Consider the following 57,671-nt stretch of genomic DNA (forward strand, 5'->3'; position numbering starts at 1 on the left):
CCTCGAACACCAACGGCTCCAGGTTCGCCCGCGCGGCATACACCCCCGCGGTGTACCCGGCCGGGCCGGAACCGATGATGATCACGTTGCGGACGTCGGACATGTGGGCTGCTCCTCGGGGATGCTCGATGTGCAGCCCGCGGCGGCCACCGACCTGGTCGTCGGCCGGGCCTGCGGACTGCATACGCCTCAACCGATCCTAAGCGCTCGTTGTTCCCCGGCTGGTCAGGCGCCGGACTGCAGGTGGACGCTGGGACGGGCGTCGACTCGTGGGACTCAGGGGACCGGCGTGGCGTCTTTCAGGATGCCGGGCTGGCCCTCAGCGCACGAGCGCTCGACGGCCCAGGCCGTGGTGGTGCCGCCGCGGGTGACGACGACGATGGCCGCCGGCCGCCCCTCGAAGGTGGCCAGGTCGGCGGAGACTGTCGAAGGATCGCTCACCCCGAGAGCGGACAGGCACGACTGGAGGCCGATCGGGGTCGCGATCGGGCCGAGGTGGGGCGCCTCGGCGGCAAGGTCCTGCAGCGGGGCGCCGGGGTGGTCGAGCAGTCCGCGCGCCTGGCTTGCAAGATTGCCCGAGTCGTATGACGTCGTGCTGAGCTGGATGTGCGGCGTGCCCGCGGCCTCGGCGCCCGTCGTGACCAGGACGCTCGGTGTCTCGCGTGGAGTCGCTGGAGTCCGGGGCCGGGTCGTCGAGGTGATGCTGTCACCGACGACCGCGGCGCCGTTCGGTCGCTGGGTCAGGTGCAGGGCGGAAGCACCAACCGCGACCACGGCCGCCGCGGCTGCGACGGCCGCGGCCAGCTGGAGCGGACGGGGGCGTCGGTTGCGCACCGGGAACGCGGTCACCGTGCCGCCGGACATGCCGGGGGTGCCGGGCGTACCGGGCGTACCGGGCGTACCGGGCGTGGGACTGGACTGGGCGTTCGGCATCGCGCCGGGCACGGCGCCGCGCGTCGACAAAGGCCCGGGGTCGACGCGGAGCCGGGCCTCGTGGGCGATCGCCGCCGCGATGCGCTCGGAGACCTCCTGCGGCATCGGGGACGGGGCGGGAGGCTGGGCCAGGAGGGCACGGACCTGTGCCTCGACCGCCGGGTCGAGTTCGGGGGACTGGTCCACGGGAGGTCCTTCGGGCTTTTCGTTCATGGTCGTGCGGGCGGTGCGGGCCGAAGGTGTGAGGGAGTCAGCTCGGGCCTGCAGGGACGCCGCCGGGCAATGTCGAGCCGGGAGGCTGTCAGTCCCCAGCATGCGTGAGACCGGCAGCCGGATCCGGTATGCCGGACGCCCGAGGCTCCGACGCACGAACCCCCGCCTGTGGTTCCCGCGAGTCGCGCCCTTTTAGAAGGGCCGGACAGCGCGGTCACTCGACCGACTGCGGCGGCGCCGGGGCGGGGACCAACCCGAGGTGCTGGGCCAGCGCCGCGCGGCCTCGCGCGCACCGAGACTTGATGGTCCCCTCGGCGACGCCGAGGATCGCCGCCGCCTCTGCGACCGGCACGGCGTGCATGTCGACCAGCACGAGGGCCGCGCGCTGCCCCTCGGGCAGCTTGGCCAGGGCCTCCTCGATGTCCAGGCGCACCTCGGTCGAGGAGTGGTCGTCGTGCCGGTCGGCGAGCTCGTACTCGGGCAGCTCGGTCGTGGGCCGACGACGGCGCAGCCGGTCCAGGCACGCGTTGACGATGATGCGGTGCAGCCAGGTCGTGACCGCCGCGTCCCCGCGGTAGGAGTCCGCTCTCCGGAAGGCGGCGATGAAGCCGTCCTGGACACAGTCCGCGGCGAGCTCCGGGTCGCGGACGGTGCGCAGCGCAACCGCCCACATGCGGTCCTTGTGGCGTCGGAACAGCTCCGCGAACGCCTGATCGTCGCCCTCGACATGGAGTCGAAGCAGATCCCGGTCGCTCAGCTCGGCGATCGGGGAGGCCGCCCCCGGGGGCACGGTCAGCGCACCGTCACTTCGTTGATCTGGGCGCGGTAGTGGTTCGGAGCCTCGGCCGGCGCGGCCTTGGTGACGAAGACGATGATCTGGCTGGCCGGCTGGAGGTCGTGGTCGGCCGTGATCGTCACGGCGCCCTCGGCGTTCTTGGCCGAACCCACCTTCTCGGCCCCCGCGCGGGTCCCGCTGTTCGTGGCGTAGACGGTGGCGTTCTGCTTTGCCGGCAGGAAGAGGTCGACCTCCTTGACGACGGTCGGCGCGCTGAGGGTGAGGATGAGGCCGAGGCCGTCCTTGCCGCCGTTGTAGTCGGCCGAGCCGTACCAGCGTGAGCGCCAGCCGGTGCTCGTGTCGCCGTCGAAGGCCTTGCCGGCCGACTGGTCTGCCTCGGTGCCGTCCTGCTCGTCGTAGCCCTTGCCGCTGACGATCGTGACAGGCCCTGCGGGTGGGGCCTGCGTGCTGCTCGGCGGAGCCTGGGTCGAGGTGCCTTGGGCTCCCGTGGTGCCGCTTCGGGTCTGGGTCACCGTGATCGTCTGCCCGGCCGCGGGCGGGCCGTCGTGCTGGCCGATCTTCGCGACGTTGTTGACGCCGATGATCAGGGCGAGGACGACGAGCACGCCGACGATCGCGAGCGCGATCCGCGACTGCGGGCCGCTCGGGGCGGGTGGGTTGCGCCCGAGGCCCGGCAGCGGCGGCTCGAGCCGGGTCGTCGGCGACTGCTCGAGGGCGTCGGACAGACCGATGTCCTCCCCCTCGAAGTCGTCGTCGTGGGAGCGGCGCTCCGCGGCCCGCGCTGCGGCCTTGTCGGCAGCCGCGCGGGCAAACGAACCGACGCGGTCACCGATGGCGCTGGCAACCCCGGCCGCCGCGGCGCCGGCCGCCGCGACACTGCCGGTGCGGGACTGGTCGGAGTCCTCCTCAGGGTGGCCCGGCCGACCCGAGCCGATGTCGAAGCGCTCGAAGAACATGGTGTTCGTCATCGGATCGCCTGGCGGCGCATCGGCAGAGGGCCCTGCGGCGCCTCCGCCCGCCCCGGCGCGACCTGCGGCTCCAGCGGGAGCACCGGTGCCGGTGCCGAGGCCGCCACCCCGGCTGGCGGCGCCCAGGCCCGCCGCCGCAGCACCGGCCGCGGCACCGGCCGCAGCGGCACCGACCGCACCCGCAGACCGACCCGGTCCAGACGTCCCGGTCGACCCCGCCGTGCCGCGGCCGCCGCCCGACCCGGAATGAGCACCGGGCCCGGAGTAGCCCCCGCCGGTTGCTGCGGGCATGACCCGCGTCGGGTCGAACTCGTCGTGGCTCCGGGCGAACCCGATGCCGGTGCCGCCGTGAGCGGCCGGCGGGGCAGTCGACCATGGCGCGATCTGGAGCGCGAGGTCACCGGGTGACACCGGTCCGCGGTGGCTGCTGCCCAAGGTCATCCGACAGATGAGGTCGAGGTCGTTGGGCACACCGACCGCGATCTCGGACGGGGCCGCGACGCCGCCCACGATCGTCGGGGCGGGCTCCAGGCCCACCGGGCCACCCGCCGGAATCAGCCCCGTGTCAACGGACACCAGGGGCCAGCGACCGGTGAGGCCGGCATACGCGATCTTCACCAGGCCGACGGCGTCGGCGCGCAGTGCGCGCTCCTCGGAGATACGGTCCGCCCCGGTCAGAGCTGCCTCGGTCGCCAGGCCCCGCACCTTCACCTCGCCGTCGGGCAGCCGCAGGACACTGCTCGGTGTCAGCGCCAGATGGTGCAGCCCGCGGTGGCTGGCCTTGTCGAGTGCGGTCGCCGCCTCGCCGGTGAGCCGGCGCACCTCGTCAGCTTCGATGCCACCGGACTGGAGCAGGTGCGACAGCGGCATGGCGCCGGTGAGCGGCTCTTCGACGATGAATCCGACGCCCTGGTCCGTGCCGACATCGAGCACCCGGACCAGGCGCGGGTCCTCGATCCCGGCGGCTCGCCGGGCGGCGTCGAGGGCCCCAGCGGCGACCGATGCAGAGGCCGGGAAGCAGACGACGGCGACCTCGCGCTCGAGGGTATGGTCGTTGGCGCGCCAACGCTCGTGATGGGCGCCCTCGGAGGTGCGCAACGTCACGACATAGCGGCCGCCGAGGACGGATCCGGGTCCGACTCCCTGCACGTGCGTCAACCTCCCTCGTCCGTGCGAGCCCGCGTCGAATGTGGTTTGTCGTCCACATCCTAGGCTGAGTCAGTCGTCATCCCGATTCTCTGCGGCCTCGTGCGCAGCAGTCACCGCCTCGATGTCACCGATCTCGTCGATGCGTGACGTGCCCTTGAGAACGGTCCTGGCGATGCCGAAGACGAGCACCAGGACGACGAGAGCGCCGCCGATCCAGTAGATCGCGCCGTCGATCGGGTTGGCCGAGACCGCGATGTCCGCGGGTGAGCCGATCGGGGTGCCGTCGGCGGTCGTGAGGTAGGCCTTGATGACGGCCTTGCCGGCCGCGACCGCGGCCACCTCGACCGGCACGTTGGTGCGCGACGAGGGCCCGATCGAGATCGGGCCAGGCTGCTCGACGATCTGGATCCGCGGGTCCGTCGACACGAGCCGGAGCCGGATGTCGTCGACGGCATAGTCGAGGCCGTTGGCCACGGTGATCGGGAAGGTGCCGCTCTCGGCGAGGAAGTTGACCCGCCGCGGCACGACGCGGATGGCGCTCGTGGCCGCCTTGATCTCGGCGTCGACCGAGGCGGCGAGCTTGGCCCACGACTCCGGTTCGTAGCGCCAGCGGACACTCGCCAGCTCGTCGAGGACCTCGCGGTACGTCCGCTCGAACTCGTCGCCGTTCTCGAGGACGTCCGCGACGCTGAGCAGTGTGTCACGCTGAGTCGCCATGCGGTCGAGGCGCTGTGCGTTGAGCACCGGGGGCGGAGCGGCCGAGGGCACCGGAGCGGCCGGCTTCTGCTGCTCGAGCGCCTTGTCGTTGCCGTCGTCCGTGAGCAACGAGGCCGGGTCGACGACATCGAGCCACGGCACGTCGGTGGTGGCCGCTAGGAAGGTGGCGAGGGCATCGGCGTCGGGGTCGTAGGTGCGCGGTGCGGTCACGAGCACCGAGCGCGCGGTGCCGGCTCGCTCGCCCAGCAGGACGAGGGTCTCGGCGAGGTAGCGCTGGATCGGCAGGACCGGGGTCGGGTCCGATCGCTTGGGCAGCAGGGCTGACAACCTGGGGTCGTACGCGAGCAGCCGGGTGCCCGAGGCCGTCACCCGGCGCGCCGTGGGGGTGTACGGCGAGGCCTTGCTCACCGCCGGCTGGCTCACGATGATGCCCGCGGGCTTCTTCACCGTCGTGCCAGCGAGGAGCCGTTTGACTCCCTGCTCGCGCCGGTCGGGCATCAGCCCGTCGACGGGCCAGACGATGTCGCCGCGGGCCTTCTGTCCGATCCGCTGGCCGACCGCGCTCGATCGGCTGACGAGGTCGCGCACCAGGGTGTTGGCCGGATCGGCCGAGACGGCGGCCGCGATGTCGGCATCGGCATAGGGGAGTGCCCAGATGCTCCGGCCGTGCAGCTGGGCCGCGAGGCCGTCACCGAGGCTCTGGATCTCGACCGCTGCTGCCGAGGGCGGGGTCGTCTCGCCGGTCGGGGGTGTTGTCGAGGGTGTCGCCGGTGTCGCTGGCGACGCCGGCGACGTCGAGGTCGCGCCCGGCTTGTCCGGCGACGTGGTGCCAGCGGGCGGGGTGCCCGTGGTCCCCGAGGTGGCCCCAGGGGTCGAGCCCGTCGAGCCGGAGGAGTCTGTGGGCGTTGCGACCGGCCCGAACACCGACGGGTCGACCGCCAGCGTGACGGGACTCCCGTCGGTGCCCGTGACGATCCGCTGGACCCGGGAGTCGGGGCCGATGGCCTGGTTCCAGGCCTGGACCCGGGTCGCGTCGCTGCTGGAGAACAGGTCGGTGGCCGGGTCGAGCGTGAGCGGGAGCACCGTCGCGATCTGGAGCGGGATGTACTCCTTGCGGTTGTTCCACGCGACGAAGGTGCGGGTCATCCCGACGGGCTGGGTCGCGCCCTGCTGCACCACCTCGACCGAGATCGGCAGAGCCGCGAACGGGAGGTCGGTGTAGAGGTCACGCCACGGGATGGTGACGGTGAAGGGCGTGCTCTGTCCCGCCGGCACCGTCGTCAGGCTCTGGGTCGCCACCGTGTGACCCGAGGTCGGGGTGCGGCCCGAGGCCCAGGCGTCGAGCGCGTCCTTCTGGTTCACCGTGACGTCACCGCGGACCACTCGCAGCCGCGGCCCGGACAGCGGACCGGTGAGCGGCGCCGTGACGGTCCCGGTGATCGTCAGGTCCGTGCCCGCCTTGACGACGGTGGGCGACATCGTGTCGAGGACGATGCGCGCCACATCCTTCGCGGGGGTCACCGCCGCAGGCGTCCGAGGAGCTGCGACCGACCGAGCCAGGCCGGCGGACCCTGCCGACCCGGCCGATGCGGAGTGCTCGCGGCTCGTCGCGAAGGCACCGGACGGCATACCCACGGTGATGGCGACGCCGAGCGCAGCGACGGCTCCCGCGGCAGCGGACACGCAGCGCACGAGGCGGGCCCCGCGACGCCCTCCCGTGCCTGGACGTCGCGACCCCTGCCGGATCACGCGGTCCCTGCCAGCCGGTTCCACGCCGCCTGGGCGATGCGGCGCTCGTTGGGGAAGGTCAGCCTCCGATGGACCTCGTCGAGTCGCATCCATGCGACGTCGATGGCCTCGTGGTCGGGGTCGTTCTCGATGGACAGCTCACCGCCGAGGGCCTCGAGCAGATAGTGGTGCACGAACTTGTGGACCCGCTTGGTCGAGGTGGCGAACCAGTAGTCGATCGTGCCGAGCTCGACGAGGACCCGTCCGACGATGCCGGTCTCCTCGGCCACCTCACGCGCGGCCGTCTCGACAAGGGTCTCACCCGGCTCGACGTGCCCCTTGGGCAGGCACCACTCGATGCGTCCCGCGCGGTTGCGACGGGCGATGATGGCGATGAGCGCCCGGCCGTCGCGGACGTCGACGACGATGCCTCCGGCCGAGCGCTCCTCGACCGCGGGCAGGCGCCTCCCCGGCACATGGCTCGGGGCAGGCTGGGCGCTCACATCGCCACCATAACCGGCGCCGGGCGATGTCCTCGCGTCGTCTGACATCACGCCGCCCCGTCAGGCCGCCTGTGTACGACCGAACGCCCCGGGGTATGCCGCTCACTAGGCTTGGCGCGTGCCTGACCGACCCGACATGCTCGCCCACGACCCCGGCGACGCCGGCCTGCCCCTGCTGCGCGCGGCCGTCGCGCGGCTGGCGCCCGTGCTCCCGCTGCTCACGGAGCTCGGCGAGCGGTTCGCCGCGGCAGGGCACGAGATCGCCCTCGTCGGAGGTCCGGTGCGCGACGCGTTCCTCGGGCGGGTCTCGCCCGACCTCGACTTCACCACGGACGCGCGGCCCGAGGCCATCCTCGGGATCGTCGAGGGCTGGGCGGACACCCACTGGGACATCGGCCGCGAGTTCGGCACGATCGGCCTGCGCAAGGGCTCGCACGTGCTGGAGATCACGACCTACCGCGCCGACACCTACGACCGGACCTCCCGCAAGCCGGAGGTGATGTTCGGCGACAGTCTCGAGGGCGACCTCGTGCGGCGCGACTTCGCGGTCAACGCGATGGCGATCCGGCTGCCGAGCCTCGAGTTCGTCGACGTGCACGGTGGCCTCCCCGACCTGGTCACCCGGCGGCTGATGACCCCGGCAGCGCCCGAGGAGTCGTTCGCCGACGACCCGCTGCGGATGATGCGGGCGGCCCGGTTCGCCGCCCAGCTCGGCTTCGAGGTCGCACCCGAGGTGCGCGCCGCGATGACGACGCGGGCAGAGACGCTCTCGATCATCTCGGCGGAGCGGGTCCGTGACGAGCTGACCAAGCTCGTGCTGTCGCCCCGGCCGCGGATCGGCCTCACGCTGCTCGTCGACACCGGCCTCGCCTCGGTCTTCCTGCCCGAGCTGCCGGCGCTGCGCCTCGAGCTCGACGAGCACCACCGCCACAAGGACGTCTACGAGCACACCCTCATCGTCCTGGAGCAGGCGATCGCCCTCGAGGGCCCTCCTGACGGCCCGCCCGAGTCGGTGCCGGGCCCCGATCTGGTGCTCCGCCTCGCCGCCCTCCTGCACGACATCGGCAAGCCGGCCACGCGCCGCTTCGAGGACGGCGGCGGAGTCTCCTTCCATCACCACGAGCTCGTCGGTGCCAAGCTCACGAGCAAGCGGCTCAAGGCGCTGCGGTTCGACAAGGACACCACCAAGCAGGTCGCCCGCCTCGTCGAGCTGCACCTGCGCTTCCACGGCTACGGCGACGGCCAGTGGACCGACTCCGCGGTGCGCCGCTACGTGACCGACGCCGGCCCGCTGCTGGAGCGGCTCCACCGGCTCACCAGGTCCGACTCCACGACCCGCAACATCCGCAAGGCCCAGCGCCTCTCCCGTGCCTACGACGACCTCGAGCGCCGGATCGACCGACTTGCCCAGGAGGAGGAGCTCGCGGCCGTCCGCCCGGAGCTCAACGGCAACGAGATCGCCGAGATCCTCGACATCAAGCCCGGGCCTGTGCTCGGTGAGGCGTACACGTTCCTCCTCGGGGTGCGTCTCGACGACGGCCCGATCGGCAAGGACGCGGCGCGCGAGAAGCTCCTCGCCTGGTGGGCCGACCGCGACGGCCGCTGACGTCGGTGGTGCCAGGAGGACAACCAGCTGTCCGCTTGGCACCACAGGGCACCTCCACTCTGGGTGGACGGCGGGGAGTTCTCCCCATCGCCGCGGTCGCCGCCCGGCCGTACGCTCGCCACACGCGTGGGCGCGCGTCCTACTCAGGGGGTCAGATGACGACACTGCACTTTCCGAGCCCGCAGTTCCCGGGCCGGCCGCGGCTCGAGCTGACCATCCCGGCGGACTGGGAGCCGGCACCCGCGGCCGCGGCGACACCCGGCGTCGTGCTCGCCGCGCTGCGGCCCCTGCCCGCGGACGAGTTCAAGGCCAACGTCATCGTCTCCGTCGACGAGACCTTCGCCGACCACACCGTGCGAACCGACCTCGAGGGTCTGGAACGGACGGCTGCGCAGCGCCGTGACGGTGCGCTCGGTGAACCGTACGTCCGCAACATCGACGGCGTCACGTTCTTCGGGCGCGACCTCAGCTACGTCGACGCCACTGCCGGAACGCTCCTGACGAGCACCCTCTTCGGGTTCCTGCGGCGCGACGTTGACGGTGGTCTCGTGCGCCTCACGGTCACGGGCACGATCGGCGCGGCCCACCACCGCGCCGACTACACCGCGATCCACGAGGTCATCGACGCCTTGCGGGTGACGCCCGCGGAGGGCACCGCGCCACTTGTCGACGACGAGATCTGACGGGGGAGACATGACGACCTACCGAAAGGGCGCCGACCCGGAGCAGCTCGCCCGGATCGCGAGCAACATCCGGGGTCTGCAGGCCGAGCTCACCCGCATCGAGTCGACCTCCAGCTCCGCGATGGGCGCGATCCAGCGCAACTGGGGCGGGGACAACCTGCAGGCGCTCGCCCGCCAGTTCACGACCACCTGCGTGCCCGGAATCCAGGCGTGCAACGGGGTCCTCGACGCGATGGCGCGGCGGATCGATGACAACGTGCGTGCGCAGCAGGCGGCGAGCGGCGGCGCCGGCGGAACTGCCGGACCTGGCGGGCCGGGAGAGTCGGCTTCGCCCGGCCAGGGTGGGGGGCTCAACGACGTCACCAAGATGAAGGGGAAGAAGCACGACGTCCACCCCTTCACGACGTACACCCACGGGTGGAAGGACACCGACCACGGCGAGCACGAGCACAGCGCCGCCGCCGGATTCACCAAGGACAAGTACACCCACCGCCTGGTCGACCTCGACCAGGACCGTTTCGACCACGAGCGGGAAGCCGCTCGAGACCATCGCACGGTCGACCGGGAGACCTGGCAGGTGCGCAACCGCGACGGCAAGGTCATCGGCGAGGGCTTCAACATCAAGGCTGAGGGCGAGCACAAGTTCGGTGACCCGCCCGGGACCAGGCCGGGCCCCGCTGACCCGAACCAGCCGGCTGGGACCGACGACGGCTCGCCCCCCAAGAAGCCGGGCATCGGCTCCACGCTGCTCGGTGGCGGCCTGGAGGGGGTCAACTGGACCGAGAAGGACGAGCACGTCGACAGCTCGTACACGACGACGTACTACGACGCGAACGGCAATCCCACCGACAAGGAGCACGCCGCCTACTCCCAGATGGGTGGCACGCTCGGCACCGAGACGAAGCATCACACCGAGTACGGCATCAAGGACGGCGCGCTGTACGCAGGCGTGGGGGCCGGCGCGGGGGCGTACCTGCTGCGCGGCTCCGTCGACGGCAACCTCGGCGACCACGGCAGGTACAACGCGAGCGGGTTCGTGGGGGCCGAGGCCAAGGCCGATGCCGGCGTGAGCCTGGGCAAGGACGGGCTGACGGCCAAGGGCAGCGCCGAGGCGTTCGCGGGGGCCAAGGGCGAGGCGGGGGTGGCCTATGACAACGGGGTCTTCGGCGGCCAGGCCGGAGTGAACGCGATGGCCGGGGCGGAGGCCAAGGCCGACGCGTCCCTTGGTATCGGCCTGGACGGCGTCAAGAGCCACGCCGGAGCGTCGGCCTTCGCCGGGGTCAAGGCTGGTGCCGACCTCGGGGCCAACGTCGCCGGGATCGGCGGCACCGCCGGTGGCGAGGTCTACGCCGGGATCGGCGGCCACGCCAACATCGACGCCAACCTCAGCGCCGAGAGTGTCAAGGTCAAGGTGGACGTCGGCGCGGCCCTCGGTGTCGGGGGCGGAGTGAAGTTCAGCGTCGACGTCCAGCCCAAGGAGTTCGTCAACGACGTCGGCCACGGCCTCGGCCAGGGTGTCGAAGGAGCGGGCCACGCGCTCGAGGGTGGCTTCAGGGCCACCACCCACACGGTCGGCAAGCTGTTCGGCTGGTGATCGGCGCCCGGCTAGACCACATCTGACACCGTTCATCCGTAATGGTTGACTGGCGCACCGTCCCCGCCTTCGACGGGAACGACCGAAAGGACCACCGATGACCACCGTCGCCTACCCGAGCGCAGACTTCCCGGGGCTGCCGTCCGTCGCCCTGGAGGTGCCCGAAGACTGGGAGCCCGCGCACGCACCGGGCACGGCGATCGCGGCGAAGCTGCCGCGAGAAGGGGCGTTCGCACCGAACGTCGTGGTCAGCATCGAGCAGTGCGGCGCCGGCTTCCGCGTCGAGGAGTCCCTCGACCAGATCGCGAGCATGGCGACGTCGCGCGGTGGCACGGTGTCCGAGCCGTATGCCGCTGACCTCGCGGGCGCCGAGTTCGTCGGGTGCGACGCCACCTGGCCGGACCCTGACGTCGAGACGGTCCTGCAGGCGAACCTCTTCCACATCGTGCGACACGCAGCGGGCCGCGCCGGAGGCGGTCCCAGTGCGAGCGCCGGGGGTGCTGTCGCCCCGACGGACGCGCAGCTGCCCGGTGCGGCATACCTCGTGCAGCTGACCGGTGCGGTCGGTGGGCCGGGCGCGGAGGCCGACTACGAGCTCATCCGGCAGGTGCTGACCACGGTTCGGGTGACACCGTGGAGCGCCGAGGGAGCGGCCACGGACGCAGGTCCGTCCAGCGACGCAGGGACGTCCGCATGAGCACCGCGATCCCCGTGCTCAGCGTCGGCGTCGCGACCGACGTGGGCGCGGTGCGGGCGCACAACGAGGACGCCGCGCGGGCCGAGGCTTTGGTGTTCGTCGTCGCGGACGGGATGGGTGGCCACGCTGCCGGGGAGGTGGCGAGCCGGATCGCGGCCGACACCGTCGCCGAGCTCTCGTCGCGGCCGGTCCTGCAGGTGCACGACATCGTGGCGCAGGTCGGCGAGGCGAACCGACGGATCCTCGAGTCCGCCGCGAAGCACCCCGAGCAGACCGGGATGGGCACGACGGTAGCGGGGCTGGCCGCGGTCTCCGTCGGCGGACAGCGGCACTGGGCCGTCTTCAACATCGGCGACTCACGCGTCTACCGGTGCCTCGACGGCGAGCTGACCCAGGTGACGGCCGACCACTCCGAGGTGTGGGAGCTCGTCGAGCGCGGCGCGCTGTCTCCTGAGCAGGCGCAGCGGCACCCGGGCCGCAACGTGGTCACCCGCTCGCTGGGCCGCGACCCGATGGGCGTGGTCGACACCTGGGTGTTCCCGCCCTACCCGGGCGAGGTCTTCGTGATCTGCTCCGACGGTCTGTCCAACGAGCTGACCCGTGAGCAGATCGAGGCGGTGCTGGCCGGGCACGGTGACGCCGAGGCCGCCGCCGCGGAGCTCGTGCAGCGGGCTGTCGCGGCCGGAGGGCGTGACAATGTCACTGTCGTTGTCGTCGCCGCGCAGGGCCAGGACTCCGACACTGACGTCGACGAGGACACGGCGCCACGCGAGATCGTGAACGGCTCGTCAGGGGAGAGCAGGTCATAGACGTGAGCCGCCCGTCCGTTGTTGTCGAGCGGGCCCCCGACGGCTGGACGCACATCGGGGGGCCCGGCATGCACCTGCTCATCGGCCTCGACGAGGACGATGAGCGCACGCTGACCGCCAGTGATGCCGCTGACGGCGGCGACCTCGACGACGTCATCGAGACGCTCACCTCGGGCGGGATGCGCACGGCGCACCACTTCGTCGGGGTCCACTGGGAGCCCGCGACGCGCGTCGTCGCCTTCGGCCCGGTCGCCGCAGTAGTCACGCTCGCAGACGGGTCGGTGCACGAGGTGCGCGCCATGAGCGGCAAGGTCTGGACCGACCTCGAGCTCCCGGAGCAACCCGAGCGCGTCGTGCTTCGTGTCCTCGACGAGACGGAAGCCAACGACCCGGTGCCGCCTCAGACGCTCGCGGCCGCCCTGGGCGGCGTCAGTCTCGCACCGGAGTCGTCGCCGTATGCTGCCCAGCTCGTTCCCGACGCGGACGCGAGTCCCATTGTCGTGCAGGCTGACTCGGTTCCCGCGGTGAGCTCAGCCGAGAAGGGGGCCGCGCTGGTGCGTGGCTCCGATGCCGATCTCGCAGCTGATGACGTCGATGGCGACGTCGATGGCGACGTCGATGGTGATGTCGAAGGCCAGCCTCGCGAGTCCGGGCCACCAGGGCTCCCGACGTTCGGCTCACCGACGCCTTCCGAGGCACGCGCGGGCGGTTCGGCCTGGGGTCGCAGCTGGGCACACCCGTCCGAGACGCCGGACCCCGCGCCCGTCCCACCCGACGACGGTCGCGCAGCTGCCGGCACTCGACTCCGGTCCTGGGCGAGCGCCGCACCCGCGGTTCCGGTGCGCGCCGCCCGCCCGGATCCCGGTCCGGCGGACCCCGCCCGACGAAAGGGCGATCCGGCGCCCGTCGGATCCGGGGCGGCGCGGGCTGAGACGCCCGTGCCGGCAGCCGAGATCCACTCGGTGCCGTCGGCCCGGGTCGATGAACCCGGCGACGTCGAGTCGACCTGGACGGCCCGCCCCGCTGTGGAGCCGGAGTCGGCTCCCGTCCCGGTGATGGACCGGACCCCCGAAGACTCGGCACCCGCGGCGCCGAGCTACGACTACCTGTTCGGCCACACCGTCGCGGTCGACGAGCACCGCCGGGTGCTCGCGGAGCTGAGCCGGGAGCAAGGCCCGCACGACGACGACACCAGCGACGCCAGCGACGCCAGCGACACCGACGACACCGAAGACCCGAACCACACTGCCGTGGGCGCGCCCGGCGACAGGGGGCGGCCCACCGTGCCCGACGTCGCGGAGGCCGCCAGCCCAGCGGTGCCGAGCGTCGCTATCGCGCAGACCGGCGCAGCACCCGAGGAGGCCAACCCACCGCTCCCTTCGGGCCTGAGCCCCGGCCCCGCGCCGGGCTCGCAGGCACCCCCTCAGCCATCCCCTGCGGCCAGCGGCCTGATCTCGTCGGTGCCGTGGGCCACCTCCGCGGCGGCCGCACCCACGCCGGAGGCGCCCACGCTCGCGGCGCAGATGTCACCGCCCGCCACACCGGCATCGGGTCCGCCCACTGCGACGGAGCTGCCGAACAGCGTGCCGGCGCCACCTGAGCCGGACGTCGATGTCCCGAGCTTCGCCGGACGGCATACCCCGCCGCCCACGCCGAGCCTGCTGCCTCCCTCGATGACGCCAGCACCCACGGTCACGCCACCGGCGCAGGTGTCGACGGTGCCGCCGCAGCCGCACCAGCCCGGGCCCGAGGCGCGGGACTCCGGGGTCGACGGCGTTGCGGTCAGCGTCGACCAGGGGAACACGGACGGGGACGACGCCGAGCTCACGGTCGACCGCAGCGCCCTGCTCGCGGCCCGGCAGGCGGTCATGGGCGAGCCCTTCTCCGGCCCGGCGGTGCTCGCGGTCCTGTGCAGCGCTGGGCATCCGACACCGCCACACGGTGAGCGATGCCGCGTCTGCGGTGGCGGCATCCCGCCGCAGGAGGCGTTCACGATGCCCCGCCCGCCGCTGGGCGTGCTCCGGCTCTCCACCGGTGACGTCGTGACCCTCGACCGAAGCGTCCTGCTCGGCCGCGCACCGAAGCTCGGCGAGGGTCTGACGGCAACAGACCGGCCGCACGTCGTCAAGGTGCCGAGTCCGGAGCGGGACGTCTCGCGCAACCACGTCGAGGTGATCCTCGAGGGCTGGCATGTGCTCATCCGGGACCTGGCGACGACCAATGGCACCACGGTGACCCTTCCGGGGGACAGCCCCGTGCGGCTGCGCGCGAACGACCAGCAGGTGCTCGAGCCCGGGTCGGTCGTGTCGATGGCCGACGAGGTCTTCTTCACGTTCGAGGCGGCACCGTGAGGAGAGGAGCACCGCCCAAGATCCCCGGGCTCGTCTTCGTCCAGCCACTCGGCTCGGGAGGGTATGCCGACGTCTTCCTCTACGAGCAGCAGTCGCCGCGGATGCCGGTCGCCGTCAAGGTGCTCAAGTCCGACGGCCTCACCGATGCTCTGCGCGGCCAGTTCGTCGAAGAGGCCGACACCATGGCCCAGCTCGGCGACCACCCCTACATCGTCCAGGTCTTCCGCTCAGGCACGTCGGAGGACGGGCGGCCGTACCTGGTCATGAAGTACTACCCGCCGCCGAACCTCGCCACGCGGGCCCGCACCGAGCGCTTCACCGTCGAGGAGGTGCTGCGCACCGGCATCCAGCTCGCCAGCGCCGTCGAGACCGCGCACCGCGCGCACATCACGCACCGCGACATCAAGCCCGCCAACGTCCTCGTCAGCGCGTACGGTGCGCCGGGGCTCACCGACTTCGGCATCGCCGGACGCGGTGCCCGGGATGGTGATGTCGAAACCGAGGCGACCGACGACGTCGGCGTCTCGGTGCCATGGGCCCCGCCCGAGGTGCTCTACGGCCAGAGCAACGGAGACGTGAGGTCCGACGTCTACTCGCTCGCCGCGACCCTGTGGCAGCTGCTGGTTGGGCGCTCGCCGTTCGAGGTCCCTGGAGGAGACAACTCGGCATACGCCCTCATGCCGCGCATCCGGAGCACGCCACCGCCGCAGACCGGCCGACCCGACGTCCCGGCTGGACTCGAGCGGCTGCTCGCCCAGGCGATGGCCAAGGACCCCGTGCGGCGTCCGGCGACCGCGCTGGAGCTCGCCCGGTCGCTCCAGGCGGTCGAGCAGCAGCAGCGCCTCGCCCGCACCCCGATCGTCGTGCTCGACGAGCAGGGTCACACCACGCTCGTGAGCCAGACCCAGGGCTCGCCCACCGGGCCTGCGGTCGACGAGGACCGCACCCGGATCAAGGCGCCGCAGACCGTTGTGGCCCAGCCGCCGGCCACGATGTCTCCCGAGGCGGCTGCCCTGGCGTCCGCTCCAGCGCCGAGCCGGCCCGAGGACGAGACCCGCCGGCGCTCCGACGCATCCGGCCCGCGCCACTCGCCTGACCCGATGACCAGTGCGACGGCCCCCTCGGCGGGGCAGGGTGCGCCGCTGCGGCCCGCCGCCACGACCGACCCGACGACGAGCAGAACCGCGCCGCTCACACAGCGGAGCGGGGACGCTGCGGATGCTGCCGAGCTGGCGACCGTTCGCCGGGCGACGGCGGTGGCAACCGCCTCACCCGCCGCCCCCGAGCGCACCACTGGTCCGCGGCCGACGGTGCTCTGGGGACTGGCCGGCGGTATCGCCGTGCTTCTCGGGATCGTGGCTTACCTGCTGCTGCGGCCCCAAGGCGGCGACCCCGCGACGGCGGCCGGGTCGAGCCCGAGCCACACGGTGACGATGCCCGGAGACGACAGCGCCATCGGCGACGGAGTGTTCGACAAGCCCGTCGTGTCGACGATGTCGGGCAAGGAAGCCGTCACCTTCCGCTGGACCTACCCCCAACCGTCGACGAAGGACACCTTCCGCGTCTCCTACGGGCCGACGGTGTCCGACGCGTCGAACCCCGACCGGGCCCGTCTCGCGGCAGCCGGTGTCCCGACCTTCACGGTGCGGGCCCCTGCGGGCACCCAGGTCTGCGCGACGGTGGTCGTCGTGCGGGCCGGGCAGGCCTCGCCGGGCTCCGTCCCAGAATGCGAGACAGCCCGGTAGACAAACAACTCGAAGCCACCTGAATCGACCGTAAGGTAACGAGGTCTGGTCTCGTTGTCCGCGGGTGTGTCTGGGCACCTGCGCCATGGCCTGAACAAGACCTGAACGAGACCGGAACAAGACCGGGTTAGGGGACCTGATCGTGATCCACAGCAAGGTGACCGTCGTGTTCTGCGGCGAGGAGTACTCCGTCTCGCCCGACACCGGGCTGACGATCGGGCGCACGGGTGACGTCGAGGTGGACGACAACCCCTACCTGCACCGCACGTTCCTCGTGGTCTCGTTCGAGAACGGCTTCTGGTGGCTGAGCAACACCGGCTCCACCCTGACCGCGACCGTCGCCGACGAGCAGGGCCTCTTCCAGGCCTGGCTCAACCCCGGCGCCCGCATCCCGCTCGCGATACGGCGGCTCATCGTGTGGTTCACGGCCGGCCCGACGACCTACGACTTCGAGATCCTCGTCGCCAGCCCGGTCTTCAAGTCGGTGACGGCCGACGGGGGATCAGGCGCCTCAGGTAACCCGGGCGGTTCGGACCTGGGCGCCGACGGTCCGGGGCTCGACGGCGGCGAGGTCGGCGAGGCGACGGTCGGCCGGGTCGACCTCACGCCGGACCAGAAGCTGCTCATTGTCGCGCTGTGCGAGCCGTTCCTGCGGCGGCGGGAGGCAGGGACGAGCCAGATCCCCTCGTCCGCGGTCGCCGCGGAGCGCCTCGGCTGGACGATCACCCGGTTCAACCGCAAGCTCGACAACGTCTGCCAGAAGCTCGCCGACGCCGGGACGCGCGGGCTGCACGGCGGCGTCGGCAAGCTCGCGACCAACCGCAAGGCGCGACTCGTCGAGCATGCCCTGTCGACCAAGCTCGTCACCGAGGACGACCTCGCCATGCTCGAAGAGGTGCAGGTATGACCGCCGGAGCGAAGCGGAGGCGCAATCAAGCACGAGTTGCCTCAACGGTCGTCGTGGCGCTCGTCGCAGGGCTGCTCGTCTGGTTGGCCACTCGCAGCGACGGCGAGGTCGCCCGCAAGGCCGACCTCAACGACGGCGGCATCTGGGTCACCAACTCCGAGCAGGCGCGGTTCGGTCGGATCAACAAAGCGGCCGGTCAGCTGGACGCAGGCGTCCTGTCCGACGCCACCAGCGGAGCGGGTCTCGACGTCCTCCAGGACGGCGCCGCCGTGCTCGGCTACTCGCGTGCAAGCAACCAGGTCGTCCCGATCAACCCGGCCGAGGCGACGCTCGCGCCCGAGCAGTCGGCTGTCGTCCCCAGCCCGAGCACTGCGACGGGCAACCGCGTCTTCACCGCACCGCTCGTCGACCTGCGCGGCGGGACGGTCGCCACGGTCGACCCGGCAAAGGGCGAGGTGCGGGCCCAGCGAGTCGACAACCGGGCCGGCATCACGGCTCTCGACGGCCTGCAGACCCAGGCGAAGCCCCTCGCGAAGGTCGGCGCCAACGCGGCGGTCGCGGTCGGCGTCGACGGCACGGTCTATGCCGTCTCGGCGGCCACGGGGGTCCTGGCCACCATCAACCCGGAGGGCACGGGCTTCGCCAAGCCGGTGCTGACCACCATTACCGGTCTGGACTCGAAGTCGGCCCAGGTCACCGCGGTCGGCTCGCACTGGGTGGTCTGGGACTCCGGCACCGGGCGGCTCTGGTCCGACGCTCTGACCGAGCCCGAGCAGCTCGCCGTCGGTGGCACCCAGCCCGGCAACCCGGCATACGCGGCGCTCCAGCAGCCGGGCCCCGACGCCCCGACCGTCCTGATCCAAGACGAGACGCGGCTGACCCAGGTGTCGCTCACGGGCGACACGCCACGCGTGGGCGGCGTAGCGATCGCCCAGGTCGGCGCGGGACAACAGCTCTTCCTGTCCCAACCGGTCCGGCTCGCGTCCTGCGTGCACGCGGCGTGGGCGGGACCCGCCAACGTCTACTACGGCCGCAACTGCGGGTCGCCGGATGATGCCGCGACCGTCGACCTCGGTGCGATGACCAAGGGCGTCCGCACGGACGGTGTCAAGCTCCGCGTCAACCGCGGCCTCATCGTCCTCAACGACCTCGACTCCGGCGACGTCTGGGACGTCGATCGCAACCGCGTCAAGATCGACAACTGGAACTCCGTCATCCCGCCCCCGCAGACCGACGACCGAAACAAGAAGAAGGACGAGAACCTCGTCGACGACCAGGTGACGCGCACCCCGCCGAAGGCGATGCCGGACACCGTCCAGGTCCGTCCCGGCCGCACGTCGACGTTGCACGTGCTCGACAACGACTCCGACTCCCAGGGCTCGATCCTGGCCATCGCGCCAGGCGACGTCGGCAGCTCGTCCGTCCCGGGGATCGCCACGAGCGCCTCAGCCGATGGCCAGAACGTGCAGGTCACGGTCCCCGAGGAGCCGAGCGCCAGCTCGTTCACGTTCGAGTACACCGTCAACAACGGCACGACCGCCAAGACCGGACGCGCGACGGCCAAGGTCACCGTGCGGATCGTCGGGCCCGACGTCAACACCGCGCCCAGGCTGCGCACCGGCCAGGCCAAGCTCGCGGATGCGAGGTACCCCGTCGTCGCGTCCGGCTCGGTGCGGGTCGGGGTCGTGGCCGACTGGCGTGACGCCGAGAGCGACCCGATCCAGGTGTCGGCGGTGGACCCGGCCACGACCGGCGTCGACGGCTCGGGCGCGCTGACGGTCAAGGCCCAGGCCGAGGCGGGCGACCAGGTGGTCGAGTACGTCGTCGACGACGGCCGGGGTGGCAGCCAGAACTCGTCCGTGACCCTCGATGTGCTCAGTGAGGACGAGAGCAAACCGGTGCCGCCCAAGACCCAGCCCGACGTGGTCCGGGCCGTGGTCGGCAAGCCGGTCCAGCTCCAGCCCCTCGGCAACGACATCGCGGGCGCCGACCCGACCGACCCCGGCGCGCGGATGCGCCTGGCGCAGGCGGTCAAGGGCCCCGGCCAGCTCGTCCTCGACACCAACCTCGACACGAACGTGCTGACGGTGACCGGCCAGACGCCCGGCACCTCGACGGTGACGTATGCCGCCCAGGTCGGTTCCGGGGTCAGCGTCGGCCGGGTGCGAGTGGACATCCTTCCCAACCCGTCGACCGACCTGCCGCCGGTCGCGACGCCCGACGCTGCCGTGGTCCGCGGGCAGACCCCGGTCGTCGCCGACGTCCTGTCCAACGACTACAGCCCGCGCAGCGATGTCCTGGTGGTCCAGCGCGTCGAGTCGCCACAGGCGTGGCTGCGCGCGTCGGTGGTCCAGGGGCGCTGGGTCCGCGTCGTCGCCACGGCGCCGGTCACCGGGCAGGAGACCAGGCAGGGCACGGTCCGCTACACGATCTCGGACGGCACGAAGACCGCGGTGGGCGAGCTCTCGGTCGTCCAGAAGCCCGAGCCCAAGGAGAACGTGCTGCCGACGGTCGTCGACGACGTCGCCATCGTGCGGGTCGGAGACGCCGTGACCATCCCGGCGCTCGACAACGACTCCATGTCCGAGGGCATCCCGCTGAGGCTCGACCCCAACGTCCGCGTCCTCTCCGGAGGAGGCCAGGCCTTCGCGTCCGGCACCGTCGTGCGCTACGTGCCCGAGCAGGGCGCGATGACCGGTCCAAGGACGGCGATCCTCGAGTACACGACCTACCCCGAGGGCCAGCGTGCCCGAGCGGTCACCGGACGGATCACGGTCACGGTCACGCCGTTGCCCGACCCGGTGAAGAACCCGAACCAGCCGCCGTCGGCCCGCAGCTTCACCGCGAGCGTCACCGCAGGTGACACGCTCACGATCACCGTCCCCACCAGCGGTGTCGACCCCGACGGCGACCTCGGCTTCGTCGGCGGGATCGTCGGCGAGAACGGCCAGGCGGTCGACCTCAGGTACGGCCGGGTCCTCGGCTTCGGTGCCGCGACGATCCGCTACGAGGCCTACCCTCGCAGCTCGGGCACCGAGGTGATCCGCTACCAGCTGCGCGACCGCTTCGGTCTGACGAGCGAGGGGTTCGTCCGCGTCGGCGTCGTGCAGCCCGGTGATCCACAGCCACCCGTCGCGGTCGAGGACGACGTCGTCGCGGCACCGGGTCGCACGGTGCATGCCGACGTCCTCGCCAACGACCTCATCGCCGCCGGCGACTCCGTGGACTTCGTCGACTTCGCGTCGCTCAACGACGCGGACACGCTGAAGCAGTTCCAGCGCCAAGCGGACGACACGTTCAAGGTGGTTGCGCCCGAGGAGGGCCCGGCCAAGGTGCTCACGTACGGCATCACCGACGGCCTGTTCGACCCGTCCAAGTCGACCCTCACCGTGCGCGGGCAGAAGGACTTCAACAACCCGCCCATCGCCGTGGACGACACAGCCGTCGCCAAGAGCGGCGAGACCTCGGTGCTCGTGGACGCACTCGCGAACGACCGCGACATCGACGGCGACGAGGCCAGTCTCAGGATCGCGAGGTTCGTGGGCGACGGGGTGACGCGCGAGGGTCGCAAGCTGCGCATCCAGCTGCGCCCCCAGGCCCGCGTCGTCCCTTACGTCATCGAGGATGCCGACGGTGCGGCCGCGATGGCCCTGATCTACGTGCCCGCGGGGAACAACGGCCTCCCGTATGCCGTCGACGGCAAGGTCATCAAGCTGGGGGCCGACTCGACGGTCACAGTGAGCCTCGGCGACTACATCGCCGACCCCCGAGGCGGCCGCGTGTCGGTCACCTCACCGGACACGATCTCGACCTCGCCGAGCGACGACCTCCAGTTCGACCTCACCTCGGCCACCGAGCTCAGCCTGACCTCGACCAACGGCTACGTCGGCCCGGCTGCGCTCATGCTCGAGGTGACGAACTCGACGGGCATCAATGACAAGTCCGCGCAGCGGGCCTATGTCACGGTGCCCGTCCAGATCGGTCCCGACGTGCCGGTGCTGCGCTGCCCCGACCACGAGGTCCTCCTCGCCGCCGACGGCCCAGCTCGCACCTTCGACATCCCGCGCCTCTGCCACGCCTGGCTGCCCACGGGCATGGACGGCAGCACGGCGCAGTACACCGCGACGTGGGACCCCGCGGCCGACCGGGTCGCCTTGGCGCAGTCCGGGGCCGGCGGCCGCCAGGTCAGCCTCAAGGCCGAGGCCGGAGCCCAGGCCGGCACGACCGGGGCAGTCCGGGTCCAGGCCAAGGGCAGCTCCGAGTCGTTCCCGATCCGCGTGCGAGTGACGTCGGCCCCGCCGATCGCAACGATGCGACCGGTCCTCGTCGAGGGGCTTATCGCCGGCACCAAGCGGGCCGTCAACCTCGGGCAGTACCTCGACAGTCCACTCACCGCACCGCAGTGCTCGCTCCAGGAGAGCGACGTGACCTCCGGCACGGGCGTGACGGCTTCCGCCAACGGCTGCCAGCTCTCCGTCGCGGCCTCTGACAAGGCCCGCGGCGACGCCACGATCACGGTCCGGGTCCTGGATGCCCCGGGGCGGCCGGCCGCGATCGGGCAGGTGACGGTGACCGTGCGGAGCAAGCCGGACCCGACCGGCGCGCCGGTGGCGGTCGCCGACCGGATCCTCGGCAGCACGGCGCGCGTCAACTGGCGTCCTCCTGCCTATGACGGCGGGCTCCCGATCCAGCAGTACGAGGTCACCGCCAACGGCGGCGAGGTGCGCCAGATCTGCCCCTCGTCCCCGTGCACCATCACCGGCCTGACCAACGGCAAGGACTACTCGTTCACCGTGCGCTCGCGCAACGCGGTCGACTGGTCCGAGCCGAGCCCGCCCAGCAACACGGTTCGTCCGGACACCAAGCCGAAGGCCACCGCGGTCACCACCGTCGTGCCCGGTGACCAGCGGCTCACCGTCAGCTGGAGCGAGCCGCCGAACGACGGGTCACCGGTGAGCCGGTACCGCATCCAGTGGGTCGACATCGGCGGCAACGCCGGTGCGACCGGCTCGGCGGAGGTCGCCGCGCCCGGACTGACCAAGACCATCACCGGCCTCATCAACAACGACGCGTACAACGTCCGCGTCCAGGCCAAGAACGAGGCCGGGTGGGGACCCTTCGGCCCGGACGTCAAGGCCCAGTCCTTCGGCAAGCCCGCCAACGTGCCGGCGCCGGCGCTCGCGCCGCGAACCCCGACGCCCGGCGAGCCCAACGCGCAGGTCCAGATCACCTGGCCGGCCACCGACCCGAACGGCCCGCCGATCACGAAGTACGACGTCTACCGGCGCATGGACGGCGGCGCGTGGACACTGATCGGCACCCGCTCGGGCGGCGAGTCGCGGGTCTTGAGCGACACGATCCCCTACCAAGGGCAGCAGGTCGAGTACACCGTCACCGCGACCAACGGCGGACCCGCCACCTCGGACCGAGCCAACATCAGCAGCTACTCGGCGAACGGCATACCGGAGACGCCACGGCTCACCTCGGTGGTGACCCCGAGCGCGAACTACGCTGCCAACGCAGCGTTCTCGCTCGGCGACTCGCGCTCGCGCGGCTACGGCTCGGTCAACTGGCGCACCAGCGGCGGGCGGTCCGGCACGTGGAGCTGCTCGGGCGGGTGCTCCGGCGGCACAGCTTCGAACCTCGGCATCAGCCAGCAGACGATGCAGATCCAGGCGTGCAATGTCGCCGGGCTCTGCTCACCTTGGTCGAACAACGTGTCGTTCCAGCCCTACGGCCCGACTAATGCCGTGCCCGGCCTGAGCCAGACTCACGACGACAACAGCATCACCTTCACGTGGGGCACCGCGCCCAACGAGGGGCGGCCGGTCACCGGCTACGAGATCGACGGCGACCGCAACACCACTGTCGGTGCCGGCACCCACTCGACGACGTTCAGCGGCCTTGGTTACTCGACGACCCGGACGATCCGGGTCCGAGCTATCGCCCAGGACTCCGGACCGGGCCCGTGGACCGCGTTCGTGTCTGGCACGACCAACCCCAAGCCGCAGCCGAAGGTGGTCAGCGTCTACCACGGCAGCCAGTGCGGGCCGAGCAACTGCTACGACCCGTACCAGGGCCAGCAGTGCGGGACGAACTGCTACCACATCGGCTACACGCTGCAGGACTTCGCGACCCCGATCTCCTGCGCGGTGAGCGGGTGGTCGCTGCCGGACAACGGCAACAACGGAACGATCGAGCCGCGCAACGGGACCAACGACTCCGGAAAGTTCCTGGGCTATCCCAACCAGTCGGTCACCGTCACTTGCACCGGGAGTGACGGACGGAGCGACTCCTACACCAAGAACCCCTGGGGCTAGAAGATGGCACCCTTCGCGTGAAAGACATGACAGGAGAAGGAAACCCATGAGCGTCACTCAGGACCAGGTGACCTGGTTCGCGCACACGTTCGACCAGCTCGTCGGCAACATCGAGCGCGCCGTGCTCGGCAAGCAACACGTCACCCGCCTGGCGCTGACCTGCCTCCTGTCGGAGGGGCACCTGCTCCTCGAGGACTATCCCGGCACCGGCAAGACGCAGCTGGCGCGGGCCCTGTCCGCGACGGTCCAAGGCAGCCACAGCCGGATCCAGTTCACCCCCGACCTGCTGCCCTCGGACGTGACCGGAGTGACGATCTACGAGCCGAGCAAGCAGACGTTCGAGTTCCATCCCGGCCCGATCTTCGCCACGATCGTGCTGGCCGACGAGATCAACCGCGCCTCGCCCAAGACCCAGTCGGCGCTGCTCGAGGTCATGGAGGAGGGGCGGGTCACCATCGACGGAAAGCCCCACTCGGTCGGCCAGCCGTTCATGGTCATCGCGACCCAGAACCCGATCGAGCAGGCCGGCACCTACCGCCTCCCCGAGGCTCAGCTCGACCGGTTCCTCATGAAGGCCAGCGTCGGCTACCCCGACCACGAGGCGACCATCGCGGTGCTCGCGGACGCCAAGGTGCGCGACCGCGCGAAGCAGCTTCAGCCGCTCATCGCGAGCAACGTCGTCGTCGACATGTCAGGGCTCGCCGACGAGATCCACGTCGACCCGGCGATCCTCGGCTACGTCAGCCGGATCGCGGAAGAGTCGCGCCGACACCCCTCGCTCAAGCTCGGCCTCTCCGTCCGCGGCTGCCTGGCCTACGTGCGGTGCGCAAAGACGTGGGCGGCGAGCCAGGGACGCACCTACGTGATCCCCGACGACGTGAAGCTGCTCGCCGAGCCGGTGCTGAGCCACCGCCTGCTGCTCAACGCGGAGGCGCAGTTCGCCGGAACGACCGTCGAGCAGGTCATCGACCAGATCCTCGCCGACATCGCGCCGCCGGCCGAACGCGCCTCGGCCTGATGGCCGACCAGGCGCTCGCCCCGCGGGTGACCGGCACGACGAGCCGCAGCATCCGGCAGGTCACGCAGCCGGTGACGCGGACGATCAGCCGCGTCGCCGAGCAGACCCAGGGTGTGTGGCGACCCGTCGCCGGCGTGCTCGGGTGGGTCTCCCCGCTGGGCTGGACGATCCTCGCGCTCGGGCTGGCCTGCTGGGCGGCCGGTGCCCGCTGGGGATGGACCGAGCTGCTCATGGTGGCGTCGGCGGCGCTGCTGCTCTTCGGCATCTGCTTCGTGCTCGCCCTGGGACGCACGAAGGTCCGCATCGTCGCCGAGGTCGACCCGCGCCGGGTCGTCGTCGGCGAGCCGGCGACCGGCCGCATCATCGTCACCAACGAGTCCCGCCGGCCGATGCTGCCGATCCTCGTCGAGCTCCCCGTCGGCCAGTCCGCCGCTCGTTTCGTCATGCCCGCGATGACGCCCGGCCACGCCCACGAGGAGCTGTTCGTCGTGCCGACCTCGCGCCGTGCGGTGATCCAGGTGGGACCGGCGACCACCGTCCAGGGCGACCCGCTGGGGCTGATGCGCCGCACCCTGAGGTGGACCGAGCGCACCGAGCTGTTCGTCCACCCCCGCACCGTGGCGCTCGAGCCGCTCGGCGCCGGTCTGCTCCGCGACCTCGAGGGGTCGACGACCGAGGACGTCTCGATGAGCGACCTCGCCTTCCACGCCCTGCGTGACTACCAGCCCGGCGACGACCGGCGCTACATCCACTGGCGCAGCTCCGCCAAGGCCGGCAAGCTCCTCGTCCGCCAGTTCCTCGACACCCGCCGCTCGCACGTGACGATCGTCGTCGACCCCGACCCGGCGTCGTACGACCCGAGGCCTGCAGACCTGTCCGGCACGGCGAACCCTCAGGGGGTCGACAGCGACGCCGACGTCGAGACTGCGATCTCCGTCGGCAGCTCGATCATGCTGCGCGCCATGCTCGACGAGCAGGAGTGCACCCTCGTGTGCGGGCGCCAGCGGGTCTCCCGAGCCCTGGCGCAGCTCGGCCTCGACGCGATGTCCCGGGTCGAGCCCGGGCCGATCGACCTGTTCGCGGTGTCGCTCGATGCGGCCGAGCTGGCACCCGACACGAGCACCTGCTTCCTGGTCACCGGCCCGCGACGGCCCCTCGTCGAGCTGCAGCGAGCAGCCGGTCAGTTCCCGCCAGAGGTGTCCCGCGTCGTCGTCATCGTCGACCCGCGGGCTCAGCACGGCGTCCGTCGTGGGGGCGGCCTGACCATCCTCACCCTCAGTGCCCTGGAGGACCTGCGCCTGCTGCTCGCATCGGGAGCGGCCCGATGAGCCCCGCCACCCCGCCCAGCGGCATACCTCGACCCAGCGGCATACCGGTGCCGCCAGCGTCCGCCCTGGCGACCCCTCCAGGCGCGCGCGAGCGGGCCGGAGCCCAGCTGGCCAGGCTCGTCCCCACGCGGGCGCAGCTCGTGGACGGGGCGTTCACCGCCGCGCTCGTGGGCCTGGCCCTGATCGGGTTCCGCACGACCTTCTTCGGGCTCGGCTGGCTGTGGGTGGGTCTGGCCGGGCTGGCGCTCGGCCTCGTCGTCAGCCACGTCACGGCGTCCTTCCGCCTGCCCGGGGTGGTTACCCTGGTGGCGGTCGCGGCGGCCTACCTCCTGCTCGCGGGCCCTGTCGCGACCCGCCAGGACCTCATCGGCGGGGTGCTGCCCACGGGTGGCACAGTCCAGAGCCTGCTCCACCTCGCGGTCGGCGGGTGGAAGGAGCTGCTCACCGCGCTCCCGCCGGTCGACTCGGAGGGCGCGTATCTCGCGCTCCCGTTCCTCTTCGGGCTCGTGGGCGCCGCGGTCACCTACGGCGTCGCCAGACGCTGGGCCGGTCCGGTCGTCGCCCTCGTCGCCCCGGTGCTCCTGCTCGTCGCCTCGATCGTCCTGGGCACGCTCACGCCCGCGGCTGTGGTCCTGCAGGGAGCCGTCTTCGCGCTCGTCGCGATCGGCTGGACCGCATTGCGCAGCAACCGCAGCCGCCCCGCACTGCAGAACGGCGCCGGCCGGGCGACTCGCGCCGTGACGACAGCGGCACTGCTCGCGGTCGCCACGGTCGGCGGCCTCCTGCTCGGCCCGCACCTGCCCGGTGCGGACGACTCGGGCCGCACGGTCTTCCGCTCGGCGCTGACGCCGCCCTTCGACGTGACGCAGTACGCCTCACCGCTCGCGGGCTTCCGGCAGTACACCGAGCCCAACGGCGCCGAGCTCTTCGACAAGACCCTCCTGACCGTCCGTGGACTGCCGAAGGGCGTGCCGCTGCGCATCGCCGCACTCGACTCCTATGACGACTACGTCTGGGGCGCAGGCAATCTCGCCAACCTCGGTGACGGTCAGGATGCCTCCGGGACGAGCTTCCGCAAGGTCGGCAGCCACATCGCCACCCAGGGGTCCGGGCAGCAGGTCACGGCGACCGTCACGGTCCCCGCCGGCGGCTACGACGACGTGTGGCTGCCGACGTTCGGGACGGTGACGGGCCTGGACTTCGGCGGCTCGCGTGGCGAGGAGCTGGCCGACGACCTGCGGTTCAACGTCGACACCAACACCGGCGTGCTGCCCGTGAAGCTCCACGCCGGCGACTCCTACACGGTGACCGCCTACGTCGACCCGTCCACCGAGACCCTGCCCCAGAGCGTCGACGTCGCCGACGGCTCGCTCGTCGACAGCCAGAACCTCACGTTCATCGACGACAAGGTCACTCCCTGGACCGAGCGCGCCGACGGTGCCTGGCAGAAGGTCGTCGCCGTCGCCAGGGCGATGCAGGACGGCGCGTACACCGACGGCGGCGCACCCGGCGACTACCAGAACATCTTCCTGCCCGGCCACAGCCTGAGGCGGATGACGCAGTTCATGAAGGCGACCCAGCTGGCCGGCAACGACGAGCAGTATGCCGCCGCGCTGGCTCTCGTCGCCAACCGCCTCGGCGTGCCCGCCCGCGTCGTCCTCGGTGCCGAGCCCGACGCCGAGGGCGTCGTCAAGGGCAAGGACGTCCATGCGTGGGTCGAGGTGCGACGCACGGACGGCACGTGGCAGCCGCTCTACTACCGCTCGTTCCTGCCGGACCGGAACAAGAAGCCGCAGCAGCTGATCCAGAAGTCCGAGGAGAAGAAGACCGGTGCGCAGGTGCCGCCCCCGGCGGCGAACAACCCGCCGAGCGTGCTCCAGGGTCCGGACCAGGCGCAGAACGCGACGCAGCTGCGCAACCCGCCGAAGGACGACAAGAACCCGCTAGACCCGAGCACGTGGCCGGACTGGTTGCGCTACCTCGTCTTCTTCGTGGCCTTCCCGCTGCTGGTCCTGCTCGTCGTGTACTCCGCGATCCGTCTCGTGAAGACGCTACGCAGGCGCCGCCGACGGACGCGCGGCAGCGCCGCAGCCCGTGTGACCGGCGGCTGGCGAGAGGTCGTCGATACCGCGCGCGACTTCCGTATGCCGCTGCCGCCCAAGGGAACCCGGCTGGAGCAGGCCCGCGCTATCGAGACGCCGACCTCCGTTGCAGAACAAGGGGAGGGCCGCACGGGTCGCCCGGGCGCTACCGCGTCACCGGCCGGGTCGCCGCTCGTCACCCTGGCCGCGGCGGCGAACGCGCACGTGTTCGATGTCGAGCAGCCCACGGACGACGAGGTGGCCGCGTTCTGGGCGGACGTCGAGACGGCCAGGATGCGGCTGCGCGACCGGCACGGATTCTGGCGACGCCTTCGCGGAGACATCTCCCTGCGCACCTTCCGCGACCAGCTGCCCTCCGGGGCCGGGCTGGGGCCGGCCGTCAGACGCACCTCGCGCAGCCAGGCTGCGCGAACGAAGAAGGGTGACTCGTGAAGCTGAAGTTCGTGCTGCGATCGGGTGACCGGGAGACCGACCTCGTCGCGACCACCGACTCCGCCACGACGGTCGGGGACCTCGCGGGCCACATCGCCGCGGCCGACCCGCACCGGTCGGCCGCACTCGGCGTCGACCAGCCGATGACGCTCGCGCTCGTCGACCAGGAGATGCGTGGGCTCGACCCGCGGGCGACCCTGGCCGAGTCGGGCCTGCAGTCCGGCATGCGCGTCACCGTGACCCGCGCCGGGGAGGGCTTCGTCGACCGTGGCCGCCCCGCGGCGGTGGCCTACGTCCGGTCCGGGCCCGACGCGGGCACGCAGGTCCCCCTCGCCCGCGGGACGGCATACGTCGGCCGCGGACGCGGCTGCGAGATCCAGCTGACCGACGAGTCCGTGTCGCGCAAGCACGCGAAGCTCGTCGTCCAGGAGGTCGTCGAGGTCGTCGACCTCGGGTCTGCCAACGGCATCACCGCGGGCGGCCAGCAGGTGACGCGCGCTCACCTCAAGAGCGGCGACGTCGTCCGTCTCGGCGACACCGAGCTCGAGGTCGTCGTCCACGGCGATGGCGCCGTCGCGCGTCCGGGCAGCGGCGTGCTCTCCGGCGACTCGGGCACCGTGGCGTTCTCGCGGTCGCCACGGGTCGCACCCCGCTACGTGGGGGAGGAGTTCCAGGTCCCCGACCTGCCGGAGCGGGGCAAGCCCAACCCGATGCCTCTCGTGGCCATGGTCGTGCCGCTCCTCATGGGTGTCGTGGTCTTCGCGATCACCAAGAGCCCGTTCTCGATCATCTTCATGCTGATGATGCCGCTCATGATGGCCGGGACGTACTACGAGGGCCGACGTCAGCAGCGCAAGGACTACGACCGCGCCATGGTCGACTTCCGGGAGGACCTCGGCATCCTGTCCGACCGGATCGTCGCCGCCCTCGACGTCGAGGCCCAGGTCCGGCGGGCCGAGCACCCGAGCGGTCTCGACGCGCTGGCCGCGGTCCGCGACCGCAGTGCGCTGCTGTGGACCCGGCGTCGCGACGACCACGGCTACGGCGAGATCCGGCTCGGCATCGGGTCCCGGCCGTCGCGGTCGACGACGAAGATGCCGGTCGTCGGGCGCTCTCGCGCCGAGGCGTGGCTGGATGTCTCCGAGCAGCTGCGCGGTCTCGAGGTGGTCCACGACGTGCCCGTGGTCGCGTCGCCGCTGACCGACGGCGCCATCGGCATCGCCGGGCAGCGCGCGTCGGCGCTCGGCGCCGCGCGCTCGGTCGTCGTCCAGACCGTCGCCCTGCACTCGCCGGCCGAGCTGGCCGTCTGCTCGTTCGCGTCGGTCGGCTCGGCCCGCGACTGGGACTTCCTCAAGTGGCTTCCGCACACGACGTCGCCGCACAGCCCGATCGGCGTCGGGCACCTCGCGAGCAGCGCTCCCGCCTGTTCGGCACTCGCGGACGCGCTCGACGACATCATCTCCGGCGCGGGGACGCCGCAGGGGCCGGCGGCGGGTGCCTCGGGCCCATCGGGAGGCGCTGGTGCCGGAGCCGGCGGAGGCTCCGCACCCCGGCCCACGGTCCTCGTCCTCGTCGAGAGCGATGCCCCGATCGACCGGAGCCGGCTCGTCGCGATCGCCGAGCGCGGGCACCAGCACGGCATCGTCGTCGTGTGGGTCGCCGAGACGCAGACCCTGCTGCCCGCGGCGTGCCGCACGTTCCTCGTCCTCGGCGACGGGCAGAGCGCGCTCGCCGGCTATGTCCAAGCGGGCGAGGAGGTGCAGCCGGTCGTCGTCGACAGCATCAGCCACGACGAGGCGACCGCGGGTGCCCGGCAGCTGGCTCCGGTGGTCGATGCCGGAGTCCCCGTCGACGACGCGAGCGATCTCCCCCGGTCGGTCTCGATGCTGACCCTGGCCGGCACCGAGCTCGCGAGCTCGGAGGACGCCGTCGTGGAGAAGTGGAGCGAGTCGCGCTCCATCCTCACCGGGCCGTTCGCACCCGCCGTGCTGCCGCGCAAACCCGGCAACCTGCGGGCCGTCGTGGGCCAGTCCAGCCAGGGCACCTTCTCGATCGACCTGCGGGCGGACGGGCCCCACGCCCTCGTGGGCGGGACCACCGGAGCCGGCAAGTCCGAGCTGCTCCAGGCCTGGATCCTGGGGATGGCCGCCGCGCACTCGCCGCAGCGGGTCACGTTCCTGCTGGTGGACTACAAGGGCGGCTCGGCGTTCCGCGACTGCGTCAAGCTGCCACACACGGTCGGCCTCGTGACCGACCTGTCGCCTCACCTCGTCCGGCGGGCGCTGGCCTCCCTCGCGGCTGAGCTGCACTACCGCGAGCACCTGCTCGCCCGGTTCAAGGCCAAGGACCTCGTCGAGCTCGAACGCCGAGGCGAGGTGGAGGCGCCGCCGTCGCTGATCATCGTCGTCGACGAGTTCGCCGCACTGGTGAACGAGGTGCCGGAGTTCGTCGACGGCGTCGTCAACGTCGCTCAGCGGGGCCGGTCCCTCGGGCTCCATCTCATCCTCGCGACGCAGCGCCCGGCGGGCGTCATCAAGGACAACCTCCGCGCCAACACCAACCTGCGGATGGCCTTGCGCATGGCCGACGAGAACGACTCCGACGACGTCCTCGGCAGCAAGGAGGCAGCCTTCTTCGACCCCGCCCTGCCGGGCCGCGCCGTCTCGAAGACGGGGCCCGGGAGGCTCGTGCCGTTCCAGACCGGGTATGCCGGAGGGTGGACCTCCGACGTGCCGCCCCCTCCGGACATGAAGGTCGAGACGCTCACCTTCGGTGCGGGCGTCGTGTGGGAGCCGCGGGTCGCCGACGAGTCCGCCGACGAGTCCGCCGACGACGGCGCCGACCTCGGACCGACGGACATCCAGCGCCTCGTGGCCACGCTGGGCCGCGCGGCCCGGCACGCCCAGCTGCCCAGGCCGCGCAAGCCGTGGCTGCCCGACATGCGCGCGGTCTACGACCTCGCGAGCCTGCCGACGCAGCGACGCGACGACGAGCTCGTCTTCGGCGTCGCCGACGACCCCGACAACCAGGCTCAGCCGGAGGTCGCGTTCCGGCCCGACAAGGAGGGCAACATCGCGGTCTACGGGACGTCGGGGTCCGGTAAGTCGGTGTTCCTGCGGACGATCGCGGTCGCGGCTGGGTACACCGTGCGTGGCGGACCATGTCACGTCTACGGGCTCGACTTCGGCAACCGCGGCCTGGCGATGCTCGAGACCCTGCCGCATGTCGGGTCGATCGTGCCTGGGGCCGACCACGAGCGGGTCACCCGGCTGCTGCGGACCCTGCGAGCGACCATCGACGAGCGTGCGGCACGCTACTCAGCCGTGAGCGCGGCGACGATCACCGACTACCGCCGCATCGCCGGCCGCGCCGACGAGCCGCGGATCATCGTGCTCATCGACGGCATGACGGCCTTCCGCCAGGCGTACGAGGTGGGTGGGCGGTTCCAGTGGCTGGACCTGCTCGCCGGCGTGGCCGCCGACGGGCGTCCGGTCGGCGTCCACCTCATCATCGCCTCCGACCAGCGCACCGGCCTGCCCACCAACCTCGCGGCCGCCGTCCAGGGCCGGATCATCCTGCGGATGAGCGCCACCGACGACTACTCCGTCTTCGGCGTGCCCGGTGACGTGCTGACGATGGCCTCGCCGCCCGGCCGTGGACTCATGGCCGGCTCGGAGATCCAGGTCGCGGTGCTCGGCGGCTCCGCCGACGTCACCGTCCAGGCCGCCGCGGTCGCCGCCTTCGCGGACGCCACCCACAAGGCCGGCGTCAGCCACGCGCCACCGATCGAGAGCCTCGCCGACGACATCCCGCTCGGCGACCTGCCGCCGGAGTTCGGCGGTCGGCCGGTCATCGGGGTGGCGTCGTCGTCGCTCGAGCCGCACGGCTTCGACCCGAAGGGGACGTTCGTCATCACCGGCCCGTCGGGATCCGGTCGCACCACCGCGATCGCCGCGACCGCGGCAGGGCTGTTCCGGTTCAGCTCGAGCTCGGCGCTCTACCTCATGACGCCACGCCGGTCGTCCGAGCTGCTCGACCTCGGGGTCTGGGCCGAGACGGCCGTCGGCGGCACGGCTGTGACGGCGCTCGCGAGCAGCCTTGCCACCCAGGTCGAGCAGGGACGCATCACCAAGCCGGTCGCCGTGTTCGTCGAGCGGATCGACGACCTCGCACCGGCCGGCGCCGAGAACGCCCTGACCGCCCTGGTCAAGGCGTGTGTCGACCACGACCAGCTCGTCGTCGCAGAGGGTGAGGCAGGGTTCTTCAGCTCCAACTTCGGCCTCCAGGCGCTGCTGAAGACCTCCCGCTCGGGCCTGGCGCTGCATCCCGACGGCAACGAGGGGCTGTCCGTCTTCAAGGCGAACCTCCCGTCGCTCAACCGGGCCGACCTCCCGCCGGGCCGTGGCTTCATCGTCGAGAAGGGCCGGTTCGAGCTCCTCCAGGTCGCTCAGCCCTGAGTCGTCCTGGGCGGGCACCCGCTGCCAGAGGCACGCGGAAGCTCAGCGGGACGGCATACGGCAGAGGGGAATCCACACAGGGTCGGTGGGGAGTGCTCCCCATCGACACTGCCCGGATGCTCGCCTAGGTTTGCCGATGTCGACGAACCGGGCGACACGGGGATCAACATCGCATAGCCCGGCCAAACGTCACGGAGTGTGCGAAAGCGGGCCTGCTCGGCTGGTCCGGAGAGAACATCCCGAATCAGTCGGGGGAACGCAGGCAAAGGAGAAGGTCATGACTTGGCTCGGCATGAACGACGACGAGGTCAACGCCCAGGGCAACGTCCTGCAGCAGCAGGCCGAGGCGATCCAGAAGCTGATCACGAAGGTCGACCAGGAGGTCGAGTCGCTCAAGCAGAACTGGCAGGGGGACGACTCCAAGCAGTTCGAGCAGGAGTGGAGCGGCACGCACCGTCCCGAGCTCCAGAAGGCCCAGAAGCTGCTCACCGAGATGAAGACCACGATCGACCGCGAGGTCCAGCAGCAGCGCGAGACCTCGTCGCAGTACTGACCACGACTTTCGAAGGGGAACCAAGAGATGGCCGTCTACAAGAAGGGCATGAACGCCGACGCGGTGTCGGCGTCCGGCGACAAGCTGATCGGCTACAAGGGCGAGCTCGACGGGATCGTCGAGGCGGTGAACAGCGCGGTCTCCACCATCAAGAGCAACTGGGGCGGCTCCGACGCGGATCGCTTCCAGAGCGACTGGAACGGCCAGCGCCAGGTCGTCTCCGCGGCCGGTGACAAGCTCGACGCGATGGGCAAGAAGTGCAAGACCAACGCCGAGTCGCAGAAGTCGACGTCCTCGAGCTGACCAGCGGGACCGGCCTAGGCCGCGTCGGGGGGTGTGGCCTGGATCACACCCCCCGATTCGCCTGACCCGGTATCAAAACGACCGCTCGAGCGTCCAGTGGTCACTCTGATACATCCCGGCGGCGGGGCCGGCGTGTCGAGCTGGCCACTCGAGTGGGCGAGTGGGCGCCAAACCATGCTCGCCCGCGATGTATCTACGCTGTTGGAAAGGCGTCTATCCCCTGTGAGCCCTAAAATGAGCACCCGGAGAAGGGGCGGGGTATGGGCGAGCCAAGTGACCTCAGGGCGCTGCTCGCCGCCGCCTCGTGCGGAGACCAGAAGGCGTGGAACGCCTTGGTCGCCGACTTCTCCTCACTGCTCTGGGGGATCGCGCGAGCCCACCGGCTCAACCACGAAGACGCGGCCGACGTCGTACAGAACACCTGGCTGCGCCTCACCGACCGGCTGCACACGATCGAGAAGCCCGAGGCCCTACCTGGCTGGCTTGCCACGACGGCCCGCAACGAGGCACTCACGATGCTGCGTCGCCAGGGCCGCGAGCACCTCGTGCGCGACGAGGACGTCGCCGAGCGCGTGGTGGACGAAGAGGCGGAGGCGCTTGATACGGCGCTGCTCGACAGCGAACGTGACCGCGCGCTGTGGACGCAGTTCCGACGACTGTCGGAGTCCTGTCAGAGGCTTCTTCGGATCCTCATGTCGTGCGACCGGCCGAACTACCGTGCGGTCTCGGAGGCACTGTCGATGTCGGTCGGCTCGATCGGGCCGACGCGGATGCGCTGCCTCGAGAAGCTCCGGAGACTGCTCCGCGAGTCCGACTATCCGTTTGACGAGGGAGGTGAGTCGTGATGGCTGGTGACGAGCTGCACCCCGACGACGAGGCCATGCTCGACCGCCTCCGGGCGATCGCGGACGTCGTGGACCCCGTGCCCGAGGACGTCATCGAGCTGGGCAAGGCGGCGTTCGCCCTGCACCACGCCGACGCGATCCTCATGACCATGGCCACGGACGAGCTGTCTGGAGCCAGCGTGCGTGCTTCGCGCGGTGACCAAGGGTCGAGCCGGCTGCACGTCTTCGAGCACGGGTCGGTGTCGATCGAGGTCGAGGCGACGAGCCGCGGCGACTTCGCGCGAGCCATCGGCGTCGTGGACGACCGGGAGCATCCCGACCTGGCTGATCATCAGATGACGCTGGAGACGAAGTCGTCGTCGACGACCGTGGATCTCGAGGGCGGCCGGTTCACGTTCGAGCGCGTGCCGCTGGGCCTGGCCCGGCTCGTGCTGGAGCGCTCCGGCGAGCGGGTCATGACGACGACCTGGTTCGACGTCGACTGATCCTGGGCATCGCTCGCAGCCGGGGCCCGACGCACCAGCTCACCGAGCGAGTAACCCGAGCGAGTATGCCGCTACGCCTATCTCTTCGCTCGCCGAGCGCGGCCAGTTTCCGACTTCTGATGCCGTCCCGCGCCGCCGTGCGGGTCGGGGCCCTTGGGTCCCGGGGCTAGGCTCCCCAGGCGGTGAACGAGGCCGCCGTGGCAGCGGCCAGGTCGTCTCCGGCGGCGGCCTGGCGTGCGGCGAGCCAGCCCTCTGCGACGGTCCCGCCGCCGCGTCCCACGACTGTGTGGACGTCGGCCATGACGGGAAGACAGGCCTGGTCGTTGACCGGGACGACACTGGCGAGCACGGAGCAGGTGCCCATCGCGAGCAGGCTCGACACCAGACCGACGGCCTCGAACGGACCGATCGGGGCGGCTCCACCGGAGTCGCAGGCAGACAAGACGAGGGACGCCGGGGGCCGTTCGAGCTGCTGCAGGTCATGGACGGTGAGCGGGCCGTCCGCAAGCTGCAGAGAGGAGAACAGCGGCGCGTCCGCGCGGAACGTGCCGTGCGCGGCGATGTGGCCGAGCAGGGCTCCGTCGAGCACGTCGAGCGCGGCGCTCGCGGTCGCCTGGTCCGCACGAAGCACCTTGGCACGCCGGTGGATCCGGCGCAGGTTCGTGACCTCCGCCTCGCGCGTCGTGAGGTTCGGTCCGGTCACCAGTGCGACATGGCCGTCGGCGCCCTCCGGCCGCCGTCGAGCGCGGATCCACTGGCTCACCGAGGGGCTGACGGTGAGGACGGCGTCCCGGAATGCCGGCAGCAGCCCCCACGGGGCGGTGAGAAGGTCAGCCGGCGGCACCACAACGGCATACCGGGTGCCGGTTGGCAGGGAGAACCCGGCAGTCAGCAGCGCCTTCTGTAACAGCGCGCCCGTGCTGTCCAGGTCAACCACCCTGCCGTAGGCCGCACGCCTGAGCGCGAGCCGCGCGAACTCGGACTCGGTGGCGGCCGCACTGAACTCCCCGACGACGGAGTGTCGCACCCGGCGTCGCGCCACGACGAGCAGATGCAGCTGGGTCCCGACGCGAATGATGGTGACCAGCGCGCTATCGTCGCCGAGCTCGGTGAAGACATCGTCGAGGTCGATTCCGGTAGTCCCCTGTTCGAGGGTCCCGCCGTCGGCGCGTAGATGGCGGTATGCCTTCCGGATCGCCTCCTCGAGGCGCGCCTGCTCACGAGTGAGGCCCATGCGCGCCGGGTCGCTCTCGTCGACGATGGCCAGGCGGCGCGTGATGTCGCGCAAGGCCGCCAGGCTGCGTTGCAGCTCAGGATCCGTTGGTCGGGCCGCGGCGCCGCGGAGCGCGGTGCCTCGCCAACGCTCGGCCCACCACAGGAGATCGCGCGGCCTACCGGCTCTGACCGCCTCCGCGACGGCGAGCTGGGTGAACTCGATGCCGTGCCCGCTGGCAAGGGCGCGAAGCTCGAGGTCACCGAGGACGTTCCGGTGCTCGTCCACCGCGTCGAGGCCGTGACGGCAGGCGTGGTACAGGGCGCGCCGGTCACGTCGGTGCTCGGCGAGCTGCGCAGCCGCGAGCCAGCCTGCGGCCCTCGACAGCGGCGGACCTTGGCGCCGTGTGGCCGCCGCGGTTACGAGGCTCGCCTCGGCCTCGGCATACAGCCCAGCGTCTCTCGCGAGGCGGCCGTGGAGCAGCAGCGCCATCGCGAGCTCGGGGCTTCCGGACTCGCGGAGCGAGGTGACGAGGCGCGAGGCATCGTTGAGCAGTCGTAGTGTGCCGGCGCTCGATCCGTGCGACCGCACGCCCGTCATCTCCGATCTGGGCACCATCCACGGCCCCAGCTCGGGATGCTGGGACAAGAACTGGGCCCGCAGCCAGAGCAGCCTCGCTCGATGGGACCAGCTGGTGCGATCCTGCGACCGGAAGAGCCGCTCCGCCTCCCGAGCCCTCGAATCTGCGTCAAGGAGGTCGCCCTGGGCCAATGACACCTGCGCCAGAACGAGGTACAGCTCAGCCCGTCCGATCGGAGGCAGGCTGTGACGAGCCAGTGCCCGGAGCCCGAGGGACCGCGCCTCCCTGGTCAGTCCGGCAGTGAGCAGAGTGTTGACGTGGTCGATCAGGACGTCGTGTCGGACGTTCTCGAGCCGGACATAACCGTCGGTCGCTTGGTCGAGCAACGTGAGCGCGGTGGGCAGGTCTCCACGTTGGTGCGCGGCGAGTGCCTGGTTGTGGACCGACTGCGCAACCTCGAAATCCTGGTCGAGGCGGGAAAAGAGGTTCTCGGCACGCCGCGCATCGCGTTCAGCCGCCTCGCTCTCTCCAAGTGCGAGCTCTATGTGCGCCCTGTTGTTGAGTGCCCTGGCCTCCCAGAGAGCGTCACCCTGAAAGTGCAGGCCTGCGATCGCCTTGCCAATTGATTCCAGGGCTTCGGCTTGGCGTCCCTGCATGGTGAGGGCGTGCGCGTGACGCATGTACACCCGTGGGAGTAGCGACGCCGGCGCCAACTCGAGAGCCTGCTCGAGTCGCCGAAGACCCTCGGTTCCGCGGCCCGAGTAGGACAGCGTCACCCCGAAGGTCGCGAGCGAATCGGAAAGGCGGCCTTTCCCAACCCGGCGGGCGAACCGCACGGAGGCAAAGCCGTGGCGGACGGCCTCGTCGCTATCTCCACGGTCGCGACAAACCACCGATGCTGCCTGGTGGGCAATTGAGAGAGCGGCAGCCTCCTGTGATGTAGCCAAAATCCGCGTTGCTATCACAAGCGCTCGCAAGGGCTGCGATATTGCCAGTGGGAGCAGGGACTCGGCCAGGTCGTTCGGCGCGGGTCGGGGGACTGCGGTGCCGATCCGGCCAGGTCCGGGCGCTGGGGTGTCACGACCTCGGCGCTCAGCGGCTCGCTTCATCGCCACACCCCCTCACCTCCTGGAGGCAAGCACATGACCCAGAAACATGATGACAGGTCTGCTGGTTCCGAGGGCCCGCCTTCGAAATGGTGGAACCTGCCTCCAGACGACAGCTCACGAAGGGCGCGATACGCCGAGCAGGTCCGGCGCATGAAGGAAAGCATCGAGGGTCGCGAGGGCTCGGTGGTGGGGGTCTACCCGGATCCGGAAGATCTCTCGCGCACCGAGTTCCTCTACCGGATCGGCCACCTGCTGACTCGAGACCGAGATGCCCCAAGGGTCAGGGAAGTTCTTGGGCTCCCGCCGGACCCAGCCGACAAGCGCGACTCGAGCGGCGGTCCCACGAAGCCAATCAAGGGGCTCACCCTGCTGGACATCCGAGAGAGCCGGCTTGCCCCGGAGGACCCTGACGACCCGCGGTCCCAGACAGTGCGCGCCCTCGACCTGATCGACCGCGCGCTGGGAGCTGGTGTCGCTTCGTTTGACCGCGTGATTCACCTGACGGCCGACGGGCACAGTGGGGCCGACTCGGCAAGCTCCTGTCCGGCGACCGAACCCCGTATCGCCACCTTCCCACCCGTCCCGGATGTGACCTGCCACAGGAGTCTGGGAAAGGGCGTGGTCGTCGCTGTCATTGACACCGGGATCCCCAAGACCTCGGACGGGCACATGATTTCGCTTCATCGCTGGCCCTGGCTCAGGAAGGTGACAGGCGGCCTGGAAGACAGTCACGTGGGTGACTATCGCGGCCACGGCCTCTTCGTTGCCGGCGTCTTGAGAACCATGGCACCCAAGGCGCGCGTTCATGTGTACCCGTTCATCTACACCGATGGCGGGACGTTCGAGAGTACCCTCGCGCCACAGCTCGTGGCGGTGTTCCGCACGCGACCCGACATCATCAGTATGTCCGCCGGAACGAGGGTCCCGGGATACTTCGCCGCCTCCGTCGACGACAACAGCTTCCTCGCCGCGGAGCAGCCGTTGCTCACGTTCGAGGTCTTCCGGGAGGAGTACCTGTCCTGTTCGGCGACGCTGCTCGTTTGCGCGGCAGGCAACGACGGCACACGTGGGCCGTTCGAGCCGGCGAGCCTGTGCTGGCCCGTGGCAGTCGGCGCCTTGACCGCGAAGGGCAAGCTCGCGAAGTACAGCAATCGGGGTCACTGGGTGGACGTCTACTCGCGAGGATCCCGGATGGTCAACGCCTTCCCGGACGGCGACTACACGTATCACGTGACGGACGGACTCACAGGCCAGACCGTCCACTTCGACATGGGCATGGCGCGGTGGAGTGGCACGTCCTTCTCCACGCCACTGGTTGCGGGGTTGGTGGCGGCGCGCATGTCCTGGAGCGGTGAGAACGCCCGGCAGGCGTGGGAGTCCCTGGCCCGAATCGCTGCCTCGAAGGCTCGGAACGGAAGGTGGGTGCTCGAGCCTGGCGACGCAGACCCAGGCGTGCAGCCTCCGTGCTGCTGAGGAGACCGATGCCCCGGATCCGGCACACCAGGTGGCCCGCAGTCAGCAGTTGGGTCGGGAGCAGGCCGGTATCAGCCGGCCCCGGATCGGCGTCCGTAGAGAGCCCACATTCATTCTGCATAGATCAGGAGATCGGCGATGACGACGCCTCCATGGTTTGACCAGAACGTGCCCAACCCCGACCAGCGCGCGCGGTACACGATCCAGCTCGAGCTGATGATGTCGCGGCTGAACAACCATCCGAAGAACAGGGCGCGGGGTATCACCGTTGCCCGCTACCCCGACGACGGAGCCATCTCAGACACGGAGTTCCTGTACGCGAGGCAGAGACTGCTCACCAAGAAGGAGCACGCGAGCGAGGTCGTCAGGGAGCTGAGCAAGACCTGCCAGGACCCGTTCTTCGCCAGTGACGTTATTCCTGGTGTCCTGACGCAGATCACCCTGCCTGACAGCCTCACGACGATCGAGGCCCTGGACCGCCTCCGCGACACCCCGGGTGATGACAAGGAGCCGATCGCCGCGTTCGATCGGGTCGTCCACATCGCCTCCGCGAGCTCATGCCCCGCTACCGAGCCGATGAAGGCAGAGTCGGACACACCCGTGCCGGCGCTCGAGGACGTAATAAGAGACCCCCGCGTGGTACGCGTCGTCGTCGTCGACACCGGCATCCCGGCGAACCCGCAGGGCCATCTCATCTCCCTGGCTCGATGGGACTGGATGGACGACGGGAACGTGGTCGGCGAGGCCGAGGACCCGGACGTCGGCCACTACCGCGGACACGGGCTCTTCGTGGCCGGGGTCATCGCGTCGATGGCCCGAACGGCGCAGATCGACGTGCGGGCCTACCTGATGGCCTGTGGCGGCCGCATCGAGAGCGACCTCGCGGTCGACGTCTACAACGCCTTCAACGAGAAGCCGAGCCCCGACATCATCAGCCTTTCGGCAGGCACCTCCACTCTCTCGGGCACAACCGGCTCGGCCGAGTCCCTGTTCAGCTTCAAGGCTCTGATGAAGCTGTTCGCCGAGTCCGAGACGCTACTGGTCTGTGCCGCTGGCAACGACCAGAGCGAGGGCCCGTTCGAGCCTGCCAGTCTCAAAGACTTCACCGACTACCCGATCGCGGTCGGTGCCCTGGATGCCAACGGTAAGAGGGCGGGCTACAGCAACTTCGGTGACTGGGTCGACGTCTATGCTCGCGGCTCGGACATGGTCAATGCCTTCCCGAACGGCGCCTACCACTACGAGGAGCCGCCCCGGGTGGGCAAGCCTGATCTTCAGGTCACCAACTGGATGGCGACGTGGAGCGGGACCTCTTTCTCGACCCCGCTCGTCACCGGAATCATCGCGCGCCGAATGGTGGCGAAGTCTCAGACGGCGAAGCAGGCCTGGAGAGACCTGAAGAGGATTGCGTCGTCCAAAGTGATCCAGCCGGGCGACCTGCCCACGCTGGAGCCTGACGACGCGATCAAGCCGTAAGTCCGCGGGTGCCTTGAGAGCCGAGGTATGCGGGAGGGTGCGTTCCAGCGGAACGCACCCTCCGGCATACGGCTGGGGGACTCCTCAGGCGGAGGCGGTGGTGAAGCGGAGGTACGGCTTGACCTCGTCGACAGCGTCGTGGCCGAAGCGCTCCCGCGCGTCGGCGGTCGAGATGGTCGGCGCGACGATGACCTTCTGGCCTTCGCGCCAGTCGGCGGGGGTCGAGTACGGGCCGCTGTCGGTCAGCTGGAGGGCGTCGACCGCCCGGAGGATCTCGTCGAAGTTGCGGCCGACGCTCTTGGGGTAGGTCAGCGACAGGCGGACCTTGTTGGCCGGGTCGATGACGAAGACCGAGCGCACGCTGGAGGTGTCACCCTCACCCGGGTGGATCATGTCGTAGAGCTCGGACACCTGGCGCGAGTCGTCGGCGATGATCGGGTAGGTCACGGCAGCGCCGCCCACCTCCTCGATGTCGCCCTTCCACTCCTCGTGCCGGTCGATCGGGTCGACCGAGACCGCGAGCACCTTGACGTTTCGGCGGGTCCACTCGCCGTCGAGGGCCGCAACCCGTCCGAGCTCGGTCGTGCAGACGGGCGTGAAGTCGGCCGGGTGGCTGAAGAGCACGGCCCAGCTGTCGGCCTTCCAGTCGTGGAACGAGATCGAGCCCTCCGTGGTCTCGGCCTCGAAGTCGGGGGCGATCTCGCCCAGTCGCGGTGTTGCCATTGGGTCGTCCTCTCACGGTCGGGCGCACGTCACGCCCTCGTCTGTGGGCCATTCTGGCCGCAAGACCATGCATCTGGTTATGGCTGTCCAAATGTTGTGACGCGAAGCCTGGTCGATCGTGCGTCGCGGGACGGCCTCGGGACGCGTCGGACCACCTCGAACGGACTGTGGCCGAAGGGAAACCACCCCAAAGCGTCCAAACGGCACGCGGCGGTGCACTGCTCCACGCCGTGGCCTTGCCGGGAGCTCCACGAGGCCCAGCTCGCCCTCGTCACGACCCTGCCCCGTGATTTCCTTCCCGGGTGCGGATGAGGCCTCGGACCAGGCGGAGCTGTGCCTCGCGCGGGCCGACGCAGCGGTGGCCGAGGAACATCTCGACGACGTCAGCCTCGTCACCCTCTACCCGAACACAGATCGCGCGTGGCGGACCGACCGGTCGGTCATGTGGGTCGTGACACCGAGCGACAAGCAGCCCACGACCGGGTCTGCCTTCAAGTAGCCGTCTGCCGCCAGACCCGCTGCCGGGCCCGCGGGCCTGGTCAGCCGAGCGGGTTGCAGGCGCACAGCCTGAGATCGGGTGCGAGCAGCAGCTCGTCCGCGCCCCCGCCGTCCGTGAGGCCGAGCCTCAGCGCCGGCACCCGGTGGGACATGTCGGTCCCGCCGCCAGCGGTGACCAGCGCGACGACCTCGACCCTCTGGGACGGCGGGATCGTGTAGCCGGCGACGGACGGCCCGGACGAGGTGCCTCCGGGCAGGATCGCGTTGGGGATCTCGCCCTCCTTGAGGACCTGCACCTTCGAGTCGCCGCTCCAGACTGCGCCCGACCCGGGCTGCTGCCCGCCCAGCCGCAGGCCCGTCAGCTTTGCCGGCTGGTCGCACGGGTTGGAAATGACGGTATAGGTCACCCACCAGGTGCTTCCCGGAGCCGCAGCGAAGCGCGTGACCGTGCCCGTGAGCGGGCGGCTGTCCACCGTGCAGGCAAGCGTCGGCGGGACGTGTGGGGACCGGCCCGACAACGAGATGCCCCCGGCCGGCGACGAGCACCCGCCGATCGCGATCAACAGGACGGCGCATCCGGCAGTCAGACAACGTCGCGGCAAGGCAGGCTCCTGGGGTCGCGGGCGACTCGCCCGTCGGGTGAGGACAGAGTGATCCAACCGCGGACCGGAAGCGGGTGCGAGGGACTCAGGTGCCCACACGGTTGGACGCGCCGCAGGGCCCGCCTCCGTGTGGAAGCGGGCCCTGCGGCATACGTGCTCAGATCACCCGGTCACTCTCAGTCGATGTGATCGCGCGCTATAGAGCGCGCGGATACATCGAACCGGGGTCAGCCTCAGCGGGGCTCGTCGCCGCGGATGAAGGCCTCGAGCTTGGCGCGGCCGACCGTGTCCTCGCGCTGCTCCGGCGGGGACTTCATGAGGTACGACGACGCCGACAGCAGGGCGCCGCCGATGCCGCGGTCCTTGGCGATCTTCGCCGCGCGGATCGCGTCGATGATGATGCCGGCCGAGTTGGGGGAGTCCCAGACCTCGAGCTTGTACTCGAGGTTCAGCGGCACGTCACCGAAGGCGCGACCCTCGAGGCGGACGTAGGCCCACTTGCGGTCGTCGAGCCACGCGACGTAGTCGGACGGGCCGATGTGGACGTTGCGGTCGTCCTTCTTGCCGGCGAGGGGGCCGGTGAGGTTCGAGGTGACGGCCTGCGTCTTGGAGACCTTCTTGGACTCGAGACGCTCGCGCTCGAGCATGTTCTTGAAGTCCATGTTGCCGCCGACGTTGAGCTGGTACGTGCGGTCGAGCACGACGCCGCGGTCCTCGAACAGCTTGGCCATGACCCGGTGCGTGATCGTCGCGCCGACCTGGCTCTTGATGTCGTCACCGATGATCGGCACGCCGGCCGCCTCGAACTTCGCGGCCCACTCCGGGTCGGACGCGATGAACACCGGAAGCGCGTTGACGAAGGCGACGCCCGCGTCGATGGCGCACTGCGCGTAGTACTTGTCGGCCTCCTCGGAACCCACCGGCAGGTAGGAGACGAGCACGTCGGCCTTGGCGTCCTTGAGCGCCTTGACCATGTCGACCGGCTCTGCCGCTGACTCGTCGATGGTCAGGCGGTAGTACTTGCCGAGGCCGTCGAGGGTGTGGCCGCGCTGGACCGTGACGCCGCTGGTGGGCACGTCGCAGATCTTGATGGTGTTGTTCTCCGAGGCGTTGATCGCCTCGGCGAGGTCCTTGCCGACCTTCTTGTCGTCCACGTCGAACGCGGCGACGAACTCGACGTCGCTGACGTGGTACGGGCCGAACTTGACGTGCATGAGGCCCGGCACGGTGCCGGCCGCATCAGCGTCCTTGTAGTACTCGACACCCTGCACGAGCGAGCTCGCGCAGTTGCCGACGCCGACGATGGCGACGCGTACGGATCCCATGGATCACTCCTTGTTTTCTGTGGTGTTGTCGTGCTTGGTGATGCTCGATGGCGTGGTGAGGTCGTCGTATGCCGTGGGCCCGGGGTCCAGGGCCGCCCGCCGCTCCGCGACGATGAGCTCCTCGAGCCACCGGACCTCGCGCTCCGCGCGCTCCTCGCCGTGCTGCTGCAGCGCGAGGGTGTAGCTGTCCATGCGCTCGCGGTTGCGGGTCGAGGCGTCGCGGATGTTGGCCAGGCGCTCCTCCAGTCGCGACCGGCGCCCTTCGAGGATGCGCAGCCGGACCTGGGCCTCCGTGCGCGAGAAGAACGCGAAGCGCACGTCGAAGTCGTCGTCGTCCCAGGCGTCCGGGCCGGAGGCGGCGACAAGGTCCTGGAAGTGCTCCTTGCCGTCCGCGGTCAGCTCGTACGTGATCCGCGGCCGCTTGCTGCCGCGGGTCGGCTGCTCCTCGGTCTCGTGGATGTGCCCGGCCTCGACGAGCGAGCGCAGGGCCGGGTAGAGCGAGCCATAGGACAGGGCGCGGAAGATACCGAGGGCCGTGGTGAGCCGCTTGCGCAGCTCGTACCCGTGGAGCGGGCCGTCGTGGAGCACCCCGAGAATCGCGAACTCGAGCAACGCCGCACGGCGGCTCGGGGGTCGCGATGTCCGTGGCACGGCATCACCATACACCGCGAGATATATCGACGCGATACATCACGGTGATCACTTCGCCACGCCCCACCGTAGGAGCCCCCAATGCGCAACACACCGAGCAGCCGCAAGATCCGACGGTAATAGCCGCCGGATCTTGCAACTGCTCGGTGTGTTGCCGGGGAGCGGGGGTCAGGGGACGAGCGTGTAGATCGCCAGCAGCATCACGCCGCTTCGAGGGAGCGGACCCTCGTGAACCAGCTCGACCGTGTGCGCCGGCCAGGCCGGCTGCGGCGTCGTGGCCTGACCCCCGGAGGAGTTGGCACCACTGTCCGAGCTCAGCCCCTTGAGCCGGTCGGTGCCGACGTCGCCGCCGCCCACACCCGCGGAGCCGTAGGTGACGAGGAACGGTGCGTTGGCCGGTGTGGCCTCGACGATCCACTGTCGCGGTCTGAACGACGCGACCGACACCTGGCCGTCGAGCCGGTAGAGGTAGCCGCCGTACTCACGGACTCGTGGGAGCTCGGCGACCACGGCGCCCGTGGTCGGGTCGACGACCTCCACCTGCTCACCGAGGTCGTATGCCGCACCCGCCACCCGCAGCGACGGCGCGGTGACGGGCTGGTTGGTCTTCTGGTCCACCACCACGACGCTCACCGTGACCGGACGGCCGACTGTCAGCTCCGGCCAGCCCTTGCCCGGCTCCGGCGTCGCGGTGCTCGACGGCAGGTCGCCGCTCGGAGTGGCCGATGCGCAGCTGGAGCCGAAGAGCCGGCGCCCGTCGAGGACGAAGTAGGCCCAGGCCCGCTGCGCGGTGCGGTCGTCGACACCAGGCAGCCAGCAGTCGGCAGTCAGGGCCATCCGCGTGGTCGTCGGGGTCCACGTCAGCGTGACCGAGCTCTGGCCGCGCTCGCCGATCGACGCGACGGCCAGGTGGTTGTCCGCGACGGTCGCCCGGTAGCGCAGGCCGTCGCGCACGACGTCCCCCCTCGACTGCGGGACCGCGCGGAACGGCATACCGTCCGCTCCGAGCATCGGGCCGCTGCTCACCGGCGCGGCCGGGACGACCGGCGCCGCAGGGCGACCGAGCGAGCCGGCCACGGCAACGCCGGTGACCACCAAGGCGGCGCACGCCGCGGCGGCTGCACCGACGGCCCGTCGGCGCTTGGTCCGGGCGACCTTGCGGGCCACACCGGTGGACAGCTCGGCCGGAGCGGGCTGGAGGTCGTCGGCGAGCAGGGCCAGCTCCTCGCGCAGGTCGGTGAGGTTCATCGCGCGTTCTCCTCGCTCGTCGCAACGGTGTCGGTCAGGGACGGGTCGACCCGGAGCTTGGCGAGCGCTCGGCTCGCCTGGCTCTTCACGGTGCCGACCGAACACTGCATGATCTCGGCGGTCTCGGCCTCGGACAGGTCTTCGTAGAACCGAAGGACGACCACGGCTCGCTGTCGCTTGGGCAGCCGCCCGAGGGCGCGCCACAGGTCCGTGCGCTCCTCGACCCGTCTCGACTCGCGGCCGGCTGCCGGGCCGTGGTCGCCGCCGGCCGGGGCCTCGGGCAGGTCGGCGGTGGCCTCCTCGCCGTTCCACCGGCGCCGCCACCAGCTCGAGTACGTGTTCACGATGATCTTGCGGACGTAGGCGTCCGGCTGGCCCTCGATCCGGCCCCAGGCGAACCACGCCTTGGCCAGCGAGGTCTGCACGAGGTCCTCAGCGAGGGCTCGGTCGCGGGTGAGCAGGTATGCCGTCCGGAGCAGGGCGCTCGCACGCGCGGTCACGAAGGCGTCGAAGCCGTCGCGCTCCACTGCGCCTCCCGTCCAAGGGCTCGTCAGGGCCGGTGCAGCCACCGGGCCTGGGTCCGTTGTCGTCGTCACACTGACAGGTACCGGTTGTCCCCGCCCGCAGGTTGCACGGCTCCCTGAACGTCCTTGTGATCGTTCTGTGCGGAACTTGTGCGTCCCGGACTTCGTTTCGTCGTCTTGGCATGGTGCAGGCCATACTGATATGCGGCCCGGGACGATTCTCGGGCCAAATCGGTGAATGGAGAGGGTAGTGACTCAGAGCAGGCACGAGGTCCGTGCTGCCCAGATCGCGGCGGAGAAGGGCCGTCGGCGTGGGGGCGGCAACGGCAGTGGCGGCCCTGATGGCGGCACCGACTTCTACGACGGGTACGACGAGGAAGGTCGCACCGGGTGGCGCAAGTGGGTGATCGGCACCCTCAAGTGGGGCACGATCACCGGCCTCGCGCTCTTCGTGCTCGGCGTCCTCGGCGTGATCATCGCCTACAACAAGATCGGTATCCCGCAGCCCAACGACATCGCCAACCGGCAGGTCTCGATCATCTACTACGCCGACGGCAAGACCGAGCTCGACCGAATCGCGGTGCAGGACGGAAACCGCGAGTCGGTGAAGCTGTCGCAGGTCCCGAAGTTCGTGCAGGACGCGCACATCGCCGCCGAGGACCGGACCTTCTACCAGAACAACGGCATCTCGGTCGGCGGCATCCTGCGCGCGATCAAGACGAGCGTCACCGGCGAGGCCCAGGTGGGTGGCTCGACGATCACCCAGCAGTACGTCAAGAACTACTTCCTCACCCAGGACCGCACGATCTCCCGCAAGGCCAAGGAGATCCTCATCGCGATGAAGATCGACGGCCAGCTGACCAAGTCGGAGATCCTCGAGAAGTACCTCAACACCATCTACTACGGCCGCGGCGCCTATGGCATCCAGAGCGCCTCGAAGGCCTACTTCGGCAAGGACGTGGGCAAGCTCACCGTTCCCGAAGGCGCAGTGCTCGCCTCGGTCATCAACGCCCCGTCGCTCTATGACCCCGCCAACGGCGACCGCGCCCAGGCCAACCTCGAGAAGCGCTTCAACTACGTCCTCAACGGCATGGTCGACGAGGGCTGGCTCACCCAGGCCGAGCGCGCCAAGTACACCGCGCTGCCGAAGATCCTGCCGTACAAGAGCAACAAGTTCTCGGCCGGCCCGAACGGCTACGTCACGGCGCAGGTCAAGAAGGAGCTGCTTGCCAACGGCCTCACGGACCGCGACATCGACGCCGGCGGTCTGCGCATCACCACCACGATCGACAAGAAGGCGCAGGACGCGGCGATCGCCGCGATGAAGGAGAACCTGCCCAAGAAGGTGCAGGGCGGCCTGGTCGCGATCCGCCCCGGCGACGGTGCGGTCGTAGCGATGTACGGCGGCGCCGACTATGCCAAGAGCCAGTTCAACTCCGCCACGCAGGCGATCCTTCAGGGTGGCTCGAACTTCAAACCTTTCGGTGTCCTGGCCGCACTCCGCATGGGGATCTCGACCAAGACGCAGTTCGACGGTGACACCCCCCAGACGTTCGCCGACACCACGATCAACAACTTCAACAACGTGTCGTACGGCATGGTCGACATGCGCCGGATGATCGGCCGCTCGATCAACACCGCGTTCGTCAACCTCAACGAGCAGATCGGGCCCAAGCAGACCCGCCAGGCGGCCATCGACGCCGGGATCCCCGTGACCACGCCGTCGATCAACAACAACGACCTGACCAACATCCTCGGCACGGCGGCTCCGCACGTCATCGACATGGCATCGGCCTACTCGACGATCGCGGCGCAGGGCATCCGCAGCACCCCATACATCGTCAAGAGCGTAACCTCGACGACCGGCGGCTTCAGCTACGAGGCCAAGCCCGAGACGAAGCGCGCCTTCGACAAGGACGTCACTGCCGACGCCACCGATGCGATGACCTACACCGTCAAGAAGGGCGGCACCGCGACGAAGATCGGCCACTCGCTGGCTGATGGAGGGCTGGGCGACCGCCCGGTCGCGGGCAAGACCGGTACGTCGGAGAACAACCGCTCGAAGTGGTTCACCGGCTTCGTCCCGCAGCTGGCCGTCTCGGTCGGGATGTACAAACCCACCGACGACGGCAAGAGCAGCCTGCCGCTGACCGAGGCGGAGTCATCGATGCCGGACGGGTCGACCATCCCGGCCAACATCTGGCTCGACTTCATGCGCCCGACGCTGGACGGCACCGACATCATCCCCTTCCCGGAGCGGGCCGGCATCGGCGACGACAAGGTCAAGCTGCCGACGACCACCACGACGCTGCCGCCGACCACGACCGCGCCGCCGACGACCACGCAGTCGCCGACGACCACGACGCAGCAGCCGACGGAGACCAAGACCAACGGCACCGGCAAGCCCCAGCCGCCGACGACCACGGATTCGCCAACGGTGTCGATCCCGTTGCCGCCGCTCCCGTCCGACTCCACGACGACCAAACCCGGTCACGGCGCGCCGAGCGGCTGAGGTTCGGCAGGTTAGGGTGAGTCCGGCCGTAGAGCTGACCGCGTCGACTGGAGGATGACCCGAGGATGAGCGACCCCGTCGTGACCGCAGCCTCTGAGGTCATCGGCGGCCCGCGCGGACGGTATGCCGCGGCGCGCGAGCTTCCGTGGGTGGTGACGGCCGCCATGCTGTCGGTGCTCACGGCCATCACGGTCGGGCTCGGCATCCTGCTGCGAGCGCCCTGCCTGCGCACGGGTTTCACGGGCGACGGCCAGTTCTGGAACGCCTGCTACGCGGACCTGCCGGCCGCGTACCGCGACGCGAACATCAAGGCCGGCCTGGCGGCATACCTCCAGGGTGGTCAAGGGGCACCCGTGACGGGGCAGCCCCCATTGACGGGCCTGGCACTGACCGCGGTCGCAAGCCTCGTGCCGGACGGGTCGCTGCGCGCCCGGGCGGCATGGTTCTTCGCCCTGTGGGCGGTGCTGCTGACGCTGGGCATCCTCCTCATCATCTGGCTCGTCGCGTCCTCGGCGCGCGAGCCGATCTCCGCGGCGCACGTGGCGCTGTCACCCGTCGTAGCGCTCGCTGGGTTCATCTCGGCCGATCTGCTGGGTGTCGTGCTTGCGAGCGCCGGCATGTGGGCCTGGGCCAGACGCAACCCCACGCTCGCCGGGGTCTTCCTCGGGCTCGCGATCGGCGCACGGTCCTACCCGGTCCTCATCCTCGTCGCCATCGGCCTGCTCAGCCTGCGCTCGGGACGGCTTCGCGAGTACGCCCGGACGGCCGGCTACGCGCTGCTCGTCTTCGGTGCCGTGCTCGCAGGGATCTGGCTGCTCAACCCGGCGGCCGCTGGGTCCGCGTACCAGGGCTGGGCATCGGCCGGGGCCGGGTACGGCTCCCCGTGGCTGCTGCCTCAGCTGGCCGGCCACCCGCTGCCCGACGGCGTCGTCACAGCCCTGGCCGTCGTGGGGTGGATCGCCGCTCTCGTCGCCGGGGCGGTCCTCGCACTGTCGTCGGCGCGCCGCCCGACCATCGCCGAGGTCTCGCTCGTCATGGTGGGACTCGTGCTCGTCACCGGCAAGTCGTTCACGGTGCAGAGCTCGCTGTGGCTCGTCCCGCTCATCGCGTGGTGCGCCATGCAGTGGCGCGACCATCTCATCTGGGCCGGGGCCGAGTCACTCAACTTCGTGGCGGTCTGGCTGACGATCGCCGCGACGACGGTGCCCGACCGGGGCCTGCCGGCTGCGTGGTACGCCTTCTTCTCGATGCTTCGCGTCGTCGCCGTGCTCTGGCTCGTTGCGGTGATCTGGCTGCGCGCGCGCGAGCGGTGGGGCCGGTCCGGGCCGGATCCTGACGACCTCGCCGGGCCGATGACCGGCGCCGACGACGCGGTCATCGTCCGCTTCACGTGAGCCGGCCGCCGCTGCGCCTTGATCCGGTGACCTTCCCGGATCAAGGGCAGCAGCTGGGGGCGGTCCGGGCGGATACTTGGGTGAGCGGTCCTCGCCGTGACCGCAGCTGGGGGGTGAGGCACATGAGCACTGCACCGGATCGGGCCCGGCCCGAGGATCGGGCGCTCATCAGTGTGCTGGCCCAGTCGGTGCTGGCCCAGGCCGCGCCCGACGAGCTCCCCGTCTTCGACGAGACCGCCGAGGACTACTTCGACGACCCGGCGGCGACGCTGCGGCCGCATGGCCGGGACGAGCCGGTCGGCTTCGGGATCGACATCGCGCTGCTCACGCCCTACGTCCTCGCTGTGGCGACGCCGGTGATCCAGCTCATCGTCGGCCTCGTGTCCGACGCCGTGCACACCGACAGCCGCTCGGTGCTCGCCCCGCTCGTCCGACGGCTCCTGCGACTGCCGGAGCCGTCCGCAGAAGGTGCTGCCGACGCTGGGGCCGGCGCGGCGGCAACGGCGGCTGCCTCGGCCGGCGAGGCGCCGCTCGCGCTCACGACCGAGCAGGCGCGCCAGATCCACGACGTCGCCCTCGAGCGGGGGCGCAGCCTCGGCCTCGTCGACGAGCTGGCGGCGCTGCTGGCCGATGCGGTCGTGGGCGGCCTCGTCGTCGCCCGCTGACTCTCCAGCTCTCACCCGCCAGCGGGCCCTCCGTGTGAGGGAGGTTGCGATGTCCACCAACCCGAGCGGTCCGGTCGACCGGCCCGAGAGCCCTGTCTCGACGACCTCGACCGATGCGGCGGATGCGGCGGCCGGGGCGGATGCGGCGGCCGGGGCGGATGCGGCGGCCGGGGCGGATGCGACGGATGCGGCGGTCGCGAGGGCGCTCCCCAGGGACGACCCGCTGACGCGCCCTCGCGTGCTCGCCCTGCCCTCGCCGACTGCGGTGCGCGGCCTCGTGCTGGTCGGCGCGCTGCTCAGCGCCGGGCTCTTCGTCGGTACGTGGTTCCACCACGAGACGTCACTCGGTGTCGACTGGGTCCAGCAGGTGGCGGACTGCTCCGCGGGGCAGGGGTCGCCGAGCGCTACCGATGTCGAGGGCAGCCTGCTCCAGGAGCAGTCGTTCCTCGCGTGCGTCGCGTCCGCCCAGACCACGCTGGCCGCCTTCGCGATCGGGGGTGCCCTGCTGGCGGCTCTGCTGGGGGTCGCGGTGGCGCTCGTGGTGCCGACCGTGATCGAGCGCCGACGGCGCTTGCGTACCCATGGTGCGGCGGTGACGATGGCGACGCCACGTGTGGGCGAGCTGGGCGCGGAGCTCGGGCTCCGTCACCTCCCCCGGGTCGTCGTCGGGCCGCCGTCGACCCGGGATGCCTTCAGCTACGGCCTCCCCGGCCGGTACCGCATCGTGCTGCCGACAGCCGTGGCCATCCGTCCGCGCGACGCGCGCATGTTCGACCCTCTCGTACTCCACGAGCTGGCGCATGTACGCCGCGGCGACGTCGTGCTGGCCTGGGCCGCTCGCTCGTTCTGGCTGGCGCTCGTCCCGCTCCTCGTCGCTCCCGTGGTGCTGGCTGCCATTGAGCGGGACCTCTCGCTGCTGCCGTCCTATCTGTGGCGGGCGGCAGTTCTCCTCGCCGTGACCGCGCTGGCAGCGGCGGCCATCCTCAGGGGTCGCGAGTTCGAGGCCGACCTCGACAGCGCCGGCAGCCCGGCGCGGCGCGAGTCGCTGGCCCTGCTCCTGGACCGGGTCCGGCCCAGGCCGCTGCCCCGGTGGCGACGACCGCTCGCGTACCACCCAGACCCAGCCGAGCGGCGTGCCACGCTCGCCGACCCAGCCCGTGCCACTCGACTGTCCGTCCTCGACGGTCTGACGGCAGCGTTCCTGGCCGCGCTCGTGGTGCCGTTGCTCGTCTCGGTCGTCACGACGCTGCCGTCGGTCCGGGAGCACACCGTCATCATCAGCACCGCACTCGTCGGTGCGATGCTCGGGACCACCCTCGGGCTCGGGTTGTGGCGACGCTCGCTGGTGTGCCGCGTCACTGCCCCGGGCGCAGGCGCGGGCCCGTCGGTGCGGCCCGACGCCCTGCGGCTCGCCGGTGGCGTGTTCGTCGGCCATGCGCTCGGCGGGTATGCGTCGCTCGGGCAGGTCGGCGCGAGCACGGTCACGGGGTTCGACCATCCGTGGGTGGTGCTCGTGTCGGCGCTCGCGTCCGCGGGCGCGACGGTCGTCGTCGCCGCGCTCGGGGAGCTGGCGACCGCCGTCGCCCCGTCCGTCGGCCGTCGCACGTATGCCGCTCTGTGCGTCCTCGTCTCGACCCTCGTCTTCGTCCTGGTGCTGTGGGCAGCAACGACCCTGACCCAGGCGCTGGACCTGGGTGGCTGGATGCTCGGCGCTGCGGCGACGGTGACGATCGTCGTGCCGTTGGCCGTCGGCTGGGGAGCCCTGGTCCTGGCGGCCGCGGTGGCAGCCCTCGCATTCGCCGGGTCCCGTCTGCGACGGGTGCCTGCCGCGCCACCGGACTGGCTCCTCGAGAAGCAGCCCCCTGCAGGTTCGTCGACGCGAGAGGTCCCGGACGGCGGGCTCGACGCCGAGCACACGTTCGTGACGGCGTCGGCGTTCGGTTCGACTCATCCAGAGGCGCCCCACTGGGCTGCCCCTACGTCTGCGCGTGATGTCGCGGTCGCCGCCCTCATCGGCCTCACGACGGGCGGGTTCGCAGCGGCGTCGATCTGGCTCTACCGCGCCCTTGCCGGACCGGCGCCGAACCAGCAGGTTCTCGAACAGCGGTACTACGCCTACGTCTGGGTGTTCGCCGTGGCCGGCCTCGTCGCGATGGTCGTGTCCCGGATCCGCTGGGGCTTCGTGGGCATCGCCCTCGGGCTCGTGTCCGGCCTCGTCGCCTCGACCGTCGCAGCCCTCGGTTTCGTCATCGTCAACTCGTCCTATGGCGGCGCGATCACCGTCGAGTTCGTCATGGTGAGCCTGCGCCCGGCAGTCGGTCTGGGCCTGCTCCTGGCAGTCCTCGTTTCAGCCCTACTGGTCGGTCGGCGGCCGGGCCGCCTCGCCGAGCCCGACGAGTCGGGTGAGAACGGGCGCGCTGCTGCTGTTCGGTCCACGCCGGCCACGCGGCGGCGCCGCACTGTCGCTGTCCTCGCGCTGGCGGCGGTGCTCGCGGCCGGCCTCGCACAGGCAGTGGTTGCCGCCCGAGATGTCGTGGCGCCTCGGTTCGACGAGGCGGCCATGGCAGCGATGGTGCGCCAGCACCTCGGCGACACCGGGGACACCGCACGCTCGACGGTGGGTGAGGACGCCGAGGTGACGGCATACCTCTCAGGGTTCGTGCCCGACGTCGGGCGACGCCTGATCGGCGTCCGCACCGCCCTGGCCGACATCGTCGGGTCCCCGACGACCGACCTGCCGGCGCTCGCGGCTCGGGTGCGGGCCGAGGTGGTCGCACCGCTGGAAGGGCTGCGGGACACGGTCGCGCGGCGCGCGGTCAAGGACCCGGCGCTGCTCGCCGCACACCAGCTTCTTGCGAACGTCATCGATGTGGAGCTTGTGGCGGCCCGGGAGATCGGGGACGCCTACGCCGCGGCCGACCCCGTGCGTTTCAACGACGGGGCCACGCTGTGGGAGGCAGCCCAGCAGGAGTATGCCGAGTGGCTGAGCACGATGCTGGCCATGCGTCAGCGGGTCACGCGGAGCTGAGCGCCGGTCCCGGGTGCCGCGCCGATTTCATCGGACCCGGCCGCGACCGGTAGTCTTGGCGGGTTCGCCGTGCACCTACCTGTGGACGAAACCGGCCGAGAGTCGGTGGGGTCTGAGAGGCTGGGGCCCGGCGGGACGTTTGCAACCCTCCTGTCACGGGAAAGACCCGCGACCGCTGAGACCAGAGGAGGTGGGTTAGAAGCATGCGTCAGTACGAACTCATGGTCATCCTGGACCCGGAGACCGAGGAGCGCACCGTCGGCACCACGATGGACAAGTTCCTCGCCGTGGTGAAGAACGACGGTGGCACGGTCGACAACGTCGACGTCTGGGGCCGTCGCCGCCTGGCCTACGACATCAAGAAGAAGTCCGAGGGCATCTACGCCGTCGTCAACTTCACCGCTGAGCCGGCCACCGCGCAGGAGCTCGACCGTCAGCTGAACCTCAGCGAGTCGATCATGCGCACCAAGCTGCTCCGTCCGGGCGCCTGACCACGTCCCGGATCGACACGACCACCTCGATCACCTCGATCACTCCGGCGGGCGCGAGCCCGTCGGCGCGGTCACCCCGGCACGATCACCCAACGCAGGACTGAACGGAGCCACTCATGGCAGGCGACACCGTCATCACGATCATCGGCAACCTGACCGCCGACCCCGAGCTTCGGTTCACGCCGTCGGGGGCCGCTGTCGCGAACTTCACCGTGGCTTCGACGCCTCGGCAGTTCGACCGCCAGACCAACGAGTGGAAGGACGGCGAGACGCTGTTCATGCGCTGCTCGGTGTGGCGTGATGCGGCGGAGAACGTCGCCGAGTCACTCCAGCGAGGCATGCGGGTCATCGTGTCCGGTCGCCTGAAGTCCCGGTCCTACGAGACGAAGGAAGGCGAGAAGCGCACCGTCGTCGAGATGGACGTGGACGAGATCGGCCCGTCGCTGCGCAGCGCGACCGCGAAGGTCAACAAGACCCAGCGGGGTGGCGGCGGCGGCTTCGGTGGCGGCCAAGGTGGCAACCAGGGCGGCTGGAGCGGCGGCGGGCAGGACGACCCGTGGGCGACCGGCGGCCAGGGCGGTCACCAGGGTGGCAACCAGGGTGGCAACCAGGGCGGCAACCAGGGCGGCTGGGGACAGCCCGCCGGTGGCGGTCAGCCCGCGGCCGGGGGGCAGCCCGCGGCCGGCGGTCAGGGTGGCTGGGGGCAGGCTCCCAGCTACGACGAGCCCCCGTTCTGATCCGACCCGATCGAGCAGGTCAGCATTCGCCGCCCAGCCCGGCTGAGCGGCATACCAACCACATGAAGAACCCATCCCGGGGCTCGAACCCCGGGCTCTCATCCTGAAGGAGAGCACCACGATGGCAAAGCCCGTTGTGCGCAAGCCCAAGAAGAAGGCCAACCCGCTGAAGGCGGCGAAGGTCGAGAACATCGACTACAAGGACACCGCGCTGCTGCGCAAGTTCATCTCCGACCGCGGCAAGATCCGCGCTCGTCGCGTGACCGGTGTGTCCGTTCAGGAGCAGCGTCTCATCGCCACGGCCGTCAAGAACGCCCGTGAGATGGCCCTGCTGCCCTACTCGAGCTCGGCTCGCTGAGCCTCCGCTCGAGACTGAAGGAGAACCCCAATGAAGCTCATTCTCACGCACGAGGTCTCCGGCCTCGGTGCCGCCGGTGACGTCGTCGAGGTCAAGGACGGCTACGCCCGCAACTACCTGCTGCCTCGCGGGCTTGCCACGCCGTGGACCAAGGGTGGCCAGAAGCAGGTCGACGCACTGACCAAGGGCCGCGCTGCTCGCGCGATCAACGACCTCGACCAGGCCAAGGGCATCAAGGGCCAGCTCGAGGCGACGTCCGTCACGGTCGCCGCCAAGGCCGGCCAGTCGGGTCGCCTGTTCGGCGCCGTCAGCAACGGCGACATCGCCGCGGCCGTCAAGGCCGCCGGTGGCCCCGAGCTCGACAAGCGCAAGATCGAGGTGAAGCAGGCCATCAAGTCGGTTGGCTCGTACGAGGCAACCGTTCGCCTGCACGCCGAGGTCGCCGCGACCATCAAGTTCGAGGTCGTCTCCGTCTGAGCGGACCGTAAAGATCGGCCAAGGGGCCGGGCACCGCACCAGCGGGGCCCGGCCCCTTTCGCGTTCCCCCTCACGTCGAGTGGGCGCCCCGCCCCACCTGCCCCACCCTTCCCACGGCATTCCTCCGTCGAGTGGGCGCCCCGCCCCACCTGCCCCACGGCATTCTCCGTCGAGTGGGCGCCCCGTCCCATTGGTCTCACCCGTCCCACGGCATTCCTCCGTCGAGTGGGCGCGCCGTCCCACCCGCCCCACCTGCCCCAACGTCCTGTGTGACAGGTGGGGTTGGGTGGCCACTCGACGGTGTGGGACGGGTGGGGTTGGGTGGCCACTCGACTGGGGGAGCGATGCGGCGGCAGCAGCTGGTCTCAGGCGGAGTCGCGCAGGACGAGGTGGGTGGGGAGCATGGTGACCCGCTCGACCTGCTCTCCGCTGAGCAGCCGCAGCAGCGTGTCCGCCATGACGACGCCCATCTCCAGCGACGGCTGCGCCACGGTGGTGAGGCCCACTCGGCCGCGGGTCGCGAACTGGCTGTTGTCGAACCCGACGAGCGCGACGTCCTGCGGCACCCGCAGTCCGCGCTCCTCGAGCGCCAGCATCGCGCCGCTGGCCATCAGGTCGCTGGCCACGAAGATCGCGTCGACGTCCGGGAACTCGTCGACGAGGGTGAGCGTGGCACGCACCCCGCCGGCCTCGGTGAAGTCTCCCCGGGCGAGCCGGTGGTCGGTCAGCCCGGCGCTTGCCAGCGCGTCACGCCATCCGAGCTCGCGGTCGACCGAGGCCGGCATGTCGGCGGGCCCGGTGATGGTGGCGATGGCGCGTCGCCCGGCCGCGACGAGGTGCTCGACCCCGCGCCGGGCACCGGACCGGTTGTCGACGTCGATGTAGTAGTCGCCGGGGTGCGCGATCTCACCGAGCGGCCGGCCGCCGAAGACGACCGGAAGAGACTGTCCCAGGGAGGCGAGGAAGTGGTCGCCCGAGTGGTGCGACACGACGAGTGCGCCGTCGACGTTGCCGCCGAGCAGGTAGCGCCGGGTCTTCTCGGACGGCGAGCTCGGGTGGGTGAGCTGCAGGTTCAGGACATAGTCGCTGTCGTCGAGACGGTCACTGATCCCTTGCACCACGTCCGCGAAGTACGGGTCGCCGAAGAACCGGTGGGCGTTCTCGGGGACGACGAGCGCGATGGACATCGTCGCCCGGGCGACCAGCGAGCGCGCCGCCCGGTTGGGAACGTAGTTGAGCTCCTCGATGGCCTTCTCGACAACGGCGAAGACGTCGGGGCTCACGCGCGGCGAGCCGTTGATGACCCGGGACACCGTTGCGCGGGAGACACCGGCGACGCGTGCGA

Annotated in this window: 42 protein-coding genes and 1 pseudogene (1 of these 43 running past the window's edge); 29 read left to right on the forward strand and 14 right to left on the reverse strand. The window is 70.8% G+C overall.

The window, feature by feature from the left end; genetic code table 11:
• The 6 genes and pseudogenes from ACWEOW_RS16455 to ACWEOW_RS16480 all read right to left on the reverse strand — a co-directional run.
• Positions 1-184: pseudogene (locus ACWEOW_RS16455) on the reverse strand (hypothetical protein); the annotation flags it as partial.
• Positions 185-276: 92 nt separating this feature from the next.
• Positions 277-1,119 (reverse strand): hypothetical protein, encoded by an 843-nt coding sequence (locus ACWEOW_RS16460; protein WP_452270422.1) that lies wholly within the window; start codon positions 1,117-1,119, stop codon positions 277-279.
• A gap of 241 nt (positions 1,120-1,360) precedes the next feature.
• Positions 1,361-1,936, reverse strand: coding sequence for an RNA polymerase sigma factor SigM (gene sigM / locus ACWEOW_RS16465; protein WP_452270301.1), 576 nt, complete (start codon positions 1,934-1,936; stop codon positions 1,361-1,363).
• A 2-nt stretch (positions 1,937-1,938) separates the two neighbouring features.
• Positions 1,939-4,059, reverse strand: a complete 2,121-nt coding sequence (locus ACWEOW_RS16470; protein WP_452270302.1) for a protein kinase family protein — start codon at positions 4,057-4,059, stop codon at positions 1,939-1,941.
• 69 nt (positions 4,060-4,128) lie between these two features.
• Entirely contained in the window at positions 4,129-6,459 is a 2,331-nt protein-coding gene (locus tag ACWEOW_RS16475) for a DUF6049 family protein (RefSeq protein WP_452270303.1), read from the reverse strand.
• Between the two features lie 62 nt (positions 6,460-6,521).
• Entirely contained in the window at positions 6,522-7,007 is a 486-nt protein-coding gene (locus ACWEOW_RS16480) for an NUDIX hydrolase (protein WP_452270304.1), read from the reverse strand.
• Positions 7,008-7,143: 136 nt separating this feature from the next.
• Between ACWEOW_RS16480 and ACWEOW_RS16485 the strand changes: the two genes are divergently transcribed.
• The 17 genes from ACWEOW_RS16485 to ACWEOW_RS16565 all read left to right on the forward strand — a co-directional run bounded on the left by ACWEOW_RS16485 (position 7,144) and on the right by ACWEOW_RS16565 (position 35,242).
• Positions 7,144-8,613, forward strand: coding sequence for a CCA tRNA nucleotidyltransferase (locus ACWEOW_RS16485; protein WP_452270418.1), 1,470 nt, complete (start codon positions 7,144-7,146; stop codon positions 8,611-8,613).
• A gap of 155 nt (positions 8,614-8,768) precedes the next feature.
• The gene (locus ACWEOW_RS16490) at positions 8,769-9,296 is read left to right on the forward strand and encodes a hypothetical protein (RefSeq protein ID WP_452270305.1); all 528 of its coding nucleotides are present in this window, start codon (positions 8,769-8,771) and stop codon (positions 9,294-9,296) included.
• Between the two features lie 10 nt (positions 9,297-9,306).
• Entirely contained in the window at positions 9,307-10,890 is a 1,584-nt protein-coding gene (locus ACWEOW_RS16495) for a hypothetical protein (protein ID WP_452270306.1), read from the forward strand.
• 97 nt (positions 10,891-10,987) lie between these two features.
• On the forward strand, positions 10,988-11,587 hold the full coding sequence (locus ACWEOW_RS16500; RefSeq protein ID WP_452270307.1) for a hypothetical protein: 600 nt from the start codon (positions 10,988-10,990) through the stop codon (positions 11,585-11,587).
• Positions 11,584-12,396: a PP2C family protein-serine/threonine phosphatase gene (locus tag ACWEOW_RS16505; RefSeq protein ID WP_452270308.1), complete on the forward strand. Its 813-nt coding sequence runs from the start codon at positions 11,584-11,586 to the stop codon at positions 12,394-12,396. The genes ACWEOW_RS16500 and ACWEOW_RS16505 overlap by 4 nt, the downstream gene beginning before the upstream one ends.
• Before the next feature lie 2 nt (positions 12,397-12,398).
• On the forward strand, positions 12,399-14,747 hold the full coding sequence (locus ACWEOW_RS16510; RefSeq protein WP_452270309.1) for an FHA domain-containing protein: 2,349 nt from the start codon (positions 12,399-12,401) through the stop codon (positions 14,745-14,747).
• The gene (locus ACWEOW_RS16515) at positions 14,744-16,492 is read left to right on the forward strand and encodes a protein kinase domain-containing protein (RefSeq protein ID WP_452270310.1); all 1,749 of its coding nucleotides are present in this window, start codon (positions 14,744-14,746) and stop codon (positions 16,490-16,492) included. Before ACWEOW_RS16510 ends, ACWEOW_RS16515 begins: the two co-directional genes overlap by 4 nt.
• A gap of 142 nt (positions 16,493-16,634) precedes the next feature.
• On the forward strand, positions 16,635-17,399 hold the full coding sequence (locus ACWEOW_RS16520) for a hypothetical protein (RefSeq protein ID WP_452270311.1): 765 nt from the start codon (positions 16,635-16,637) through the stop codon (positions 17,397-17,399).
• Positions 17,396-23,719: an Ig-like domain-containing protein gene (locus tag ACWEOW_RS16525; protein WP_452270312.1), complete on the forward strand. Its 6,324-nt coding sequence runs from the start codon at positions 17,396-17,398 to the stop codon at positions 23,717-23,719. The genes ACWEOW_RS16520 and ACWEOW_RS16525 overlap by 4 nt, the downstream gene beginning before the upstream one ends.
• Before the next feature lie 46 nt (positions 23,720-23,765).
• The gene (locus ACWEOW_RS16530) at positions 23,766-24,737 is read left to right on the forward strand and encodes an AAA family ATPase (protein WP_452270313.1); all 972 of its coding nucleotides are present in this window, start codon (positions 23,766-23,768) and stop codon (positions 24,735-24,737) included.
• Positions 24,737-26,065, forward strand: a complete 1,329-nt coding sequence (locus ACWEOW_RS16535) for a DUF58 domain-containing protein (protein ID WP_452270314.1) — start codon at positions 24,737-24,739, stop codon at positions 26,063-26,065. Before ACWEOW_RS16530 ends, ACWEOW_RS16535 begins: the two co-directional genes overlap by 1 nt.
• Positions 26,062-28,599: a transglutaminaseTgpA domain-containing protein gene (locus ACWEOW_RS16540; protein WP_452270315.1), complete on the forward strand. Its 2,538-nt coding sequence runs from the start codon at positions 26,062-26,064 to the stop codon at positions 28,597-28,599. The genes ACWEOW_RS16535 and ACWEOW_RS16540 overlap by 4 nt, the downstream gene beginning before the upstream one ends.
• Positions 28,596-33,056, forward strand: coding sequence for an FtsK/SpoIIIE domain-containing protein (locus ACWEOW_RS16545; protein ID WP_452270316.1), 4,461 nt, complete (start codon positions 28,596-28,598; stop codon positions 33,054-33,056). Before ACWEOW_RS16540 ends, ACWEOW_RS16545 begins: the two co-directional genes overlap by 4 nt.
• A gap of 277 nt (positions 33,057-33,333) precedes the next feature.
• Positions 33,334-33,609: a WXG100 family type VII secretion target gene (locus ACWEOW_RS16550; RefSeq protein WP_452270317.1), complete on the forward strand. Its 276-nt coding sequence runs from the start codon at positions 33,334-33,336 to the stop codon at positions 33,607-33,609.
• 27 nt (positions 33,610-33,636) lie between these two features.
• The gene (locus ACWEOW_RS16555; protein WP_452270318.1) at positions 33,637-33,912 is read left to right on the forward strand and encodes a WXG100 family type VII secretion target; all 276 of its coding nucleotides are present in this window, start codon (positions 33,637-33,639) and stop codon (positions 33,910-33,912) included.
• Positions 33,913-34,172: 260 nt separating this feature from the next.
• Positions 34,173-34,757 (forward strand): RNA polymerase sigma factor, encoded by a 585-nt coding sequence (locus ACWEOW_RS16560; RefSeq protein WP_452270319.1) that lies wholly within the window; start codon positions 34,173-34,175, stop codon positions 34,755-34,757.
• Complete coding sequence (locus ACWEOW_RS16565; RefSeq protein ID WP_452270320.1) at positions 34,757-35,242, forward strand: carboxypeptidase regulatory-like domain-containing protein; 486 nt, start codon at positions 34,757-34,759, stop codon at positions 35,240-35,242. The genes ACWEOW_RS16560 and ACWEOW_RS16565 overlap by 1 nt, the downstream gene beginning before the upstream one ends.
• A 166-nt stretch (positions 35,243-35,408) precedes the next feature.
• Here the strand turns inward: ACWEOW_RS16565 and ACWEOW_RS16570 are convergent, their stop codons facing one another.
• Complete coding sequence (locus ACWEOW_RS16570) at positions 35,409-37,046, reverse strand: CHAT domain-containing protein (RefSeq protein WP_452270321.1); 1,638 nt, start codon at positions 37,044-37,046, stop codon at positions 35,409-35,411.
• 306 nt (positions 37,047-37,352) lie between these two features.
• On the opposite strand from ACWEOW_RS16570, the gene ACWEOW_RS16575 reads away from it, so the two are divergent.
• From ACWEOW_RS16575 to ACWEOW_RS16585, 3 genes are all read left to right on the forward strand, one after another.
• Positions 37,353-37,661 carry a hypothetical protein gene (locus tag ACWEOW_RS16575; protein ID WP_452270322.1) on the forward strand — a complete coding sequence of 103 codons (309 nt, stop codon included), beginning with the start codon at positions 37,353-37,355 and terminating at the stop codon, positions 37,659-37,661.
• Positions 37,662-38,294: 633 nt separating this feature from the next.
• Complete coding sequence (locus ACWEOW_RS16580) at positions 38,295-39,617, forward strand: S8 family peptidase (RefSeq protein WP_452270323.1); 1,323 nt, start codon at positions 38,295-38,297, stop codon at positions 39,615-39,617.
• Between the two features lie 138 nt (positions 39,618-39,755).
• The gene (locus tag ACWEOW_RS16585; protein WP_452270324.1) at positions 39,756-41,093 is read left to right on the forward strand and encodes a S8 family peptidase; all 1,338 of its coding nucleotides are present in this window, start codon (positions 39,756-39,758) and stop codon (positions 41,091-41,093) included.
• Between the two features lie 84 nt (positions 41,094-41,177).
• Here ACWEOW_RS16585 and ACWEOW_RS16590 read toward each other — a convergent pair whose 3' ends face one another.
• On the reverse strand, positions 41,178-41,816 hold the full coding sequence (locus ACWEOW_RS16590) for a peroxiredoxin (RefSeq protein WP_452270325.1): 639 nt from the start codon (positions 41,814-41,816) through the stop codon (positions 41,178-41,180).
• Between the two features lie 286 nt (positions 41,817-42,102).
• On the opposite strand from ACWEOW_RS16590, the gene ACWEOW_RS16595 reads away from it, so the two are divergent.
• On the forward strand, positions 42,103-42,315 hold the full coding sequence (locus ACWEOW_RS16595) for a hypothetical protein (RefSeq protein ID WP_452270326.1): 213 nt from the start codon (positions 42,103-42,105) through the stop codon (positions 42,313-42,315).
• A gap of 40 nt (positions 42,316-42,355) precedes the next feature.
• Here the strand turns inward: ACWEOW_RS16595 and ACWEOW_RS16600 are convergent, their stop codons facing one another.
• The 5 genes from ACWEOW_RS16600 to ACWEOW_RS16620 form a co-directional block, all read right to left on the reverse strand.
• Entirely contained in the window at positions 42,356-42,787 is a 432-nt protein-coding gene (locus tag ACWEOW_RS16600) for a hypothetical protein (RefSeq protein ID WP_452270327.1), read from the reverse strand.
• Positions 42,788-43,149: 362 nt separating this feature from the next.
• On the reverse strand, positions 43,150-44,241 hold the full coding sequence (locus tag ACWEOW_RS16605; RefSeq protein ID WP_452270328.1) for an inositol-3-phosphate synthase: 1,092 nt from the start codon (positions 44,239-44,241) through the stop codon (positions 43,150-43,152).
• Positions 44,242-44,244: 3 nt separating this feature from the next.
• Positions 44,245-44,892: a PadR family transcriptional regulator gene (locus ACWEOW_RS16610; RefSeq protein WP_452270329.1), complete on the reverse strand. Its 648-nt coding sequence runs from the start codon at positions 44,890-44,892 to the stop codon at positions 44,245-44,247.
• Between the two features lie 168 nt (positions 44,893-45,060).
• On the reverse strand, positions 45,061-46,140 hold the full coding sequence (locus ACWEOW_RS16615; RefSeq protein WP_452270330.1) for a hypothetical protein: 1,080 nt from the start codon (positions 46,138-46,140) through the stop codon (positions 45,061-45,063).
• A complete protein-coding gene (locus ACWEOW_RS16620; protein ID WP_452270331.1) occupies positions 46,137-46,667 on the reverse strand; it encodes a SigE family RNA polymerase sigma factor in 531 nt (176 codons plus the stop codon). The genes ACWEOW_RS16615 and ACWEOW_RS16620 overlap by 4 nt, the downstream gene beginning before the upstream one ends.
• 247 nt (positions 46,668-46,914) lie before the next feature.
• Here ACWEOW_RS16620 and ACWEOW_RS16625 point away from each other — a divergent pair, with 247 nt between their 5' ends.
• From ACWEOW_RS16625 to rplI, 8 genes are all read left to right on the forward strand, one after another.
• A complete protein-coding gene (locus tag ACWEOW_RS16625) occupies positions 46,915-49,176 on the forward strand; it encodes a transglycosylase domain-containing protein (protein WP_452270332.1) in 2,262 nt (753 codons plus the stop codon).
• 65 nt (positions 49,177-49,241) lie between these two features.
• Positions 49,242-50,570, forward strand: coding sequence for a glycosyltransferase 87 family protein (locus ACWEOW_RS16630; RefSeq protein WP_452270333.1), 1,329 nt, complete (start codon positions 49,242-49,244; stop codon positions 50,568-50,570).
• A 122-nt stretch (positions 50,571-50,692) separates the two neighbouring features.
• The gene (locus ACWEOW_RS16635) at positions 50,693-51,235 is read left to right on the forward strand and encodes a hypothetical protein (protein ID WP_452270334.1); all 543 of its coding nucleotides are present in this window, start codon (positions 50,693-50,695) and stop codon (positions 51,233-51,235) included.
• A gap of 49 nt (positions 51,236-51,284) precedes the next feature.
• The gene (locus ACWEOW_RS16640; RefSeq protein WP_452270335.1) at positions 51,285-54,263 is read left to right on the forward strand and encodes a M48 family metalloprotease; all 2,979 of its coding nucleotides are present in this window, start codon (positions 51,285-51,287) and stop codon (positions 54,261-54,263) included.
• Positions 54,264-54,466: 203 nt separating this feature from the next.
• Positions 54,467-54,754 carry a 30S ribosomal protein S6 gene (gene rpsF / locus ACWEOW_RS16645; RefSeq protein ID WP_452270336.1) on the forward strand — a complete coding sequence of 96 codons (288 nt, stop codon included), beginning with the start codon at positions 54,467-54,469 and terminating at the stop codon, positions 54,752-54,754.
• A gap of 116 nt (positions 54,755-54,870) precedes the next feature.
• A complete protein-coding gene (locus tag ACWEOW_RS16650) occupies positions 54,871-55,491 on the forward strand; it encodes a single-stranded DNA-binding protein (RefSeq protein ID WP_452270337.1) in 621 nt (206 codons plus the stop codon).
• Between the two features lie 121 nt (positions 55,492-55,612).
• A complete protein-coding gene (gene rpsR, locus ACWEOW_RS16655; RefSeq protein WP_013494395.1) occupies positions 55,613-55,849 on the forward strand; it encodes a 30S ribosomal protein S18 in 237 nt (78 codons plus the stop codon).
• A 30-nt stretch (positions 55,850-55,879) separates the two neighbouring features.
• Entirely contained in the window at positions 55,880-56,326 is a 447-nt protein-coding gene (rplI, locus tag ACWEOW_RS16660; RefSeq protein ID WP_452270338.1) for a 50S ribosomal protein L9, read from the forward strand.
• A 365-nt stretch (positions 56,327-56,691) separates the two neighbouring features.
• Here the strand turns inward: rplI and ACWEOW_RS16665 are convergent, their stop codons facing one another.
• A protein-coding gene (locus ACWEOW_RS16665) for a LacI family DNA-binding transcriptional regulator (RefSeq protein WP_452270339.1) crosses the window boundary here: on the reverse strand, positions 56,692-57,671 show its 3' portion. It continues 70 nt past the right edge of the window; 980 of the gene's 1,050 nt are visible here — the last part of the coding sequence; its start codon lies off the right edge, out of view; its stop codon occupies positions 56,692-56,694.

Source organism: Monashia sp. NPDC004114 (genome assembly GCF_053603855.1).

What these genes read in the sequence shown, in the direction of transcription:
- rpsR (WP_013494395.1), top strand. Translation starts at nt 55,613, where the DNA reads ATGGCAAAGCCCGTTGTGCGCAAGCCCAAGAAGAAGGCCAACCCGCTG.
- ACWEOW_RS16615 (WP_452270330.1), bottom strand. Translation starts at nt 46,140, where the DNA reads ATGAACCTCACCGACCTGCGCGAGGAGCTGGCCCTGCTCGCCGACGAC.
- ACWEOW_RS16585 (WP_452270324.1), top strand. Translation starts at nt 39,756, where the DNA reads ATGACGACGCCTCCATGGTTTGACCAGAACGTGCCCAACCCCGACCAG.
- ACWEOW_RS16540 (WP_452270315.1), top strand. Translation starts at nt 26,062, where the DNA reads ATGAGCCCCGCCACCCCGCCCAGCGGCATACCTCGACCCAGCGGCATA.
- ACWEOW_RS16630 (WP_452270333.1), top strand. Translation starts at nt 49,242, where the DNA reads ATGAGCGACCCCGTCGTGACCGCAGCCTCTGAGGTCATCGGCGGCCCG.
- ACWEOW_RS16560 (WP_452270319.1), top strand. Translation starts at nt 34,173, where the DNA reads ATGGGCGAGCCAAGTGACCTCAGGGCGCTGCTCGCCGCCGCCTCGTGC.
- ACWEOW_RS16580 (WP_452270323.1), top strand. Translation starts at nt 38,295, where the DNA reads ATGAAGGAAAGCATCGAGGGTCGCGAGGGCTCGGTGGTGGGGGTCTAC.
- ACWEOW_RS16495 (WP_452270306.1), top strand. Translation starts at nt 9,307, where the DNA reads ATGACGACCTACCGAAAGGGCGCCGACCCGGAGCAGCTCGCCCGGATC.
- ACWEOW_RS16485 (WP_452270418.1), top strand. Translation starts at nt 7,144, where the DNA reads ATGCTCGCCCACGACCCCGGCGACGCCGGCCTGCCCCTGCTGCGCGCG.
- ACWEOW_RS16650 (WP_452270337.1), top strand. Translation starts at nt 54,871, where the DNA reads ATGGCAGGCGACACCGTCATCACGATCATCGGCAACCTGACCGCCGAC.
- ACWEOW_RS16535 (WP_452270314.1), top strand. Translation starts at nt 24,737, where the DNA reads ATGGCCGACCAGGCGCTCGCCCCGCGGGTGACCGGCACGACGAGCCGC.
- ACWEOW_RS16525 (WP_452270312.1), top strand. Translation starts at nt 17,396, where the DNA reads ATGACCGCCGGAGCGAAGCGGAGGCGCAATCAAGCACGAGTTGCCTCA.
- ACWEOW_RS16490 (WP_452270305.1), top strand. Translation starts at nt 8,769, where the DNA reads ATGACGACACTGCACTTTCCGAGCCCGCAGTTCCCGGGCCGGCCGCGG.
- ACWEOW_RS16565 (WP_452270320.1), top strand. Translation starts at nt 34,757, where the DNA reads ATGGCTGGTGACGAGCTGCACCCCGACGACGAGGCCATGCTCGACCGC.
- ACWEOW_RS16590 (WP_452270325.1), bottom strand. Translation starts at nt 41,816, where the DNA reads ATGGCAACACCGCGACTGGGCGAGATCGCCCCCGACTTCGAGGCCGAG.
- ACWEOW_RS16505 (WP_452270308.1), top strand. Translation starts at nt 11,584, where the DNA reads ATGAGCACCGCGATCCCCGTGCTCAGCGTCGGCGTCGCGACCGACGTG.
- rpsF (WP_452270336.1), top strand. Translation starts at nt 54,467, where the DNA reads ATGCGTCAGTACGAACTCATGGTCATCCTGGACCCGGAGACCGAGGAG.
- rplI (WP_452270338.1), top strand. Translation starts at nt 55,880, where the DNA reads ATGAAGCTCATTCTCACGCACGAGGTCTCCGGCCTCGGTGCCGCCGGT.
- ACWEOW_RS16500 (WP_452270307.1), top strand. Translation starts at nt 10,988, where the DNA reads ATGACCACCGTCGCCTACCCGAGCGCAGACTTCCCGGGGCTGCCGTCC.
- ACWEOW_RS16635 (WP_452270334.1), top strand. Translation starts at nt 50,693, where the DNA reads ATGAGCACTGCACCGGATCGGGCCCGGCCCGAGGATCGGGCGCTCATC.
- ACWEOW_RS16555 (WP_452270318.1), top strand. Translation starts at nt 33,637, where the DNA reads ATGGCCGTCTACAAGAAGGGCATGAACGCCGACGCGGTGTCGGCGTCC.
- ACWEOW_RS16530 (WP_452270313.1), top strand. Translation starts at nt 23,766, where the DNA reads ATGAGCGTCACTCAGGACCAGGTGACCTGGTTCGCGCACACGTTCGAC.
- ACWEOW_RS16550 (WP_452270317.1), top strand. Translation starts at nt 33,334, where the DNA reads ATGACTTGGCTCGGCATGAACGACGACGAGGTCAACGCCCAGGGCAAC.
- ACWEOW_RS16605 (WP_452270328.1), bottom strand. Translation starts at nt 44,241, where the DNA reads ATGGGATCCGTACGCGTCGCCATCGTCGGCGTCGGCAACTGCGCGAGC.
- ACWEOW_RS16640 (WP_452270335.1), top strand. Translation starts at nt 51,285, where the DNA reads ATGTCCACCAACCCGAGCGGTCCGGTCGACCGGCCCGAGAGCCCTGTC.